The sequence below is a fragment of the Zunongwangia sp. L-65 genome (assembly GCF_056859415.1).
Genome location: NZ_JBSXOK010000068.1, coordinates 57,672 through 115,342, shown reverse-complemented (window position 1 = coordinate 115,342; position 57,671 = coordinate 57,672). Strand labels below are relative to the sequence as shown.

58 protein-coding genes and 1 riboswitch (1 of these 59 only partly in view) are annotated in these 57,671 nt (G+C 36.8%); of the genes, 28 read left to right on the top strand and 30 right to left on the bottom strand.

Annotated features, from left to right (window positions below; genetic code table 11):
- The 3 genes in view from AC13DP_RS13805 to AC13DP_RS13795 are tightly spaced (at most 21 nt apart) and all read left to right on the top strand, a layout consistent with a single transcriptional unit that may run on beyond the window.
- Window positions 1-1,221: the 3' portion of a glycoside hydrolase family 32 protein gene (locus AC13DP_RS13805; RefSeq protein ID WP_347406099.1), read on the top strand. The gene continues 357 nt to the left of window position 1, outside the view; the window shows 1,221 of its 1,578 coding nt (coding positions 358-1,578); the start codon falls outside the window, past its left edge; its stop codon occupies window positions 1,219-1,221.
- Window positions 1,222-1,242: 21 nt separating this feature from the next.
- Window positions 1,243-2,007 carry a type I methionyl aminopeptidase gene (gene map / locus AC13DP_RS13800; protein WP_347406098.1) on the top strand — a complete coding sequence of 255 codons (765 nt, stop codon included), beginning with the start codon at window positions 1,243-1,245 and terminating at the stop codon, window positions 2,005-2,007.
- A 1-nt stretch (window position 2,008) separates the two neighbouring features.
- Complete coding sequence (locus AC13DP_RS13795) at window positions 2,009-2,908, top strand: carbohydrate kinase family protein (protein ID WP_013069659.1); 900 nt, start codon at window positions 2,009-2,011, stop codon at window positions 2,906-2,908.
- Between the two features lie 250 nt (window positions 2,909-3,158).
- On the opposite strand, the gene AC13DP_RS13790 is transcribed toward AC13DP_RS13795, so the two are convergent.
- The 7 genes from AC13DP_RS13790 to thiS all read right to left on the bottom strand — a co-directional run bounded on the left by AC13DP_RS13790 (window position 3,159) and on the right by thiS (window position 9,674).
- Window positions 3,159-3,353 carry a hypothetical protein gene (locus AC13DP_RS13790; RefSeq protein ID WP_347406097.1) on the bottom strand — a complete coding sequence of 65 codons (195 nt, stop codon included), beginning with the start codon at window positions 3,351-3,353 and terminating at the stop codon, window positions 3,159-3,161.
- A gap of 226 nt (window positions 3,354-3,579) precedes the next feature.
- Window positions 3,580-4,686 carry a 2-iminoacetate synthase ThiH gene (gene thiH / locus AC13DP_RS13785; RefSeq protein WP_347406096.1) on the bottom strand — a complete coding sequence of 369 codons (1,107 nt, stop codon included), beginning with the start codon at window positions 4,684-4,686 and terminating at the stop codon, window positions 3,580-3,582.
- Complete coding sequence (locus AC13DP_RS13780; RefSeq protein WP_347406095.1) at window positions 4,679-5,449, bottom strand: thiazole synthase; 771 nt, start codon at window positions 5,447-5,449, stop codon at window positions 4,679-4,681. The genes thiH and AC13DP_RS13780 overlap by 8 nt, the downstream gene beginning before the upstream one ends.
- 762 nt (window positions 5,450-6,211) lie before the next feature.
- Entirely contained in the window at window positions 6,212-6,886 is a 675-nt protein-coding gene (locus tag AC13DP_RS13775) for a thiamine phosphate synthase (protein ID WP_347406094.1), read from the bottom strand.
- Window positions 6,867-7,463 (bottom strand): thiamine phosphate synthase, encoded by a 597-nt coding sequence (locus tag AC13DP_RS13770; RefSeq protein ID WP_347406093.1) that lies wholly within the window; start codon window positions 7,461-7,463, stop codon window positions 6,867-6,869. The genes AC13DP_RS13775 and AC13DP_RS13770 overlap by 20 nt, the downstream gene beginning before the upstream one ends.
- A 99-nt stretch (window positions 7,464-7,562) precedes the next feature.
- The gene (thiC, locus tag AC13DP_RS13765; protein WP_347406092.1) at window positions 7,563-9,419 is read right to left on the bottom strand and encodes a phosphomethylpyrimidine synthase ThiC; all 1,857 of its coding nucleotides are present in this window, start codon (window positions 9,417-9,419) and stop codon (window positions 7,563-7,565) included.
- 51 nt (window positions 9,420-9,470) lie between these two features.
- On the bottom strand, window positions 9,471-9,674 hold the full coding sequence (gene thiS, locus AC13DP_RS13760; RefSeq protein ID WP_013069652.1) for a sulfur carrier protein ThiS: 204 nt from the start codon (window positions 9,672-9,674) through the stop codon (window positions 9,471-9,473).
- 186 nt (window positions 9,675-9,860) lie between these two features.
- Window positions 9,861-9,957: riboswitch (TPP riboswitch) on the bottom strand.
- 184 nt (window positions 9,958-10,141) lie between these two features.
- Here thiS and AC13DP_RS13755 point away from each other — a divergent pair.
- Genes AC13DP_RS13755 through AC13DP_RS13740 form a run of 4 tightly spaced genes read left to right on the top strand, consistent with a single transcriptional unit; the run spans window position 10,142 to window position 12,346 of the window.
- On the top strand, window positions 10,142-10,591 hold the full coding sequence (locus tag AC13DP_RS13755) for a 6-pyruvoyl trahydropterin synthase family protein (protein WP_013069650.1): 450 nt from the start codon (window positions 10,142-10,144) through the stop codon (window positions 10,589-10,591).
- A gap of 48 nt (window positions 10,592-10,639) precedes the next feature.
- Window positions 10,640-11,017 (top strand): rhodanese-like domain-containing protein, encoded by a 378-nt coding sequence (locus tag AC13DP_RS13750; RefSeq protein ID WP_013069649.1) that lies wholly within the window; start codon window positions 10,640-10,642, stop codon window positions 11,015-11,017.
- A gap of 49 nt (window positions 11,018-11,066) precedes the next feature.
- Window positions 11,067-11,828 (top strand): UDP-2,3-diacylglucosamine diphosphatase, encoded by a 762-nt coding sequence (locus AC13DP_RS13745; protein WP_347406091.1) that lies wholly within the window; start codon window positions 11,067-11,069, stop codon window positions 11,826-11,828.
- A gap of 38 nt (window positions 11,829-11,866) precedes the next feature.
- The gene (locus tag AC13DP_RS13740) at window positions 11,867-12,346 is read left to right on the top strand and encodes a thioredoxin family protein (protein ID WP_347406090.1); all 480 of its coding nucleotides are present in this window, start codon (window positions 11,867-11,869) and stop codon (window positions 12,344-12,346) included.
- Window positions 12,347-12,361: 15 nt separating this feature from the next.
- Here AC13DP_RS13740 and AC13DP_RS13735 read toward each other — a convergent pair whose 3' ends face one another.
- Both AC13DP_RS13735 and AC13DP_RS13730 read right to left on the bottom strand, forming a co-directional pair.
- Complete coding sequence (locus tag AC13DP_RS13735; protein ID WP_347406089.1) at window positions 12,362-12,874, bottom strand: hypothetical protein; 513 nt, start codon at window positions 12,872-12,874, stop codon at window positions 12,362-12,364.
- Window positions 12,875-13,072: 198 nt separating this feature from the next.
- On the bottom strand, window positions 13,073-13,813 hold the full coding sequence (locus AC13DP_RS13730) for a TerB family tellurite resistance protein (RefSeq protein WP_347406088.1): 741 nt from the start codon (window positions 13,811-13,813) through the stop codon (window positions 13,073-13,075).
- 176 nt (window positions 13,814-13,989) lie between these two features.
- On the opposite strand from AC13DP_RS13730, the gene AC13DP_RS13725 reads away from it, so the two are divergent.
- The 3 genes from AC13DP_RS13725 (at window position 13,990) to AC13DP_RS13715 (ending at window position 15,953) form a co-directional block, all read left to right on the top strand.
- Window positions 13,990-14,400 (top strand): BrxA/BrxB family bacilliredoxin, encoded by a 411-nt coding sequence (locus AC13DP_RS13725; RefSeq protein ID WP_013069643.1) that lies wholly within the window; start codon window positions 13,990-13,992, stop codon window positions 14,398-14,400.
- A 161-nt stretch (window positions 14,401-14,561) separates the two neighbouring features.
- Entirely contained in the window at window positions 14,562-15,293 is a 732-nt protein-coding gene (locus AC13DP_RS13720; RefSeq protein WP_347406087.1) for a lysophospholipid acyltransferase family protein, read from the top strand.
- 3 nt (window positions 15,294-15,296) lie between these two features.
- On the top strand, window positions 15,297-15,953 hold the full coding sequence (locus AC13DP_RS13715; RefSeq protein WP_013069641.1) for an HD domain-containing protein: 657 nt from the start codon (window positions 15,297-15,299) through the stop codon (window positions 15,951-15,953).
- Between the two features lie 805 nt (window positions 15,954-16,758).
- Here AC13DP_RS13715 and AC13DP_RS13710 read toward each other — a convergent pair.
- From AC13DP_RS13710 to AC13DP_RS13660, 11 genes are all read right to left on the bottom strand, one after another.
- The gene (locus AC13DP_RS13710) at window positions 16,759-18,681 is read right to left on the bottom strand and encodes a S9 family peptidase (protein ID WP_347406086.1); all 1,923 of its coding nucleotides are present in this window, start codon (window positions 18,679-18,681) and stop codon (window positions 16,759-16,761) included.
- A gap of 470 nt (window positions 18,682-19,151) precedes the next feature.
- A complete protein-coding gene (locus tag AC13DP_RS13705; RefSeq protein WP_347406085.1) occupies window positions 19,152-19,943 on the bottom strand; it encodes a DNA-formamidopyrimidine glycosylase family protein in 792 nt (263 codons plus the stop codon).
- A gap of 207 nt (window positions 19,944-20,150) precedes the next feature.
- Entirely contained in the window at window positions 20,151-21,437 is a 1,287-nt protein-coding gene (locus tag AC13DP_RS13700) for a hypothetical protein (RefSeq protein WP_347406084.1), read from the bottom strand.
- A gap of 83 nt (window positions 21,438-21,520) precedes the next feature.
- Window positions 21,521-22,597, bottom strand: a complete 1,077-nt coding sequence (locus AC13DP_RS13695; protein ID WP_347406083.1) for a PA0069 family radical SAM protein — start codon at window positions 22,595-22,597, stop codon at window positions 21,521-21,523.
- Window positions 22,598-22,687: 90 nt separating this feature from the next.
- Window positions 22,688-23,470, bottom strand: coding sequence for an enoyl-CoA hydratase/isomerase family protein (locus AC13DP_RS13690; protein WP_483067962.1), 783 nt, complete (start codon window positions 23,468-23,470; stop codon window positions 22,688-22,690).
- A gap of 62 nt (window positions 23,471-23,532) precedes the next feature.
- Complete coding sequence (locus AC13DP_RS13685) at window positions 23,533-24,987, bottom strand: sensor histidine kinase (protein WP_347406082.1); 1,455 nt, start codon at window positions 24,985-24,987, stop codon at window positions 23,533-23,535.
- Window positions 24,988-25,086: 99 nt separating this feature from the next.
- A complete protein-coding gene (locus AC13DP_RS13680; RefSeq protein ID WP_347406081.1) occupies window positions 25,087-25,635 on the bottom strand; it encodes a CopD family protein in 549 nt (182 codons plus the stop codon).
- Window positions 25,636-25,672: 37 nt separating this feature from the next.
- Window positions 25,673-27,022 carry an MATE family efflux transporter gene (locus AC13DP_RS13675; RefSeq protein ID WP_347406080.1) on the bottom strand — a complete coding sequence of 450 codons (1,350 nt, stop codon included), beginning with the start codon at window positions 27,020-27,022 and terminating at the stop codon, window positions 25,673-25,675.
- Window positions 27,022-28,056 (bottom strand): ferrochelatase, encoded by a 1,035-nt coding sequence (hemH, locus tag AC13DP_RS13670; protein WP_347406079.1) that lies wholly within the window; start codon window positions 28,054-28,056, stop codon window positions 27,022-27,024. Before hemH ends, AC13DP_RS13675 begins: the two co-directional genes overlap by 1 nt.
- Window positions 28,057-28,260: 204 nt before the next feature.
- Window positions 28,261-28,965, bottom strand: coding sequence for a ThuA domain-containing protein (locus AC13DP_RS13665; protein ID WP_347406078.1), 705 nt, complete (start codon window positions 28,963-28,965; stop codon window positions 28,261-28,263).
- A gap of 201 nt (window positions 28,966-29,166) precedes the next feature.
- On the bottom strand, window positions 29,167-30,063 hold the full coding sequence (locus AC13DP_RS13660; protein ID WP_228252062.1) for a helix-turn-helix domain-containing protein: 897 nt from the start codon (window positions 30,061-30,063) through the stop codon (window positions 29,167-29,169).
- Window positions 30,064-30,264: 201 nt separating this feature from the next.
- On the opposite strand from AC13DP_RS13660, the gene hemA reads away from it, so the two are divergent.
- The 14 genes from hemA (at window position 30,265) to AC13DP_RS13590 (ending at window position 43,280) form a co-directional block, all read left to right on the top strand.
- On the top strand, window positions 30,265-31,518 hold the full coding sequence (gene hemA / locus AC13DP_RS13655) for a glutamyl-tRNA reductase (RefSeq protein WP_013069629.1): 1,254 nt from the start codon (window positions 30,265-30,267) through the stop codon (window positions 31,516-31,518).
- Complete coding sequence (gene hemC, locus AC13DP_RS13650) at window positions 31,515-32,429, top strand: hydroxymethylbilane synthase (protein ID WP_228252061.1); 915 nt, start codon at window positions 31,515-31,517, stop codon at window positions 32,427-32,429. Before hemA ends, hemC begins: the two co-directional genes overlap by 4 nt.
- 5 nt (window positions 32,430-32,434) lie before the next feature.
- The gene (locus AC13DP_RS13645) at window positions 32,435-33,085 is read left to right on the top strand and encodes a uroporphyrinogen-III synthase (RefSeq protein WP_347406077.1); all 651 of its coding nucleotides are present in this window, start codon (window positions 32,435-32,437) and stop codon (window positions 33,083-33,085) included.
- Window positions 33,086-33,191: 106 nt separating this feature from the next.
- The gene (gene hemE / locus AC13DP_RS13640; protein WP_347406076.1) at window positions 33,192-34,220 is read left to right on the top strand and encodes a uroporphyrinogen decarboxylase; all 1,029 of its coding nucleotides are present in this window, start codon (window positions 33,192-33,194) and stop codon (window positions 34,218-34,220) included.
- Complete coding sequence (locus AC13DP_RS13635) at window positions 34,220-34,699, top strand: DUF6973 domain-containing protein (RefSeq protein WP_347406075.1); 480 nt, start codon at window positions 34,220-34,222, stop codon at window positions 34,697-34,699. The genes hemE and AC13DP_RS13635 overlap by 1 nt, the downstream gene beginning before the upstream one ends.
- A 79-nt stretch (window positions 34,700-34,778) precedes the next feature.
- Window positions 34,779-35,177: a hypothetical protein gene (locus AC13DP_RS13630; protein WP_483067961.1), complete on the top strand. Its 399-nt coding sequence runs from the start codon at window positions 34,779-34,781 to the stop codon at window positions 35,175-35,177.
- Window position 35,178: 1 nt separating this feature from the next.
- Entirely contained in the window at window positions 35,179-36,081 is a 903-nt protein-coding gene (hemF, locus tag AC13DP_RS13625; protein ID WP_013069623.1) for an oxygen-dependent coproporphyrinogen oxidase, read from the top strand.
- A gap of 257 nt (window positions 36,082-36,338) precedes the next feature.
- Window positions 36,339-37,325, top strand: a complete 987-nt coding sequence (gene hemB, locus AC13DP_RS13620) for a porphobilinogen synthase (protein ID WP_228252057.1) — start codon at window positions 36,339-36,341, stop codon at window positions 37,323-37,325.
- A 285-nt stretch (window positions 37,326-37,610) separates the two neighbouring features.
- Complete coding sequence (locus AC13DP_RS13615) at window positions 37,611-37,964, top strand: hypothetical protein (RefSeq protein WP_483067960.1); 354 nt, start codon at window positions 37,611-37,613, stop codon at window positions 37,962-37,964.
- Between the two features lie 99 nt (window positions 37,965-38,063).
- A complete protein-coding gene (locus AC13DP_RS13610) occupies window positions 38,064-38,546 on the top strand; it encodes a hypothetical protein (RefSeq protein WP_483067959.1) in 483 nt (160 codons plus the stop codon).
- Window positions 38,547-38,687: 141 nt separating this feature from the next.
- Window positions 38,688-39,827 (top strand): CNNM domain-containing protein, encoded by a 1,140-nt coding sequence (locus tag AC13DP_RS13605; protein WP_483067958.1) that lies wholly within the window; start codon window positions 38,688-38,690, stop codon window positions 39,825-39,827.
- Window positions 39,775-40,254, top strand: coding sequence for a methylated-DNA--[protein]-cysteine S-methyltransferase (locus AC13DP_RS13600; protein ID WP_483067957.1), 480 nt, complete (start codon window positions 39,775-39,777; stop codon window positions 40,252-40,254). Before AC13DP_RS13605 ends, AC13DP_RS13600 begins: the two co-directional genes overlap by 53 nt.
- Window positions 40,255-40,419: 165 nt before the next feature.
- Window positions 40,420-41,571 (top strand): serine hydrolase domain-containing protein, encoded by a 1,152-nt coding sequence (locus AC13DP_RS13595; RefSeq protein WP_347406071.1) that lies wholly within the window; start codon window positions 40,420-40,422, stop codon window positions 41,569-41,571.
- On the top strand, window positions 41,568-43,280 hold the full coding sequence (locus AC13DP_RS13590; protein WP_347406070.1) for a DUF4153 domain-containing protein: 1,713 nt from the start codon (window positions 41,568-41,570) through the stop codon (window positions 43,278-43,280). Before AC13DP_RS13595 ends, AC13DP_RS13590 begins: the two co-directional genes overlap by 4 nt.
- A 90-nt stretch (window positions 43,281-43,370) precedes the next feature.
- Here AC13DP_RS13590 and AC13DP_RS13585 read toward each other — a convergent pair whose 3' ends face one another.
- On the bottom strand, window positions 43,371-45,281 hold the full coding sequence (locus AC13DP_RS13585; RefSeq protein ID WP_483067956.1) for a S9 family peptidase: 1,911 nt from the start codon (window positions 45,279-45,281) through the stop codon (window positions 43,371-43,373).
- Between the two features lie 198 nt (window positions 45,282-45,479).
- On the opposite strand from AC13DP_RS13585, the gene AC13DP_RS13580 reads away from it, so the two are divergent.
- Window positions 45,480-46,202: a 3'-5' exonuclease gene (locus AC13DP_RS13580; protein WP_483067955.1), complete on the top strand. Its 723-nt coding sequence runs from the start codon at window positions 45,480-45,482 to the stop codon at window positions 46,200-46,202.
- On the opposite strand, the gene AC13DP_RS13575 is transcribed toward AC13DP_RS13580, so the two are convergent.
- The 9 genes from AC13DP_RS13575 to AC13DP_RS13535 all read right to left on the bottom strand — a co-directional run bounded on the left by AC13DP_RS13575 (window position 46,197) and on the right by AC13DP_RS13535 (window position 55,093).
- Window positions 46,197-46,850, bottom strand: a complete 654-nt coding sequence (locus AC13DP_RS13575) for a CoA transferase subunit B (RefSeq protein ID WP_228252049.1) — start codon at window positions 46,848-46,850, stop codon at window positions 46,197-46,199. The two genes, AC13DP_RS13580 and AC13DP_RS13575, sit on opposite strands and share 6 nt — an antisense overlap.
- 52 nt (window positions 46,851-46,902) lie before the next feature.
- Window positions 46,903-47,262 carry a four helix bundle protein gene (locus AC13DP_RS13570; protein ID WP_483067954.1) on the bottom strand — a complete coding sequence of 120 codons (360 nt, stop codon included), beginning with the start codon at window positions 47,260-47,262 and terminating at the stop codon, window positions 46,903-46,905.
- A 39-nt stretch (window positions 47,263-47,301) separates the two neighbouring features.
- Window positions 47,302-48,000, bottom strand: a complete 699-nt coding sequence (locus tag AC13DP_RS13565; RefSeq protein ID WP_347406066.1) for a CoA transferase subunit A — start codon at window positions 47,998-48,000, stop codon at window positions 47,302-47,304.
- 366 nt (window positions 48,001-48,366) lie between these two features.
- The gene (locus tag AC13DP_RS13560) at window positions 48,367-50,688 is read right to left on the bottom strand and encodes a penicillin-binding protein 1A (protein ID WP_347406065.1); all 2,322 of its coding nucleotides are present in this window, start codon (window positions 50,686-50,688) and stop codon (window positions 48,367-48,369) included.
- 5 nt (window positions 50,689-50,693) lie between these two features.
- Window positions 50,694-51,185 carry a gliding motility lipoprotein GldH gene (locus tag AC13DP_RS13555; RefSeq protein WP_228252046.1) on the bottom strand — a complete coding sequence of 164 codons (492 nt, stop codon included), beginning with the start codon at window positions 51,183-51,185 and terminating at the stop codon, window positions 50,694-50,696.
- The gene (locus AC13DP_RS13550) at window positions 51,175-52,344 is read right to left on the bottom strand and encodes a PSP1 domain-containing protein (RefSeq protein WP_013069606.1); all 1,170 of its coding nucleotides are present in this window, start codon (window positions 52,342-52,344) and stop codon (window positions 51,175-51,177) included. The genes AC13DP_RS13555 and AC13DP_RS13550 overlap by 11 nt, the downstream gene beginning before the upstream one ends.
- 215 nt (window positions 52,345-52,559) lie before the next feature.
- A complete protein-coding gene (gene trhO / locus AC13DP_RS13545; protein ID WP_347406064.1) occupies window positions 52,560-53,591 on the bottom strand; it encodes an oxygen-dependent tRNA uridine(34) hydroxylase TrhO in 1,032 nt (343 codons plus the stop codon).
- 30 nt (window positions 53,592-53,621) lie between these two features.
- Complete coding sequence (locus tag AC13DP_RS13540) at window positions 53,622-53,852, bottom strand: ferredoxin (protein ID WP_249600137.1); 231 nt, start codon at window positions 53,850-53,852, stop codon at window positions 53,622-53,624.
- On the bottom strand, window positions 53,852-55,093 hold the full coding sequence (locus tag AC13DP_RS13535; RefSeq protein ID WP_347406063.1) for a peptidase U32 family protein: 1,242 nt from the start codon (window positions 55,091-55,093) through the stop codon (window positions 53,852-53,854). Before AC13DP_RS13535 ends, AC13DP_RS13540 begins: the two co-directional genes overlap by 1 nt.
- A 213-nt stretch (window positions 55,094-55,306) precedes the next feature.
- Here AC13DP_RS13535 and recA point away from each other — a divergent pair, with 213 nt between their 5' ends.
- The 3 genes from recA to AC13DP_RS13520 all read left to right on the top strand — a co-directional run bounded on the left by recA (window position 55,307) and on the right by AC13DP_RS13520 (window position 57,536).
- A complete protein-coding gene (gene recA / locus AC13DP_RS13530; protein WP_347406062.1) occupies window positions 55,307-56,326 on the top strand; it encodes a recombinase RecA in 1,020 nt (339 codons plus the stop codon).
- A 116-nt stretch (window positions 56,327-56,442) separates the two neighbouring features.
- The gene (locus tag AC13DP_RS13525; RefSeq protein ID WP_228252042.1) at window positions 56,443-56,943 is read left to right on the top strand and encodes a hypothetical protein; all 501 of its coding nucleotides are present in this window, start codon (window positions 56,443-56,445) and stop codon (window positions 56,941-56,943) included.
- Window positions 56,944-57,059: 116 nt separating this feature from the next.
- Window positions 57,060-57,536, top strand: coding sequence for a hypothetical protein (locus tag AC13DP_RS13520; RefSeq protein WP_347406061.1), 477 nt, complete (start codon window positions 57,060-57,062; stop codon window positions 57,534-57,536).
- Window positions 57,537-57,671 lie beyond the last annotated feature (135 nt).

The window sequence follows — 57,671 nt, the reverse complement described above, 5'->3', positions numbered from 1 at the left end:
CACAATAACACTTCTGGCTTTGGAGATGGCACCACTCCGCCAGTTGTAGCCATGTTTACCTATCATGATGCGAAGGCTGCTGAAGAAGGCCGAATCGATTATCAATCGCAGGCTATTGCTTATAGCCTGGATGAAGGAAAAACCTGGACAAAATACAAAGAAAACCCGGTAATTAAGAATCCCGAATTACAAGATTTCAGGGACCCTAAAATGAACTGGGATGAAGCAAACAATCAATGGTTAATGGTGCTTTCGGCTAAAGACCGTGCATATTTTTATACTTCAGAAAATTTAAAAGACTGGAAAAAGGTATCGGAATTTGGTGAAAATTACGCAGCGCAAGACGGCGTTTGGGAATGCCCCGATTTCTTCCCTATGAAAGTAGAAAACAGCGAAGAAACCAAATGGGTGCTTATTCAAAGTACTAATCCCGGCGGATACAATGGCGGCTCAGCCACGCAATATTTTGTGGGTAATTGGGATGGTAAGAACTTTACTCCTGAAGCCGATCTTCATGGAAAAAACATAGACCATCCTTACTGGCTGGATTTTGGAAAAGATAATTATGCCGGAGTTACATGGTCTAATATTCCAAAAGAAGATGGCCGGACTTTATTTATGGGCTGGATGTCTAACTGGCTTTATGCTCAGGAAGTTCCTACTGAAACATGGAGAAGCGCCATGACAATTGCACGAAAATTAACGCTAAAAAAAGAAGATGATAAGTATATTATCACATCTACCCCGGTTAAAGAACTTGAAAAATATATTGGTGAAACGATCACCAAATGGAAGGTAACCGACGAGGATCATGCCATAATCGATACCAACGAGCTTGATCTTACCAAAGCACAGGTTTCTTTTTTAATTCCCAAGATCACCAAAGATGTTCATTTATCTTTAAGTAATGATAGTGGCGATCATTTTAAATTTGGATTTAAAAAAGCAGAAAACGAGTTTTATATTGATCGATCTGAATCTGGAATTACTGACTTCGGAAAGGAATTTGCTTCTACCATATCTACCGGAAGAAGAATATCGACTTCAGATTCCTTACAAGTAAACATGATTTTAGATAATATGAGCATCGAAGTTTTTTATGATGACGGAGAAACAGTAATGACCGAGATCTTCTTTCCCAAGCAGCCTTATACCAGTTTAAAAATTAATGAAGGTGTTCCTGTAATCGATATTGAAGCCAACGAATTCAATTTTAATTAATAACTATTCGAATTAAAATCCATGTCCATAAGCACTGAAGCAGAATTAAACGGAATGAAAAAGATTAGTGAAGTTGTTGCAATTACACTTAAACTAATGAGAGCATTTACAAAACCTGGAATTTCTACCAAAGAACTGGACGATTATGGCGGTGAAATTCTTAAAAGTTATGGTGCAAAATCGGCACCTTTCGAAACTTATGGGTTTCCCGGTTATACCTGCGTTAGTGTAAATAACGAAGCTGCCCACGGTATTCCGTCAGAAAATAAAATTCTAAAGGAAGGCGATTTAATAAATATCGACGTGTCCGCAGAATTAAATGGATTCTGGGCAGATAATGGAGGTTCTTTTATTATTGGAAAAGATCTCAATAATCACCAACCTCTGGTAGATGCTTCGAAGAATATTCTGCAAAAAGCGATAAGTCAAATTAAAGGCGGAGTGAAAATCGCAGATATAGGCTATTTAATGGAAACTGAAGCGAAAAATTCTGGATTTAAGGTCATTAGAAATTTAGCAGGACACGGGGTGGGTAGAAGTTTACACGAAAAGCCCGAAAACATTCTAAATTATAGAATTAAAAGCAATCGGGAACGCTTCAAAAAAAATACCACGGTAGCCATAGAAACTTTTATCGCTACAAAATCGACCATAGCAGTAGAGCAAAATGATGGCTGGACACTTATTGGAAACAAAGGTGGTTATGTAACACAACATGAACATACTATTATGGTCACCGATGGTCTTCCTTTAATATTAACTGCAGCTAACGAAATTTGGAACTAAAATGACACAAAAGCTAAAAGCAGTCTCTTTTGGAGAAATTTTATATGATATTTTCCCTAATTCAGAAAAAATTGGGGGAGCACCTTTAAATGTTGCTTCCCGCCTAAGCGCCAACGGAATTGACACCACGATGATTAGTAGTGTTGGCCAGGATGAAAAGGGAAAAAATTTATTGGAATACCTAAAATCCAGAAAAATAGATCATTCTTTAGTTGCTAAAACTCCAGATTTCCCTACCGGTGTAGTAAATGTAGAGCTCGATAAAAATGGTTCAGCTTCTTATACTATCGAATATCCTGCTGCATGGGATAAAATCGATATTTCTGAAAATATGATCGAAAAAGTAAATACTTCAGATGCTTTTATCTTCGGAAGTTTGGTTTGTCGCGATCAAAAAAGCAGAGAGACCTTAAATGAATTACTCCAATATGCAAAATTCTCTGTTTTCGACATCAATCTAAGACCACCGCATTACAAAAAAGAAGTTTTAGAAGACCTTATTTTAAAAGCTGATTTCATTAAATTTAATGACGACGAATTATATGAGATCGCGGCGATGTTTGACTCGCCTTTCCACTCGCTGGAGCAAAACCTCAGCTACATGGCTAAAATCACTAATGCCAAAACCATCTGTGTAACCAAAGGCAGCCATGGTGCCGTTCTTTTTACTGAAGGAAAATTATACTACAACAGCGGTTATAAAATAAAAGTAGCAGATACCGTGGGAGCCGGTGATAGCTTTTTAGGATCATTGATTTCAAAATTATTACAACAAGAAACACCTCAAAAAGCGTTGAATTATGCCTGCGCGATTGGCGCCCTGGTGGCCTCGCAAGAAGGAGCAAATCCTAAATTTTCTGCTGAAGAAATTGAAAAGTTTATGTTTCCTGATAGGGTGTAGAGGATAACCGGAGACAGACTGCAATTCTTTGCAAAAGATTTTGTATCAAAGTCTCCAGTTAAGTAGCAGTTTGATAAAATTATGCGTAGCCTCCTCGCTGTTAAAAGTTAAGAGAAAAGAATCAGGAGACAAGAGACAAGACTTAGCGCCGAATTTTAAGGTGCCGCTTAAGGAAAATTTGGATTTAAAAAAGGATTATAAAATTTCTTAAATCGAAATGCGATGCTGAATCGTAGTCCGGAGATTAGAATTATTTATTCCCTAGAAAACGTAAGCCTCTAAAAGCATAATATCCTACGAAATACCCCAGACCCATCATTAAGATTGGGTTTAAGTTATCACCAAGTATATCTTTAAATATCAAATTAATCGCAAGCAATACACTAAAAATAGCGATAAATCCTAGCGTAAGAATAGTATTCAAACTGATTTTATTTTCACTCATAGTATACGTTTTTAAAGACAAAAAATATTTTATTTCCCCCGAATAATTTACAATTTAGGTATTTTTTATTTGAAATGGAAAATAGTAATTAAAATAAAGGAATGAACAGGAATGTTCAACAACCTGCAAGGGAACATCGAAGAAAAGCCAACGCCTAAAAGCAGACAGTTTCAAGCTAAAAGCTCCCAACTAATTCCACTCCATTCTAAATACTAACAATACTAAACTAAAACTTCTCCCAGTCTTTCCAAACCGGTTCGATTCCGTTTTTCCTTAACATGGTAGCGATCCTTTCGGTGCTACGCTCATCTGAAATTTCAAACTGCTCCAACGATTGTGGTTCTACCACATAACCACCAGGATTGGTTTTTGATTCGGCACTCATCGAAGTGATCCCTAAATGCGCAATATGATCGCGAAATTTTTCCTGTTCGCGGGTAGAAATCGATAATTCTACATCCTCATCTAAAATTCGGTACGCACAGATTAATTGTAGCAAATCGGGATCGGTCATTTCAACTTTGGGCTCTAAACCGCCGCTAAAAGGTCGCAATCTTGGGAAAGAAATCGAATACTTTGTTTTCCAATAAGTCTTCTGCAAATATTTAAGGTGCAAAGCCGTAAAAAAACTATCGGCACGCCAATCTTCTAATCCAAATAAAGCCCCAATTCCTATTTTGTGAATTCCGGCTTTCCCCAAACGGTCTGGTGTTTCTAAACGATAATCAAAATTCGATTTTTTCCCTTTAGGATGATGAATTTTGTAGGTCTCGCGGTGATAAGTTTCCTGGTACACTAGAGTGGCATATAAACCATCGTCAACCAATCGTTCGTATTCTTCCAGATCCAGCGGTTGGACTTCAATAGAAATATTTGCAAAATGTGGTGTTAAAAGACGAACAGCATTACTCAAATAATCAATGCCCACCGTTCTATTCGCTTCCCCTGTAACCAGTAAAATATGCTGGTAGCCTTTCTTTTTCAGAAATTCGGCTTCTTTTAAAATTTCAGCATCGGTTAAGGTGCGCCGCGGAATTTTATTCGTTAAACTAAATCCGCAATACGTACAGATATTTTGGCATTCGTTACTTAAATACATTGGCGCGTACATTTGCATGGTATTGCCAAAACGCTTTTTGGTAATCAGTTTACTTTTGGTAGCCATTGTCTCTAAATAAGCTTTGGCAGGCGGAGAAATTAAGGCTTTAAAATCTTCAAGATCGGGTTTTACAGCACTTAAAGCACGCTCTACATCTTGTGCATTTTTGTGTTGAATACTTTCCAAAACCTCATCCCAATCATACTTTGCTAATAGGGTTTTAAAACTACTCATATAAAAATTGTGTTAGTGGGCTACTGGCTTGGGCATTCTTACCGGTTCCGGCAAGTTTTGCTTCGTAAGCCATTCGCCCGGATTCTACGGCCATTTTAAAGGCTTTTGCCATTTGTACCGGATTCTTAGAAACGGCAATTGCGGTATTTACCAAAACAGCATCGGCCCCCATTTCCATAGCAAAAGCAGCGTGTGAGGGAGCCCCAATCCCTGCATCTATAATTACCGGAACATTACTTTGTTCGATAATAATTTCTAAAAAATCGAAGGTTTTTAAGCCTTTATTAGTACCAATAGGAGCACCTAAAGGCATTACACATTGCGCACCTACATCTTCGAGACGCTTACAAAGCACCGGATCGGCATGAATATACGGCATGACTACAAAGCCCAGTTTTACCAGTTCTTCACAGGCTTTTAGGGTTTCTACCGCATCGGGCAATAAATATTTAGGATCGGGATGAATTTCGACTTTCACCCAGTTTGTTCCAAGCGCTTCCCTGGCCATCTGGGAAGCAAAAACAGCCTCTTTGGCATCTCGAACTCCTGAGGTATTGGGTAACAAACTTAATTTTTCGTGCGCCAGGCTACTAATCATATCGTCCTCTGTATTGCCAGCCTCAACCCTTTTCAGCGCCACGGTTACCAATTCACTTTCTGAAGCTAAAACCGCTTCGCGCATTAAACCTGAATTACTAAACTTTCCCGTTCCCGTAAATAACCGAGAATCAAAGCTTTTATCTGCTATTTTTAGTTTTTTCATTTTGTATTTTTTATTCCCCTAGTCCCCACCAAAAGGGGGAATTTTATACTTTGATTTTTAATTCTGAAATCAATTCATTTTCAAATCAGTACATTACCACATCATCAAATTGGCTATTTTCTCAAATCTAAATACAAACTTAAATCCACTTCTCGATACAATTGCACCTTACCTCGCAAGCACTCGAAGTGACAAGCGTTTCTCAAGAGTGACTTCAGATCTTCATTTAAAATTCAACATTTAGCATTCAAAATAAATTAGTCCTGAATCTTGCTTCAATTCATTTTCAAATCAGCTCATTACCACATCATCAAATTGACTATTTTCTCAAATCTAAATACGAACTTAAATTCACTTCTCGATACAATTGCTCCTTACCTCGCAAGCACTCGAAGTGACAAGCGTTTTCTCAAAAGTGAATTCATTTCTTCATTTAAAATTCAACATTTTGCATTCAAAATAAATTAGTCCTGAATCTTGCTTCTTGACTCTTGATTCAATTCATTTTCAAATCAGCACATTACCACATCATCAAATTGGCTATTTTCTCTAATCTAAATACGAACTTAAATCCACTTCTCGATACATTTGCTCCTTACCTCGCAAGCACTCGAAGTGACAAGCGTTTTCTCAAAAAGTGACTTCAAATCTTCATTTAAAATTCTAAATAAATTAGTCCTGAATCTTACTTCTTGACTCCTGATTCAATTCATTTTCAAATCAGCACATTACCACATCATCAAATTGACTATTTTCTCAAATCTAAACTCTCACAGCAAAGCGATCTAAAATATGCTGAATTTCATTTTTGGGATCTTTTGAATGCGTTAGTAAGCTGGAAACAGCCACTCCACTTAAACCAATTTTCTTTAGATCCTGAATATCCTTTAATGCAATGCCACCTATGGCAATCACCGGTACGCTATTTTCTTTTTTTAGATAGTCTTGCATCAAATGTTGATAACCTGAAAAACCAAGAACAGGACTCAGTTCCTTTTTGGTGGAAGTAAATCGTAAAGGCCCCAAACCAATATAATCAACTCCGTTTTCCAGATGCTCCAAACAATGCTGAAGCGTATTCGCCGTTCCGCCAATGATTTTATCCTTTCCTAAAATCTTTCTAGCCTCTAAAACATCTGTATCTTCTTGTCCCAAATGAACTCCGTCAGCATTACAGGTTTTCGCCACTTTTACATGATCATTTACAATTAGCTTTGCTTTGTATTTGGCGCATAATTCCCTTGCCAAAATCGCCGTTTTCAGTATTTCTTTTTGCGGCATCTCTTTGATTCGTAACTGAATCCAGTTTGCACCTGCCTTTAAAACACGTGTTATATTTGCTAAGTGTTCCTCGCGATCTTTACCCTGCGAGATATAATGCAAACAGGAGATTTCTTTTGGTAAATTCACCGAATGTTTAGTTGAAAACTGACTCATATTGTTGCTGAATTTTAATAAAACTATGTATTGGATCTTCCTGTAGCCAAACCGCTCCCAAAACAGCCACACCATAAAACCCCATATTATAGGCAAGTGGAATTTTCGCTGCATCTATCCCGCCAAGCGCGATCACTTTTTGCTGGATGTCCAGGACTTGAAACGTTTTTCCCACATACCCGGTTTTAGAGATGGAATTAAAAATCGGACTCAAAAAACAGTAATCGAAAATCGATGTTCTCGAGATCTTTTCTTTTTGATGAAACGAGGTACTCACTGTAAATTTTAAATGCTGAAATGCGTTGACATAATCTTCTAAAGTTTCCTTCATACTTGTTCTGAAATATTCCGGAAGATGTACCCCTTTCAACCCAAATTCTCGTGCTAATTCGTGATGCTGATGTAGCACCATTTTAGAACGATATCCCGGCTCAAAGTTTTCTAACCAGGTTTTCAGCTCTTCAAAAGAAACTTCAGGTTTACGAATATGAAATGTTTCTAAACCTGCATCGAACATCGATTTCAGCTGAGATTCTTCATTCTCGATCAACTTTTCCGCAGAAATTACAATCAGCATAATTTTAAGCTTTGTTATTACTTGAAGCTCGCAAACTTCCCACTTTCACCTTTCTAACTTTCAAACTTTCCAACTTTCCAACTTTAAAAACTTACACCTCTACAGATATACTTCGCTGCCTTTCTTTTTAAACTCTTCTGATTTCTCTTCCATGCCTTTTTTGATTGCTTCTTCACTGTCGAGTCCGTTTTCTTTAGCATAATTCCGTACATCCTGTGTGATCTTCATCGAACAGAAATTAGGGCCGCACATCGAACAAAAATGAGCCACTTTCGCATTTTCAGAAGGTAAGGTCTCATCGTGATAAGCTCTCGCCGTATCGGGATCTAAAGCTAAATTAAACTGATCTTCCCATCGAAATTCGAACCTCGCCTTACTCATGGCATCATCGCGATGCTGTGCTCCTGGATGACCTTTTGCCAAATCGGCCGCATGTGCTGCAATTTTATAGGTAATCACACCTTCCTTTACATCTTCTTTATTGGGTAAACCCAAATGCTCTTTTGGCGTCACATAACACAACATCGCACAACCGTACCAGCCGATCATTGCGGCACCAATTCCGCTAGTGATATGATCATAACCCGGTGCAATATCGGTTGTTAATGGCCCTAGTGTATAAAAAGGCGCTTCCCCGCATTCTGCCAACTGTTTGTCCATATTTTCTTTAATCATGTGCATGGGGATGTGCCCGGGACCTTCAATAAAACACTGTACATCGTGCTTCCAGGCAATTTTGGTTAATTCGCCAAGCGTTTCTAATTCGGCAAACTGCGCATAATCGTTCGCATCTGCAATACAACCAGGACGCAAACCATCGCCCAGTGAGAAAGCTACATCGTAAGCTTTCATGATTTCGCAGATTTCCTCAAAATGCGTGTATAAAAAACTTTCCTGGTGATGCGCCAAACACCATTTTGCCATGATCGAACCTCCTCGAGACACGATACCGGTGACCCGTTTTGCAGTATGCGGGATATATTGCAAACGAACTCCGGCATGAATGGTAAAATAATCGACACCCTGTTCGGCTTGTTCAATTAAAGTGTCTCTAAAGATCTCCCAGGTAAGATTTTCAGCTTTTCCATTTACTTTTTCCAAAGCCTGATAAATAGGTACTGTTCCGATGGGTACCGGAGAATTCCGAAGGATCCATTCACGGGTTTCGTGAATATTCTTTCCGGTAGAAAGATCCATGATCGTATCGGCACCCCAACGACATGCCCAAACTGCTTTTTCTACTTCCTCTTCAATCGAAGAACTTACGGCAGAATTCCCAATATTGGCATTGATCTTTACCAAAAAGTTTCGTCCTACAATCATAGGTTCACTTTCAGGATGGTTAATATTACTAGGGATAATTGCACGTCCTTTCGCTACCTCATCCCGAACAAATTCAGGAGTAATGACTTTAGGAATACTCGCCCCAAAACTCTCGCCCGGATGTTGCTCGGTAATCTGATTGATTTCCTGAAGTTTCTGATTTTCCCTAATGGCGATAAATTCCATTTCCGGCGTAATAATTCCTTTCCGCGCGTAATGCATTTGGGTGACATTTTTTCCCGGTTTTGCTTTTAAAGGTTTCCTGATTCGTTGAAATCGAAGTTTCTCCAGCTTTTTATTTTCCTCTCGTTGCCGGCCGTATTCCGAGGAAAGTCTGCTTAACTGCTGCACATCTTCCCTGGCAGCAATCCATTGCTGGCGAATAGGTTTTAAACCCCGGCGAACATCGATCTCTACATTAGGATCGGTGTAAGCACCGCTGGTATCGTACACCAAAACAGGCTCATTTGGCGTTCGGATACCGTTAAATTTATCGAGGGTATCATCAAGACTAATCTTACGCATTGGCACCTTCACATTTTCGTGAAGTTGGCCTTTTACATAAATTTTTTCTGAGTTGGGAAAAGGCGTTCTGCTTATGGCTTCTCCCCGTGGTAACTGGTTAGGTTTCATACTAAAAAGGTTTAGATTGATTTTTAAAATTCGATTACTATTGTAAATCAATCAACCACCCTGCGTAGCACGAATCACCAGTACGTTATTTCCTTCTTCCAACAGGGTATGCTCCCATTGGGGTTTAGAAATAATCTCGTTGTTAATAGCGATTGCAATTCCTAAAGGCTGAATATTCAGCTGCTCCAGCAGTTCATCAAGCTTTACCGGTTCTTTAAAAGAATGATTTTGGTTGTTTACGTTTACAGTTATCATATCCTTAGATTTTTAATAGCTGTAAACCAAGGGGAATTGTCCCTGAAGAAAAGTGAGTAACTTCGTGGTAAATCCACGAGCTATGAACCGAAATTTAATTTTTACTCTTAAACCAGATTATAAATAGTAAGTCTGGTTTTTAAATAAATCAAAAAGATTTCAGCCTGATATTGGCCATATTCGATTCAAAATTTTCGTACTTTTTCCTTCGCAGATGCTAATCTGGATCAGGTTCAAAGGGTGTTATCTCAGCCAAATTTAATTGGCACCCCTAAAGTTTACATTTTCAAAGTTAACTCAAATTTTCCGGGATAAAAAAATGCTGAAGCTATAATCTTCAAAATTGGATACACTTTTAATACCTTTGCTTCTAAATATTCCCTGAAAAATCCAGAGTCGATCTTATATAATTTCAGCTTAAATTTTACAGGGAAAATAATTACACAAGGCAGACTTAAAATTTCGGTATGGCAAAAATCAGGATTACCAAACAATTTTCTTTTGAAACAGGACACGCGCTTTACGGCTATGATGGCAAGTGCCGCAATGTTCACGGCCACAGTTATAAACTTAGCGTAACTGTTATTGGAGAGCCAATCACAGATACTGAAAATGTAAAATACGGAATGGTAATCGATTTTGGTGATCTAAAAAAGATCGTGAAATCTGAAATTGTAGACCAATTTGATCATGCTACAGTTTTTAATCAAAACACCCCACATATCGAGCTTGCCAAAGAATTAAAAAACCGTGGTCATCATGTAATTTTAGTAGACTATCAACCCACCAGTGAGAATATGGTAATTGATTTTGCTGAAAAAATAAAGAAACATTTACCGGATCATATTCAACTACATTCTTTAAAACTTCAGGAAACCGAAAGCAGCTTTGCAGAGTGGTATGCAATTGATAATTAGAAATCTTGATTTTCGAGACTTTTGATATCTTACTGAGTAAACTAAAAAATGAATCCGATTATTCCTGCCATTGTCATCGTAATACTGTTGGGCTCCTATTTTGTGCTGAAAAACTATAACAACAGAAAAAGAGACCAATCGCTGAAAGGAAAGAATATTAGTCAGTTTCAAATTTTAGATGTTCGCACTCCAAGGGAATTTAAGCAGGGACATATAAAAAATGCCATTAATTTTCCGCTGGGCATTATAAATTCAGACAGTCTTAAAAAGTTAAATAAAGAGCTTAATTATATCACCTATTGCGCACATGGAATACGCAGTGTAAAAGCCAGCAAAATTTTAAAAGAAAACGGTTTTAAAGTCACTAATGGGGGGTCGATAAAAGACCTCCAGAAATTAATAGCGTATTCTGAAAACAGAAACTAATCGTGCTTTACAAGTTTCTGTTAACTTTGTAAAAGTTAAGTAACGAGCAATGATCATTCCCGAAGAAAAAAAAGTATATTTTACTAGTGATAATCACTTAGGTGCTCCCACCAAAGAAGCCAGTAAAACCAGAGAGGCGATATTCGTTAAATGGTTGGATGAAATTAAAGAAGATGCCGCTGCTATTTTTTTGCTAGGTGATCTTTTTGATTTTTGGTTTGAATATAAACATGCTGTGCCTAAAGGCTTTGTTAGAGTTTTAGGAAAACTGGCCGAACTAAAAGACAGTGGTATTCCCATCTATTTTTTCATCGGAAATCACGACCTATGGATGGAAAATTATTTTGAAGAAGAACTAAATATCCCCACCTATCGCAAACCACAGGAATTTGAATTTAACGGAAAGAATTTTTTAATAGGTCATGGGGACGGACTTGGTCCGGGAGATTATGGTTATAAGCGGATGAAAAAGGTATTTACCAATCCCTTTGCAAAATGGTTGTATCGTTGGCTGCATCCTGATATTGGCATTCCGTTAGCCCAATATTTTTCAGTAAAAAATAAGCTCATCTCAGGAGATGAAGATGCTGAATTCTTAGGTGAAGATAACGAATGGTTAATCCAGTATTGTAAGCGTAAACTGGAAACTAAACATTATGATTATTTTCTTTTTGGTCACCGCCATTTACCTATGGAAATTAAGCTGAAAGAAGATTCTAAATATATCAATACCGGCGACTGGATTACACATTATACCTATGCCGAATTCGACGGAAATGATTTGCTCTTAAAAAAGCTGAAGGATAAATAGAAAGTTACAGTTTACAGTAGATAGTAATGGCTAAAAAAATGATTAAAAATCTTCAAATATTCATCCTTTTCTTAGCCTTGCCCATACTCAGCTATAGCCAGAAAATCAATACTATAAACTGGTTGAATTTTGAGCAATTAGAAAATTCTTTAGCCAGAAAACCGAAAAAAACTTTTATCTATTTCTACGCCGATTGGTGCGTGTACTGCAAAAAGATGGAGCAAAATGCATTTAAAAATGCTGAAATAATTGAAAAATTAAACTCTGATTTCTACGCGGTTAAAATGAATGCCGAAAGTACTGATACAATTAATTTTGAGGGCCAGAAATTCTATAATCAACAAGCCGAAAGCATGCGAAATGGCATTCATCAGATTCCACTTCTATTAGCTAGTCGAGAAAACTTTGAATTTAGCTTACCAGTGATCCTAATTTTAGACGAAAAATTTAAGGTTAAAAACCGCGAATTTGAATATTTAACGACTAAAAAAATGATGGAGTTGATAAGCATCAAGTAAGTTAAGTGCATATCATTATTTCGCTACTAAAGGCAGAATAACAAGCAGCTCAGTTTCAGAAACCTCTATCTGCGCTAGAACTTCCCCATTTATCGATGCACTTATCGGAATAATATAAGAATAACAAGGTTCTTCAATTTGTTCTGCCCGAATCACCAAATCGGTCGTTTCAAATCCCTCTACACTTATTCGATATTGATAAGTTTCCTTACCGCCTAGCATAAATACTCCCAGAGAATATTGAATTTCACTAGCTATAGAATTAGGTGCTGCATTTTCAATTTCGGGAATATAAACAAAATCAGAATTCCCCGAATCTGATTGTATCGTAATAATCTCTGGATCAATACTTCCGTTTTCAAGAAGATTTTCCCCCGAAGCATCTACCAGTCTTATTAAAAATTGCGGAGAATAATAAGAGTCTAAAAGCGCATTTTCTTCCAAAAAACATTCAATTTCCTCATCATCATCACCTGCACAACCTAACAAAAACACCAGTAAAAATAAAAATCGTAAAGTAGCTCTCATAAATCCCTGTTTTATAAATAGATACCTAAACAACTAAATAGTTGCGTAACCATCCAAAAATAATTTGCGTTAGGGATTGCAGTGAAAATCCTTTGGTGAGGAACGAGCATAAGATTGTAGCGTAAAGCCCGGCCGCAGGCAACGTCTATATTAAGCCTCCAACATTTACTACATCAATTACAAATGGCTCGATGAGCCTTAGAAGCCGCGTTCTTTCTGGATGGTTTCGTAGGCTTCCTGTACTTTATCAAATTTCTCACGAGCCCCTTTTTTATAAGCCTCATCCATGTGTTCTAACTTATCGGGGTGATATTTCTTTACCATTTTACGATAGGCTTTTTTCACATCGGCATCTGAGGCTGATTTATCGATCTCCAGTATTTTATAAGCACTCTCTGGCGTTTGCTTAAGAAACATGGCCTTAATACTTTCAAAATCCTTAGCACCAATCTTAAGATAACTGGCGATTTGCTGGATCATATTAGCCTCTGAGGTACTTACCGAGCCATCGGCCTGGGCAATCCCAAATAAAAAGTGCGTAATTTGCAATCGGGTGGGATACTGAGTACGGCTGGCCAAATATTGTGAAATTCGGGAGGCCGATAATTCGCGGTTTTTAATGACATCATTAAAAGTTCTAAACGTAGCATTGGCCCGTTCTTTCCCATAAGCACGAACAAAATAGGAACGCACATAATCCAGTTCGGTTTGCGAAACTTTACCATCTGCTTTAATAACCAGGGCGCAAAGTGACAATAAATTGAGTTCAAAATCACCCGGACTTACCGACGACGACTGCTTCCCTCCCATCATCGACTGTAAAAAGCCACCACTGCTGCGATTCCAATTATCTAAAAGTGTCCCAATGATAAAACCAATAATGGCCCCGGGATATCGCATGTACATAAAACCTAAAACAGCTAAAAGCCACTTTATCATAGATCGAAATTTTTTAGCAAAGATAACATTTACAAAACTAACGGCTTTTATTGTAAGGGTAGGGATTTACGCACGACAACTTTATAAGAAATTAGGTTTAACGGCTGACTTTCATGAAGCTGAACTTAATTTAATATCTTTGTAAACTAATAAAGTCTAATAATAAATTACAATATATGTATCCAGCAGATTTAGTAAAGCCAATGCGTGAAGATCTTACTAGCATAGGTTTTGAAGAATTACATACCGTAGAAGATGTAGAAGCGGCAATGAAAAAAGAAGGAACTACGTTAGTTGTAGTAAATTCGGTTTGCGGATGTGCTGCAGCAAATGCTCGTCCTGGTGCCAGAATGTCTTTACAAAATGCAAAAACTCCAGATAACTTATATACCGTTTTTGCCGGTGTAGATCGCGAAGCTACTGATGTTGCTCGTGGTTTTATGGTACCGTTCCCTCCTTCGTCGCCTTCTATGGCCTTATTTAAAGATGGTGAGCTGGTACACATGTTAGAGCGCCACCATATTGAAGGACGTCCTGCTGAAATGATTGCAGAGAACCTTACCGGTGCTTACGACGAATTTTGCTAAGCAGCATTCACATTTAAAATATCAAAAACCGACAAATTGCTTGTCGGTTTTTTTATCTCCATTGTTTTCCCATATTGCCCAGAATGCGACATGGAATGATCGTATAAGAAATCTGTGGCTATTTCCTTTAAAAACTTATTTTTGTAGTTTTAAACTGCATAATGAAGAAAATACTATCATATCCATTAACGGTAATTTTTTACTTTTTTTTCTTTCTTACCTTACTAATATTTCATCCAGTCCAATGGGTATCATTAAAATTGGGAGGTTATTCTGCGCATAAAAAAAGTGTAGATATTTTTAATTTTTTCTTGCTGCGTTGCCTTAACATATTGGGAACACGATTTGTGGTTGAAAACGAACATAATATCCCGGTAGAGCGCCCATGTATATTTGTTGCTAACCATCAGGGCGTGTACGATATCCCACCCATTATCTGGTATTTAAGAAAACACCATCCCAAATTTGTTAGTAAAAAAGAACTGGGCAAAGGGATTCCCAGTATTTCTTTTAATTTAAGACATGGTGGATCGGTTTTAATCGATCGTAAAAACCGTAGAGAAAGTTTATTGAAAATGGCAAAATTTGCCAAATATTTAAAAGAGACCAATCGCTCTGCCGTAATCTTTCCTGAGGGTACAAGAAGTCGAGATGGCCAACCTAAAAAATTTGCGGCCAGTGGAATGCAGATACTTTTTAAGCAGATGCCACATGCGCTGGTGGTACCAATAACCATTAATAACTGCTGGCAACTTTTAAAGGATGGAAGTTTCCCTTTAACAATAGGGGTAAAATTACGAATGAAAGTTCATAAACCTATTGAAATCGATTCTACCGATCCGGAAAGCCTGGTAGCCCTGGTAGAGCGTACAATAATTGCTGATATTCGATAAACTATGACTAACAAAGATTTGATTATTGAAAACACCATTCAGTTTGTAAAAGATACACTTAAAAACGCTGAAGGTGGGCATGACTGGTTTCATATAGAACGTGTTTTAAATAATGCTAAACTTATCGCTAAGACAGAAGAGGCCAATGATTTTATCATTCAGCTTGGCGCATTACTTCATGATATTGCCGATTCTAAATTTCATAATGGAGATGAGACGGTTGGGCCAAAAGTAGCTACCGAATTTCTACAATCTCAGCAGGTAAATGCAGATGTTATCGAGCATGTGGTAAAAATTATTCAGAATATCTCTTTTAAAGGCGGAAATGTAGAGCAACAATTTCATTCGACCGAATTAGATATCGTTCAGGATGCCGATCGTTTAGATGCTCTTGGTGCCATCGGGATCGCAAGAACCTTTAATTATGGTGGCTTTAAGGGAAGACCGCTTTATGATCCTGAAATAGCGCCAAAATTAAATATGACAAAAGAAGAATATAAAGCCTCTAATACTCCAACGATCAATCATTTCTACGAAAAGTTGTTATTGCTTAAAGATCGAATGAACACCAAAACCGGTACTGAAATTGCACAAAAACGCCATCAATATATGGAAAGCTTTTTAGATCAGTTTTACGCAGAATGGAATGGGGAAGCTTGAATTATCTTACAGTGAACGGAAAAAGGCATCAGCTTAAAAAAATTCAACATTCAACATTTAAAATTCAAAATTTGTAAAGTCAGCTTCTTTTCCTGCTTCCTAGCCCTTGATTCTTGAATATCTCGTCTATTTTCTCTTCTCTATATTCTAGATTATCACCGTATAAAGCACTTCAAATCATAGATTCAATTAATCTTGCTTTTGAAAAAATCACTCGGTCCTCATTAGTATTTAGGTCACTGAGTGATTTCAAAGAAATCGTATCAAAGTGCCCAGGATGATAGCAATCAATCTACAGTGACCATTAACAATAACACGTACAAAACTCTAAACAATCAGCTTAAAAAGAATTCAAAATTCAGCATTTAAAATTCAAAATTTTTAAAATAGCTTCCTGGCTCTCGATTCTTGAATATCTCGTCTATTTTCTCTTCTCTATATTCTAGATTATTACCGTATAAAGCACTTCAAATCATGGATTCAATTAATCTTGCTTTTGAAAAATCACTCGGTCCTCATTAGTATTTAGGTCACTGAGTGATTTCAAAGAAATCGTATCGAAGTGCCCAGGATGATAGCAATCAATCTACAGTAACCATTAACAATAACCCTTACAAAACTCTAAACAATCAGCTTAAAAAGAATTCAAAATTCAACATTTAAAATTCAAAATTTTTAAAATAGCTTCCTGGCTCTTGATTTACGAACTCTCTTTTCTCTGACCTATATTCTAGCAGCGCAGCAATCTAAATTCTTAATCCCCATCGCCACATCTTCAATTAGCAAATTATCAAATTGATCAATTCTAATTCTTCAAGTGTTCCGCAAAAAAGCCCATCATCGCTTTATAAAGATCTAATCGATTTTCTTCTTTAGCAAAACCGTGACCCTCATCATATTTCACCATATAAGGCACTTCTACTCCTTTAGATCTAAGGGTCTCTACGATTTGATCGGCTTCGTTAATATTCACTCTAGGATCATTAGCCCCCTGAACCACAAACAACGGATTTTTGATTTCATCGACATGTAAGGCGGGCGAAATCTCGGCCATAATCTTTTTCTCTTCCGGAATGCCCGGATTATACCATATCTTATATAATAACTCCCGATACTTTTCCCAGTATGGCGGGATAGTTTCCATAAAAGTATTTAGGTTACTCACACCTACATAATCTACTCCGCAGGCATATTTCTCCGGTGTTTTTGTCATTCCGCGTAATACGGCATAACCACCATGACTGCCGCCATATATCGCTATGCGATCTTTATCTACCCAACCTTGTTCGATTACATAATCTACGCCATCTTCCACATCGTCCATTGCTTTACGACCAATTTCTCCAAAGCCTGCTTTTAAAAATTCTTTTCCATAGCCTCCAGAAATTCTAAAGTTTACATGTAAGGTTGCATAACCACGGCTGGCGAATAATTGCGCTTCTGGATTAAAGCCCCAGCTATCACGAATTCCCTGTGGACCGCCATGAGGATTTACCACTAATGGCACTTGCATTCCTTCCTGATAGCTATGCGGCAAAGTAATATAACCGTGTAGCGTTAATCCATCCCGACTTTTAAAAGTGATAGGTTTCATACTCGCCATATCTTCTTCTTTTAGATGCGGTAATAATTTATAGAGTAAACTTATCTCATCAGCTTCTACATCATATAGGTAGTACTCTCCTACAATTTTATCGCTGGTTACCGCAACCATATATTTGGATTCGTCATCTGTTCTACCTACGGTAAAAAACTGTTTATCTCCAAATTCCTGCTTTAACCTATTATAGATTTTTTTATAAGTATCGCTAACAGGAATAATTTGTGTTTTCTCACCGGTATAAGAAAAATAATCGATCTCATAGTTACGCTTTTTAGAAAGCGCCATACCCGATACATCATAGGTATCATTACTAAAAACTGTGTTTATCTTCTTATTTTTCTTTAAATCGTAAAGCTGAATTTCTATCTTATCTCCTTCAAGATTAGAAATCACATAGGCATCATCTGGGTTAGCACTTCCCGGATTGAAAGAAGAAATACCAAATTCATCTCCAAATTCGGTCAACTTTACCAATTTAAATTCTCCATCGATTTTATATAGCAGTTCAGTATTTACACCATCTACAATTCTGCTTATCGCTCTTAAATTTCCTTCGCGATCAAAATCATAACCCGCCACCGGCGGTTCGCCTTCTTTAACTGTATATAATTTTGTAATCTCTCCTGAGTTGATATTAAGTCGATAAGGCTCTTCCTGCTGTGGATTATCCTTATTCATTTGGATAATTATATGTTCCTTATCTTCTTTTAGCGATTCTATAATATTCACACGCACACCTTCAAAAGGAGTGAGCTCTTTATCATTTGCGCCATTAATATCTACTCCGTAAACATGGTAATTTTCATCTCCACCTTTATCCTGAAGATATAAAATACGCTCATCATTGGCCCAGGAAAATCCGCGGATTAAATCCTGTTCCTGTTTCTTCAACAGGCTTTCTTTTTTGGTTTTAGTATCCATTAAATACAAATCGCGCTCGCCAGAGTCCCGACGTTTCATGTATGCGATATGGTCACCATTTGGCGATAACTTAAAAGCAAAAGTTTGCGGAGTTCTAAAGTAGTCTTCTACGGAATAATTATAGCCTCCGGTTTCCTTGGCTGCAAGCTTTTTAAATTCTTCTTCATTTGATGGCAATAAGGTATTTCCTGGTTTTTTCTTCACAGTTTTGTTTAATTTTAGAGGGTACACCTGCCCATTTGTTCGTAAACTCCTTAGACGCTATCACTGGTTATCCTACCGGTATTGGTCATTTGGCTCTTGGCCGACTTGATCGTCGCCGTATCATACAGCAAAATTACCGAATCTAATTGGATTCGCGAAGCGCTCTGGGTAGGAACATCTAAAGTCGCAGTATAGCCATCTTTAATTGGAGTACTATTAAAAATATGTTCAAGTTCTATCCCTGTGCCTCGAGTGCTACGCTAAAAGAGAAATCTGGTTTTTGTGCTTGTATGAAAGCATATCAAAGAATAAAAATAAGATTGTAATTAATGCTTTCGTATTCCTGATTTAGATAAAGTGGGTTCAAACTATTGGTAACCTAAACCTGAATGATAACTAAAGCTTATTTTTATAAAACCATTTTTTTACTGGGTAATCGAGATTAAATGATCTGAGATTTATCAGGTAGTTTATTGAATTTCCTTCTGGCAAACAGGGCAAAAATAAGTGGTTCTCCCAGAGACTTTAGTTTGTTCGATTTTTCCGTTATTTCTGGGGCAATCTGCGCCTTCGCCTTCTTTTCGTATACGGGTAAGATAAGATTCAGGCACGCGCTTTCCTTCGATCCTGGCTTCTTTTACTACTTTTAAAACCTCCTCAATTTTATCAAAAATTGATTTTAGCTGTTTTTGGCTTAGGGTATTTACCTTTGTTTTTGGATGAATTTTAGTTTGGAACAATACCTCATCTGCATACATATTCCCTATACCGGCAATTAAACTTTGATTCATCAACAAGCCTTTTATCGTTCCGCTTCTCCCATCACAAATCTTTAGAAATTCCTTTTCGGTTATAGCCAGGGCATCTGCTCCAAGATTGTGAGATTGTTGAAATTCTTCAACGCTTTTTGCCAGATAGAGCTTAGCAAATTTACGCGGACAAGTAAAGGCCAGTTTGGAGTGATCTTCAAAAATTAATTTTAATTGAGTATATTTTGGAGTATCATCGTGTTGATAATAATCAAGTTTCCCCGTCATTCCAAAATGCATTACCAGCACTCCGTTTTTCTTTAATTTCAGAAATAAATATTTGCCTATTCGCGACGTGGATTCAAATGCATTGTCTGTGAGGATCTTTCCAAAATCGGCTTTAGCCGACTGGTAAATCTTTTTATCACCGGTTTCAATCTCAACGATCTTTTTATGCAAAATGGTAGCATCAGCGTATTTTTTCTGGTAAGCAACTTCTGGTAATTCTGGCATTGTGCTTTGGTTTAAGATTTAAGGTTTTTAGCCCCGATTAAGCTCGCATTTTTTAGAATTCAATAGTCTTTAGTCGATAGTTTTAGCTATTAGCTTTTTAGCTCATTGATTCTAATCTTTTCTTGGGTCGTCGGACGCAGTAAAAGAAACAAAAAAGTCTAGGCTTACGAAAGTTGATCTAAATTCTTCGTTCTGAAGCTAAAGGCATTATCGATTAAAAGGATATTCTGAAATCCAATGAAATCCTCTATTGTTCAGTAAGAAATCTTCACGTCCTTTCCGTTCAGTTTTAAAATAAACACTATCATTTTTAAAAATACCTTCAAACTCAAAAACATCAGCATCAGATTCAGCTTCATTTTTATAATGTAGAAACCCTACTTTGGTGGAGTCCTGTTCTTTTAAATAAATCTTTTGAGCTATCGTATCGGTTTCCGTCTGATAATAAATCCCTTCATTATTCATTTTCTGAATATACACTCTATTTGGACTATCAAAAATAAGGCGTCGAAATCGAACACTATCGTTTAACAAAGCAGGTCTTTTCGTATGATTCAGCGCAAATTCGTTCAACTCATAAATTCCATATAACTTATGCTTCGGGCCAAGATCTCCATATAGATATTGACTCCTCATCGCATTAATAAGATTTAAATAAACAATAAGAATTAATACCAGGAACTTCACAATTTGAAGCGTATAGTTCTTCCACTTTTTAGAAAACGGGCTTACAAATTTATACTTAGAAACATCACGATTAAGTACAAAAACATTAAGCATTCGCCTGCCGTCTATCAAAATCAAAAAGGCTGAAAAAACACACAAATGCAGGGAAAATAATTTTACGGGAATATCATAAGAGATATTCATCATAAAAACATTAAGCATTACCCCAAAACCTACCACAGCTCCAAGAGTCCTGGTTCGCTTAAACATAAGTAAAATAGCAGCAATAGTCTCAGACCATCCTGCAAAAACCGTGTAAGTTTTGGAAAATCCCATGTAGTTCCAGGCTAACCCCATAGGCGACATTTCTCCCAAAGGTGTTACTAATCTTATTAAATAGGGTTCTCCAAACTGTAGTTTAAAAATCTTGATGATCCCATAAGTAAGAAGCACAAAAATCAGGTAATATCGAACGTATTGTCCGCCAATGTAAACGAGTTTCCTATAATTTAATTTACTACGAAAAATAAGGAAAATAAGCGTAGCAAGTGCTAAACTAAAGATCCCCACCAGTAAGCATCTAACAAAATCGAATAAGGTATCACCGCTTCCGGTAGGTCGTATATAAACCGGATCTGTATTATTCAAAACATTATCTGAGAACCACGGTACTATAATATGCCATGTATTTTGATTGAAAAATTCTTCGAAAAAATATATATGAACGAAACCATTTAGAGGAAAAGGGAAAATATAGATGACCGAATAAATAAAGAAAAAAAGAATTACGTATCTAAGTAATCCTTCGCTAATCGACGTGAGTTTCATAATTTTTGATTGATGAATTATGCCTGTTTAAAAAACTAATATTTACAGAACGAAACCCTAATTAAATTATTTTCAAGCTATTATCAAAATAGTTTCATCTGTCCATCTTTATATTCTTCATGTAAATTGCAATTTAATACCCTGCGTTGGCGATCTTTTAAATATAAATTTCTGGCAATTTTAAACTGTTGTTTTACCTGATCGGCAAATTCACCTTCACCCTTCATTCGTGTTCCGAACCGGCTGTCATTTAAACTTCCGCCGTGAATATTTTCAATTTGATGCAGTACCTTATCTCCCCTATCCGGCATTGTTTTCTTTATCCAATCGGTAAAAATCCCTCCTATAGCACCATTTAATCTTACAATAGTATATCCTACACTTAGTGCACCACGACCAGCTATTTCTTTAACCAATGGCATAATTTCATGACTGTTTACAGAAGGAATTATTGGTGCCATCATCACATTTACAGGAATTCCTCTTGCTGAAAGTTTTTCTACAGTTTCTAATCGTTTTTTAATACTCGCGGTACGCGGTTCTAAAATTCGGCGCGTTTCCTCCCGCAAGCTGGTGATGGAAATATTTACATGAATTAAATGATCCTTATTCAATTCTTCTAAAATATCTAAATCGCGAAGTACTAACGCATTTTTAGTGATGATTCCCACCGGATGCCTATATTTTAAAAAGGTTTGAAGTAATTTTCGCGTAATCTCCAATTGCTTTTCTACCGGTTGATAGCAATCGGTATTTCCCGATAAAACGATTGGAGCGGCCTGCCAGTTTTTACTACGCAGTTTCTTTTCGAGCAATTCTACCGCATTTCTTTTTACTAATATTTTCTGTTCAAAATCAAGTCCGGGGCTAAATCCCCAATATTCATGAGAATTCCGTGCATAACAATAAATACATCCATGCTCGCAGCCCTGATATGGATTTAGAGAATACGCCATACCCACATCCGGACTTTCAACTTTATTCACAATCGTTTTTGGAAACGTATCGATAGTAACTGTCCTACTCTCCTGAACATCATCCCCTTCTGCGGCACAATAATTCAAAAAATCATCTCGAAATTCGTGAGTATTTGCATCAAATCGATTAGGCACATTGCTTTGTGCTCCTCTACCTTTTATATAATCTTGAGGTTTGGACATTTCACAAAATTATGGAATTAATCCAATTATAAGGAAATTTTCCATTTTATTTTAGATAAAAAATCCCTGCATTTTTACAGGGATTAAATATCACTTCCCGGGAAATTCTGCTTTTCGTTTATTTAAAAAAGCAGAAGTTCCTTCTTTAAAATCTTCAGTTCCAAAAGCTTTTCCAAATTCATTAATTTCAACTTCAAATCCGTTTACTCCTTTTTCGTAGCTGGCATTAATGGCTTTAATCGCCCCCTCAATAGCCACTAGTGAATTGTTAAGAATCTTACCGGCTAATTTTTCCGTAAATTCTAAAAGTTCTTCCTGAGTAGTTACGTGGTTTACTAAATTATATTGCAAAGCCTGATTGGCATCTATCATTCCGGCTGTCATAATCATTTCCATAGCACGACCCTTTCCAACAATTTGGGATAAACGTTGTGTGCCGCCATAACCGGGAATCACTCCTAAAGAAACTTCTGGCAATCCCATTTTAGCATTTTCAGAAGCAACTCTAAAATGTGCCGCCATTGCCAGTTCTAGTCCGCCACCTAAAGCAAACCCATTTACGGCGGCAATTACCGGTTTTGGGAAATTAGCCACGAAATCAAACAATTTGGCATGTCCTTCAGCAGCCAGTTGCTTTCCTTCTTCCGGAGAAAAATCAGCAAACTCACTAATATCTGCACCGGCAACAAAGGCCTTTTCTCCACTTCCAGTAAGGATAATAACTTTTACCTCATCATTATCTTTTGCTTCAGAAAAAGCTTCATGAAGCTCCTGTATCGTATCTCTATTTAAAGCATTAAGCTTAGAAGGACGATCTATGGTAATGTAAAGAATTTCGTTTTCTTCTTCAACTAAAATATTTTGATAACCCATCGTGTTGGTTTTTTATTAAAGTTAGCATATTTACTGCAGTCTTCCCAAAAACCTGGTGATCGTTATTTAGGAAAACGGACTTTAAAGATAGTGCCTTTGCCGGGTTTTGAGGTAAAATTTATACTCCCTTTATAAGTTTCTACAATATTTTTAACCATTGCAAGACCCAATCCCATTCCGCTATTCTTTGTAGTAAACTTAGGCTCAAAAATCTTTTCTCTGTTTTCTGCTGAAATTCCATGTCCGTTATCACAAATACTAATACACACATTATCAGGCTCTTCATCAATACTCACCACAATTTTTGGATCTTTTGTGTTGTCCATAGCCTGAATGGCATTTTTTACCAGATTGGTCACTACTCGTATAAGCTGTGTACGATCGAACTTGGCTAAAATTTCCTCTTTTTCTGAATTGAAAATGATGTAATTTTCGTTGAAAATATCGAGTGCCAATTTGGTAATTTTAGGCACATTTAAGGTTTCATTTTGCTGGGCTGGCATTTTAGCAAAGTTTGAAAACGCCGAGGCAATCGAGCTCATCGTATCGATCTGATTGATTAAAGTATCACAAAATTCGTTGACTTTATGCTCAATTTCCGGATCATTTCTATCAAACCTGCGCTCAAAACTTTGGACACTTAAACGCATTGGCGTAAGCGGATTTTTAATTTCGTGCGCAACCTGTTTTGCCATTTCTCGCCAGGCTTGTTCTCGCTCACCGGTCGCTAGTTTTACCGCGCTTTCTTCTAACTCATCGATCATCGAATTATAAGCCGAAATAAGTGCATAAATTTCTTCAGAAGCATTGCTAAGCTCAATCTTCTGGTTTCGTTTATCCAACCGGGTTTGATTAATTTTTTCTGAAATAATCTTAAGAGACTTGGTAATATATTTTGAAAGGAAATAAGATAAAATTATCGCCAGCGCCAGCATAAAAAGATAAACTTCTCCCAGGCGCATCAAAAAGTCATTAAGGTCACGGTTTAGTACACTATCATCCTGAAGATAGGGTAAATATAAGATCGCCAAAGGTTTGAAGCGCTGATCGGTAATATAGGTATATGATGACTGAAATTTCTCGCCATTGGTTTCGCCTTTCATTAAATATCTTCGGTTAGAAGAGGCATCCAATTTGGCTAAAATGGACTTATCGATTTGATAGTCTGTGGTATCTTTAAAAAAATTCTCTTTAGAACTTATTAATAATTTTCCTTCCAGATCATAGATATTGATTTGCATCTCGTGTACCTGAGACATTTCATAAATCTTCTGGTTTTGTTTAAAAATAGAAGGTATATTCTCGGTATTCACCATATAGGTCGTACTGGCAAGTACAAAGTTTATATTTTCCCTAATAGCTTGTTCTTTACGCTCCAGGCGCTCACGGTGATAAGCTTCTGCTTCTTGTTTATATTGATAGATGGTAACCCCTGCGATCAAGATAGAAGCTCCCAATACCAAAAGGATCATGGAAATAAAAATACGCGTTCTTAAGGATAATTTTAAAAGCTTCATAAATTGCTAATTACCGCAAATTAATCAAAATCATTGGGATAAATAGTCGATGATTTTAGACTCAGACATTTTCCGGAAAAGAATCAATTATCACACCAATCACGCATCGGGATTTCTAGCACGTATCTTTTTATACAGTTTGATCCCAAGCATTAGGAGAATACCGAGGGCAAAAATCCCAATCACTCCATAGATCCAATCCAGCGCATTTCTAACAATAACCAGGAATATAACCGAAAAAAGGATCACGGTAGAGCCTTCATTCCAAAGACGCATTTGACCTGAAGTATATTTTACCTTATCTACCTGTAATTGTTTAAAAATATGATGTGTTTTTAAATGATAGGCAATTAAAAGGATCACAAAACCTAACTTTACATGCATCCATCCCTGTTGTAACCAAACGGGCTGCATGACCAATAAAATTATGGCGAATAAGGTCGCTAAAATACCAGAGGGCCAGGTGATAATAAACCATAGACGCTTAGCCATAAGTTTGAGTTGATTACCTAAAATCGACTTATCTGGTTCTGGTTTATCGAAGGCCTCAATTTGATACACAAATAAACGCGGAATATAAAAAAGCCCGGCAAACCAGGTGATCACAAAAATAAGATGAAGGGATTTTATGTAATTATAATATTCCAAAGTGTGTTATTTAGAATGCAAATTAAAAGGATTTCTCTTAATCCTGTTTCAAATTCTTCCTGATTTCGCGATTTAAGAAATATCCCGTTACCATTGTTGAAAGCACATCGGCAATTGGAAAACTTATCCAAACTCCCATCTCTCCGTAATAATTTGGTAAAATTAATATTAGCGGAATAAAGAAAAATCCCTGTCTGGAGAGTGTTAATAACAAAGCCGGAACAGCTTTTCCTATCGCCTGAAAATAGGCAGCTCCAATAAGCTGTAAAGCAACTATTGGTGTTGCGGCAAAAACCCAGCGCATGGCTCCAGGTGTACGCTCAATGATCGCTTCATTTTTAGTGAAAACCATGGCAATTTCTTTAGAAAATCCCATAATCAAACCAAAAACAACGCAGCCCATCAAACAAGCATATAGAATAGCTTTATTGATAGTGCTTTGTACTCTTTTATATTTTTCAGCTCCGTAATTATAGCCGGCAATGGGCAAAAATCCCTGTGTGATTCCTAAAACCGGGAACAATGCAAACATCAACATTCGCCCGATAATCGCGTAAACGGCGACACCATCTTCACCGGCAAGATCAAAAAGAATGTTATTCATTAATAAATAAATCACACTTACCACTGCCTGTCGCGCCAATGTTACGAATCCTAAGGAACCTATCTCCTGGAGAATAGGTAAGTCCAGTCGAAAATGACTGAAATCGATTTTGAGTTCTGAATGACCCGAGAACACAAAAAACCAAAAAATGTAAAGGAAGCAAAGCATATATGATCCTGTGGTTGCCCATGCAGCCCCGTTCATTCCAAGATCCATTACATTAATAAAAAGGTAATCACCAATAATATTTCCTACAGAGGGAATAATCATCGAGACCATGGCAAACGTGGGTTTGCCCTCAGCTCTTATCACATTATTCCCCATCATATTAAGCGCGAGGATGGGCACCCCGTACAACACAATACGATAATAGATCTTGGCCGGCTCAAAAATATCTCCTTTTCCCCCAAAAGCCGGAATAAGCTCGTTGATAAAAACAAGTCCTAAAATTACCAAAGTCACGCATAGCAGCAGGGTTAGGGTGATTTGATTTCCGAAGGTTTTAAGTGCTTTTTTATGATTATCGGCACCTAGTGCACGGGATATAATTGAAGACCCCCCAATGCCGATGCTCATCCCTAAAGCGGCGATAAAAAACGAAATAGGCAACACCACATTAATTGCGGCTATTGCGGTAGAACCAATCCAGTTTCCAACAAAAATGGTATCTACAAGGATATTAAGCGACATTACCAGAATCCCTACAGATGCTGGCAATGCCTGGCGTATTAAAAGTTTTCCTATCGATTCATTTCCAAGCGCTTCAGAGCTTACTTTTGCCATTATGCTTCAACAGGTTTTTGATGCGCCCACTCGTCTACCCAGCGAGACAACATTTTCACCCAGTCTTCACGATCGTTTAAGCAGGGAACTACAGTAAATTCTTTACCACCAACTTCATGAAAAATCTCTTCTCCTTCCATCGCAATTTCTTCCAGGGTTTCTAAACAATCGGAAACAAAAGCAGGAGTTACAATAGCCATTTTTTTAATTCCTTGCTTTCCAAAACGCTCTATCGTTCTATCGGTATATGGTTTTAACCATGGATCGAATCCTAATCTGGACTGAAAACTTACGCTATAAGTTCCTTCTTTTAAATTCAAATATTCAGCCACCAGCCTGGTTGTTTCATAGCATTGATGACGGTAACAAAATTGATGAGCAGAAGAGGCCGTTTGGCAACAACTACCGTCTATTTTACAATGTGAATTCGTAATATCGCTTTTCCTGATATGCCGCTCTGGCACTCCGTGATACGAAAATAATAAATGCTCAAAATCTAAATTTTGCAAACGCTCCTGAATACTATTCCCTAAAACACGAATATAATCCGGGTGATTATAAAAAGCGGGCACCGAGGTAAATTTAATCTCTGGAAAATGCTTTTGGCGTAATTCTTCAGCTAATACTAAAATGGTCTCGGTCGTAGCCATTGCAAATTGTGGATACAATGGAAAAAGCAACACCTCATCAACTCCCTGTTCTTTAAGTTCTTTTAAACCATCATAGATACTTGGTGTACCGTAACGCATTGCCAGAGCAATAGGGACCGAGGTCATCTCGTCTACTTTTCCCTGTAAGCGTTCAGAAAGCACAATTAATGGTGAACCTTCTTCCCACCAAATTTTTTGATAAGCTTCGGCCGATTTTTTAGGTCGGGTATTTAGGATAATTCCCTTCACCAACAACGCACGGAAGAAATACGGTAAATCGATTACCCTTCCGTCCATTAAAAATTCACCAAGATATTTTTTTACGTCTTTCGGATCTGTACTATCTGGAGATCCCAGATTTACTAAAAGTACGCCTTTGCTCATGTCTTTCTGTTTTTACAACTACAAAGTTAAGCCTATAAATTTGTTCAACTATAAATTAGTATTATACTTTTTTATTAAACAATAGCTAAAATTTTGCTTACTAAAGTCAGTTCTAAAGTGTTGAACTCTCAACGCACTTTCTCATTCGCTGCCCTTTAAACGATACTTGATATTTTAAGAGAGGTGCTATAGGGACCAGGGTATTTAATCCCGTTTATCTAGTAAAAACTGAATGCAACGTTTTAAGTGTTCCCTAAAGAGAGGTTCTGCATAAGATTCTTTGGTATGTCCTCCTCCCGTATAGACCATTTTTGAGCCACCCTCAAATTCCTGATACCAGGCGTGTGGATGAAAATCGCCATTTTTACCGCCTTCATATGAAGTTTCGTCGAGGGTGAGCAACACCTGAATATTCGGGTTTATATTTTTGAAATTATACCACTCATCAGTACGCGTCCATCTTTTAGGAAGATGAGCGACCATATGATTTTTAGGTTTCTCTACGATTACGGTAGCTTCCTGGGTACGTGGATGACTTTCAAAATAAGCACCTATAAATTTTCCGTACCATGGCCAGTCGTATTCGGTATCTGATGCAGCATGGATTCCGAAGAAATTTCCACCATTTTCTATATAGTTTGTGAATTTTTCCTGTTGATCCTCTGTAAAAATATCACCGGTGGTACTTAAGAAAATCACTGCATCGATATTTGATAATTCTGAAACGAATTTTTCAGCATCATCAGTAGCAGTAACCTTCCAGCCATTATCGGCTGCAATTTCTTTTAAAGCCTGAATACCGGTGGGAATTGACTCATGTTTAAACCCCGCAGTTTTATAGAAAATAGATATGTTTTGCTGCGCATTGGCCATGCTAAAACAAAAGATAAACAGCAGTAGAAGTAACAATTTTTGATGTTTCATATGGTAGTAAAAACTTATAGTTGATGGTTTTTAAAGAGCCTTTAGCAATTAGCTTTCAGCTAAAATTAAATAAAAAATCAGAATTCAACATTTTTATCTTGATTCTTGTTTTCTGTATCTTGACTTTAAATCTGCACATCATCGCATTTCAAATTAAAAAAGTCTACTTTCTTGAAACATTTAAAATTAATGCGTTGCCGGTAAAGACATCAGATATTTTTTAGGTGTTGTTCCAAATTTCTTTTTAAATGCCGCTATAAAATGACTTGCTGTGCTGTAGCCAACTTTTAAACCAACTTCATTAACATTGTACTCGCCGCTATCCAGTAATTTTCGGGCATATTCCATTTTATAATCAAAAAGAAAACTATAAACCGAATCTCCATAAATTTGCTTAAATCCTTCCTTTAACTTTTTAAGACTTAAATTAATTTCATCTGATAGCTCCTGCAGCGATGGCGGCTCAGCCATTCTTGCAATCACAATATCTTTAGCTCTTCTAATTTTCAGGATATTTTCTTCATCACTTAAAAATGGGCATTGCTCTATATTAGCATCTTCTGCTCTATTAAAATATAAGCTTAGTAATTCGTAGGCCTTGGCTTTAAAATAAAGGTTTTTAATAGTTGGGGTAAGATTAAAATTCATCACCTGATTCAACGCAATGGCCATGGAAGGGGAAATTGGAGAATCCTTATAATACTTTTTATCTTTATTCTCAGTACTTAAAAAGGAAATGTAATTTGCCTCTTCAGAAAATAAGGCATGAAATTTTTTAATGGAAATCACCAGTGATATCAACCAGGATTTTGGTCCTAAAACCAGGTTTAGCGGCAAATTTAGCTGCGGATTATATAAAATAAGTGATTTCTCTTCAGCTAAAGGCAGTTCGTAACGTCCACTGTTAAATAAGAATTTACTTTCTCCTTTTACATTAAAGTGAAACTGAATAAAACTAACATCCACCTCCCGCTCAACAATCTGTTTATCAGATGTTTCGTTCTGAAATTTGAAAATATAAAAGCCGTCTTCTACTTTAGTCTCTTCTGTAATACCTACAGCGATATTTTTTACCTCTTCCATCTTTTAAAAACCCTGTTATTTATTTAGAAACAATCTAAACTAACCTATTCTAATCATTTGTTATTACTACAAAACTATGCTATTTCAAGCATTTACAGCTATAAATATACTAAAATCCCTGTTAGCGACACAAATAGTACTTTCAGCGTTATTTTTTACGTTAACAATAATTTAATTTTGCCTCGCAATCCCTAAAAGTTCATGGAAAGTTCGATTTCGAAAGGAAGACATTTTTACATTATTGGTTTAAGCTATAAGAAGGCAGATGCTGAAATTAGAGGACATTTTAGTCTTACCGAAGAAGCTAAAACCAAATTGTTAGAGCAGGCGAAGTATGAAGGTATAGATGGAGTTTTGGCCACCTCAACTTGTAATCGTACAGAGGTATATGGCTTTGCCGCACATCCTTTTCAACTTATTAAACTCTTATGTGAGCACACTCACGGTACTGTTGAAGAATTTGAGAAAGTAGCCTACGTTTATAAGAACAGGCAGGCTATCTCTCATATGTTTAGAGTGGGCACCGGTTTAGATAGCCAGATTCTTGGTGATTTTGAGATTATTAGTCAGCTTCGAATTGCTTTTGCACAATCTAAAAAAATAGGTCTATCCAATGCCTTTACAGAGCGTTTGGTAAATGCGGTTATACAGGCAAGTAAACGCATTAAAAACGAAACCGAAATCTCTTCAGGAGCCACCTCTGTATCTTTTGCTTCCGTTCAGTATATATTAAAAAATGTAGCGGATATTTCTAATAAAAATATTTTACTCTTCGGAACCGGTAAAATTGGCCGAAATACCTGTGAAAACCTAATAAAACACACCCAAAATAAGCACATCACTTTAATTAACCGAACTAAAGATAAGGCTGAAAAAATTGCCGGAAAGTTTAGTTTAACGGTTAAAGATTATGCCGATTTACAGGCAGAAATTAGAAACACCGATGTGCTTATAGTAGCCACAGGCGCACAAAATCCAACAATTAGTAAGGAACTTTTATACTGCAAGAAAGATTTGTTGATCTTGGATCTTTCTATCCCAAAAAATGTGGCTGAAGATGTGGAAGAGCTGGATAATGTAAGATTGGTGCATTTAGATCATCTTTCTCAAATTACCGATGGTACCCTTCAACGTCGTAAAAAGTTTATTCCCGAAGCTGAAGCGATTATTATTGAAGTGGAAGGTGAATTTAACAAATGGCTTGAAACCCGCAAATTTGCACCAACCATTAAAGCCCTGAAGAAAAAACTACGAATGATGAAAGACGCTGAACTTGATTTTCAGCGTAAAAAAATAGCCGACTTTAATGATGAGCAGGCAGAAATCGTAAGCAACAGGATTATTCAAAAGATCATGAAACACTTTGCCAATCATCTTAAAGAAGATAGTAATACTACCGACGAAAGCTTAGAGCTTATCCAAAAAGTCTTTCAGTTAGAAGAACAAGTACGATGAACAAAGTGATACGCATAGGAACACGAGACAGCGAGCTGGCCTTGTGGCAGGCAAAAACCGTACAATCCGCACTGGAAAAACTAGGGCATCAAACCGAACTTGTTCCCGTAAAATCTACCGGAGATCTCAATCTGGATGTTCCGCTTTACGAAATGGGAATTACCGGAATTTTTACCAAAACCCTGGATATTGCCATGCTCACCGGCAAAGTAGATATCGCTGTACATTCTATGAAAGATGTCCCTACGGCACTACCCAAAGGCATTGTAGAAGCTGCGGTTTTAAAACGTGCCAATACCAAAGATATCCTTATTCATAAAGGCACAGATTTTTTAGATGCTGAAGGAACAATTGCTACCGGAAGCTTACGAAGAAAATCGCAATGGTTACATCGCTACCCAACTCATGAAGTGGTAGATCTTCGTGGCAATGTAAATACCCGCATGCAAAAGTTGGAAGACAGTAACTGGAATGGGGCTATTTTTGCCGCTGCCGGTTTGGAACGAATCGAAATAAAACCTGAAAATTTTATCGATCTGGATTGGATGATTCCCGCACCTGCACAAGGAGCAATGTTGGTGGTTGCCTTAGAAAAAGATGAATTTACCAGAACAGCAATTGGTGCTTTAAATCATTACCAAACCGATCTTGAAGTGCATGTGGAACGTGAATTTTTAAGAACATTGGAAGGAGGTTGCACCGCACCGATTGGAGCTTTAGCTAAAATCGACAACGATAATATTCTACATTTTAAGGGAGCCCTTTTTAGTTTAGACGGCTCGCAGAAAATAGAAGTTGAAAAAAGAATCGCTGCTGATAATGTTGCTGAATTTGGTAAATTTTGTGCTAAAGAAATTCTTGCCAAAGGCGGGGCCAAACTGATGAAGCAAATCAAGGCTGTTTTAAACTAAGGCTTATGGCCACTGTACTTTCTACAAAAAAACTTACTGCAACACAAAAGCACTTACTGCTTGGGGCTAAGATTGGTTTGGTGGAATACAACGCTATAAATATAGAATTCCTCCCAATATCATCAAATATCGACCTTGCAGAAAATGCAATTATTACGAGTAAGAATGCATTTAAAGCTATTCAGGAAAAAATAAGGATCAAAAAGGCATTTGTAGTAGGCTCTAAAACCGCTGCATTACTTCAAAAAAATGATATTGAGGTTGCTGAAGTTGCTGACAATGCTTTGGCATTAGCTAAAAAAATTATCGTAAATCATCGAGATAAGCATTTTATTTTTTTCTGTGGAAATAAACGCCGGGAAGAGCTACCCCTTCAGTTACAACAACATAAGATATCTTTTGAAGAAATTCAGGTCTATACAACTAGTCTGAATTTTGCCAAATTTAAGCAGGAGTTCGACGGCATTTTATTTTTTAGCCCAAGCGGCGTAGAGAGTTATTTCAGGAAAAATCAAATTGCAAACGAAACTGTTTTTTGTATTGGGACAACAACGGCAAATTCAGTACATAAATATACAGAAAAGAGTATAATCGCCACCCAACCAAGCATTGAAAATGTAATTGTGCAGGTGGTTAAAAAATATAATAAAAATTAGCTTCAAGTATAATTTGAAGAATAAAGGTTAAATTTAAATCCCTCGGTGAGGGAAAAATCTTCTCCTCTTTTTAGAGGGGATAATTAAGAGGATAAATTATAAAAACATGATTAAAAACGATCTTTTCTTAAGAGCTTTAAAAGGAGAAACGGTAGAACGTCCTCCGGTTTGGATGATGCGCCAGGCAGGACGGTATTTACCCGATTTTATGAAGCTAAAGGAAAAATACGATTTCTTTACGCGTTGTCGTACACCAGAATTGGCTGCAGAAATTACCACGATGCCTATCGAGCAGGTAGGTACCGATGCTGCAATTTTGTTTAGCGATATTTTGGTGGTACCGCAGGCGATGAATGTAGAAATCGAAATGAAACCAGGTGTTGGTCCATTTTTACCAAATCCGGTTCGTAGCCCTCTTGATGTTAATGATATTATCGTTCCAGATGTCTACGAGGAATTAGGTTACGTTTACGATGCCATAAAATTAACTAAAGAGCGTCTTATTGACGAAGTTCCTTTAATTGGTTTTGCCGGTTCTCCCTGGACGATTTTATGTTATTTGGTACAGGGGCAGGGTTCTAAAAACTTCGATAAAGCCAAAGAATTTTGTTTTAAACGGCCGGACGCTGCACAGGTTTTACTTCAAAAGATTACAGATACTACGATTGCTTATCTAAAAGGAAAAGTAAAAGCCGGGGTAGATGCAATTCAGATTTTTGATTCCTGGGGGGGCTTATTGTCACCAACAGATTATCAAACTTATTCCTGGAAATATATTCAGCAGATTATCGATGCTTTAAAAGACGAAATTCCGGTGATTGCTTACGGTAAAGGTTGTTGGTTTGCGCTTAAAGAAATGTCACAATCTGGCGCAGCTGCTTTGGGTGTAGATTGGACATGCTCTGCAATGAATGCCAGATATTTAAGTGGTGGGCAGATTACGCTACAGGGAAATTTTGATCCTTCAAGACTGTATTCTAGTCCGCAGGAAATTAAGAAAATGACGACCCAAATGATCGACGAATTTGGCAAAGATCGCTATATCGCCAATTTGGGACATGGGATATTACCGGATATTCCGGTGAGAAATGCCCAGGCATTTGTAGACGCGGTTAAAGAATACAAACCCAGATAATGGCTATTGGGGCAAGAATACAACGGCTTAATTTTAAAGAGATTTTTATTCTGCTGCAATTATTCCTGCCCAATCCATTTTATATTTTCCCAACATATCACGCCACTAGAGAAACAATGAAGCTTTGCGACCGGCTGTATGGAAGAAAACACTATCAGGATAATCGGGAAAATGCTTTTAGACATGCGTACTGGAATTTTTTGATTGCAGAAAAAATTTTTCACAAGAATAACTCGGTCGAAGCCTCACTAATCTGGGCAAAGAAAATAACCGATTTACACGAGCGGCTCGCTCCCAATAAAGCACTGGTACGGGCAATGGATTTACATAACAACGAAGTGGGACGAAATCTCTTTAACAATAATCCTAAAGAAAATGCCGTTGAACACCTTCAAGATATGATGAAATCCGCAGTAAAGATTAATGCTTCAAATCTATCGATATTAGATAAAAATCAACTCGTTTTTATAAAGGATTAAGTATTGTTAATCTATCGATAAAAGTGGCAAAAAGCAAATCGAAATAATACCAATAGCAGATCATACAAATAGCTAGATTATGCTGAACAAAAATTACCGAGACGAAGAAAAAGAACGCATAGATGCACAGCTGCGATCCATCATGGAAATGGGCCATGTTCCGGACGAATGGGAAGAAATTCGGCTCGATCTAGACCGAAAGCTAAAAGAAGCTGTAGGTATAGGCTTAGACGAAATGGAAAATCTTCCTGAAGAAAAATTGATGGAGATCTTAGCGAATCTTGACTTAGAGTTTTCGCATTACGAAGCACTGGGCGATATTCTACTAAACAGTATTGAACTGGAAGCTGAAGAAAAACAAAACGATCTTGCGCAAAAAACGCTTTTGATTTATAAAGCGGCACAAGAGGTAAGTCGTACGTTCTCATTTAGTCTCACCCAAAAAATTAATGAAGCTAGAAGTTGGATAGATGATTAATATGAAAGACCAATTTTATCAATATATACAAAACCTTCAGGATACCATCACGTCTAAACTGGAGGAAATCGACGGAAAAGCAACATTTAAAGAAGATCTCTGGAAACGCAAAGAAGGTGGCGGTGGCCGCACCCGGGTGATCGAAAACGGTAATGTTTTTGAAAAAGGGGGCGTAAATATTTCGGCGGTACACGGCCCCTTAAATCCAGCCATGCAACAATACTTTAAGGTGGGTGATGTAAACTTTTTTGCCTGTGGTTTAAGTTTAGTGATTCATCCTAAAAGTCCTATGGTTCCTACCGTTCATGCCAACTGGCGATATTTCGAGATGTATGACAAAGAAGGGAATACGCTAGACCAGTGGTTTGGTGGCGGACAGGATCTTACACCTTATTACCTTTTTGAAGAAGATGCTATTCATTTTCATCGAGTTTCGAAAAATGCCTGTGATAAACACGATCCTAAATTTTACCCGGAATACAAGAAAAAATGCGACGAGTATTTCTGGAATGCTCATCGGGATGAGGCACGGGGAATCGGCGGATTATTCTTTGATTACTTAAAAGACAATGAATCCCATAGCATTACCGACTGGTATAACTTTGTCACTGAAGTTGGAAACAGTTTTTTAGAAGCTTATGTGCCTATTGTTGAAAAGAGAAGAGATTTGGAATACAACCAACATCACCGTGACTGGCAGGAAGTTCGTCGAGGCCGATATGTAGAATTTAATTTGGTTCATGATAAAGGAACGCTATTCGGACTAAAAACCAATGGCCGCATTGAAAGTATTTTAATGAGTTTACCGCCACATGTACAGTGGGTTTACGATCACCACCCACAATCCGGTAGCGAAGAAGCAAAACTTATGGAAGTGCTGGAAAAACCAAAGGAGTGGGTTTAGTTAGTTTGTAGTTCATAACTAGCTGTTAGCAATCAACTTAAAAGATGAAAGACTATAAGAAATATACCGTTTTGCAAAAGTCTCATCAATTAGTCCTTGAGAAGTATTCACTCCAAAGACTTAGAATATAAAAAATATGAAACTGCGACAGCAACGATCATCGAGTTTAAAAAAAATGCTTGCTTCGCTTATCCGAAAAATAAATTCAACTATACATTAAAGTTTGCAGTTAACTGTAAACCGTTAACTATAAAATTATGCTTAAAAGAAACCGAAGATTAAGAACAAATGAAGCTATACGTAGCTTAGTGAGAGAAAGCCTGGTAACTCCTGATGATTTTCAGGCACCGTTATTTGTGGTGGAAGGCAGCGGAATTAAACAGGAAATTGCCTCGATGCCGGGATATTACCGGTATAGCCTTGATCTATTAAAAAATGAAGTACAGGAATTATGGAGTTTAGGGATTAAATCGGTTTTACTCTTCGTAAAAGTTGAAGCAAAACTAAAAGACAATCGGGGAACTGAAGCTATAAATCCAAACGGATTAATGCAACGCGCCATTAAAGCTGTAAAAGAAACACTTCCTGAGATGATCGTAATGACCGATGTTGCCCTGGATCCTTACAGCGAATTTGGTCACGATGGCATTATCGAAAACGGACAGGTTTTAAATGATCCCTCTGTTGAAGTTTTAGCAAAAATGGCTTTATCTCATGCCGAAGCGGGAGCCGATTTCGTAGCACCAAGCGACATGATGGATGGGCGCATTTTAGCGATGCGAAATATCCTGGAACAAAATAGCTTTTTTAACACGGGTATTATGAGCTATAGCGCTAAATATGCTTCGGCATTTTATGGCCCCTTTAGAGATGCGTTAGATTCGGCTCCAGTAGACGCTCAGGATATCCCAAAAGATAAAAAAACCTACCAAATGGATCCTTCTAATCGGGACGAAGCCATTCGGGAAACCTTAATGGATATCGATGAAGGCGCCGATATCGTCATGGTAAAACCAGGATTATGCTATCTGGATATTGTTAGGGATTTAAAAAATAATGTAAATGTGCCTATTTCGGTTTATCAGGTAAGCGGTGAATATTCTATGATTAAAGCTGCAGCTGAGAAAGGATGGTTAGATCATGATGCGGTAGTGATGGAACAGCTTACCGCTATCAAAAGAGCGGGTGCCGATTTTATCTCGACTTATTTTGCAAAGTATGCCGCAAAACTGCTTCAGAGATAACGGTAGAATTTATATCGCTTCGTTTTTAGATATTAGAAGCTAGACTAAGCCTCACTGGTTTGAAAAACCAGTGAGGCTTTCTTATTATCTTGAATTCACTCATAACATTGAACATTTGGCTGCCAACCAGGCGGGTAAAGGATAAATCTACTTCTTATGATAATTCAACAACGATCATTTCACAAACAGCCTTAAATACTAAAAGCTAATTGCTGGAGATTTTTAGCTATTATTATTTATCAATATTTTAATAATTCACATTCGGTTTTTTATTAAATTTATTGCGTGAAATTCAACAAACTACATATCTCATTTTGTTTGGTGCTTACTGCTTTATTAAGCGCCATAGGAATTTCACAACCCCAAACTTCAGCTTACGTATATCAGGATTCAGCAAAAAACACCTCTAGTTTTAAGCAATCTGATATTACCAAGGCATTTGTGTTCGAAGAACCTGGGAGTTACGACGTTCAGACTAATCAGGAAGATCCTGCATTTTCGCCCGTATTCTTTAGTAATTATTTACAGCTGGACGTACGTACGATTCCACAGCAAACTTTACAAATTTCCTGGAATTTTATCCAGGATCACAAAAGCAAACTGGAGACTCAAATATTTCCATTCCACTTTTTCTCCTAATTGATTTTATAATTATTTGGTGCTGATTTTCAGCAAAAATCAACGCGTAATCCCAATTTGGGATTAGCACGCTATTTATAATTATAAATCAATTTTAAAATGGATACTTCTTCAACACTAATAGGCCTTACTCTTTTTGTTTTATTTATGGGGCCCATATTTTATGCACTTTACAGACAAGGTTTAAAAGAAAGAAAAAATAAAAAAGCCCTTCAAAACCTGGCAAAAACAAACAATATAAATCTGGATTATACCGAAATTTCTAATTCTTTAGTTTTAGGATTGGATAAAACCCAACATAAACTTTTGATCCTGGAGCCGGTAAATGCGATGCAACATCAAATTATAGATCTCTCTGAGGTTAATAAAACCAGTGTGATAAAACGCAGCGTTACTTTTACCGAAAAAGAAAGAAGAAAAACAAAAATAATACAGGTAAGTATAGAACTTCTCTCTAAATCTAATCATAAATGTATTACTGAAATTTTGTTTTATGATGAGGATGGTGCAGATAATAATGATATGGAAACCCAATTATTTACAGCTTCCCGCTGGAATAGCCTAATACAGACAAGTCTGTAAAATTTCTTTAATTGGTTGAGTTGTTTACAGAAAGCTGTTGTCTAAAATTTTAGACAACAGCTTTCTCATTTTATAATTTCTTTCAAATAAATTAGATATTTAATACTTAATTTAGATTTCTTAAAAAACCAAAGAACGCTAATGGGTTTACTCCTGATTTTTGCCACATGTTCGATATTTTTTTCCTTTATGTGCTCTATTTTAGAAGCTGCACTTCTAAGTTTTACGCCATCTTACATAAAGATAAAGAAACAAGAGGGTAAGCATTATGCCGAGGTTTTAGCGAATTTCAAAAAAGATATCGACAAGCCTTTAATTGCCATCCTAACCATCAATACCGTAGCCCACACGGTAGGTTCGATATTGGTAGGTGTACAGGCCGAAAAAACTTATGGTGACGGTAGCAACGCTGTAGGTATAGTTTCTGGAATATTGACATTAGGTATCTTAATACTTTCTGAAATTATCCCAAAAACACTGGGAGCAACATACTGGGATAAAATGGGTGCATTTACTGCGAACACCCTACGGTTAATGATTGCCCCGCTAAAATACACCGGCCTATTATGGCTACTAATGTTAACTACTCGACTTATTGGCAAATCTGCCAAGGTAAATACTATGAGCCGGGAAGAGTTTGCCGCAATTACTGAAGCTGCTGAAGAAGAAGGTGTTTTTGAAGAAAATGAAAGTACGGTTATTAAGAATATGTTGGTCTTTAAATCGGTTGTAGCAAAAGACATCATGACCCCATTTTCTGTAGCGATTACCGAGGATGAATCCATGAGTATTGCAGACTTTCACCATTCCCATAAAAATTTGAAATTTTCCAGAATTCCGGTTTACAAAGACAAATCCAATAATATTTCAGGATTTATTTTAAAGGATGATGTACTGGAAGAGATGATTAAGCAAAACGGACAGTCAAAGCTGGAAACTTTAAAACGTGAGATTTTTGTAACCACCTCTGAGGTTCCTATCCCAGACCTTTTTGATATCTTTATTCGAAAACGAACCCATATCTCTATCGTAACCGACGAATTTGGAAATGTTGTTGGTTTGGTCACTATGGAAGATATTATTGAAACCCTTTTAGGCCTTGAAATTATGGACGAGAGCGACAGTATAGAAGATATGCAAAAGCTTGCCCGTAAAAGTTGGGAACGCAGGGCAAAACGACTTGGATTGATCCAACGTCGTGAAGAAGCACAACCTGAAGAATTACAAAATGATGACAACGTATCTGAAGACTCCTCTGGGGATCGCCAGAATAAAGGGTGACAACGACGGAGTTTCTGAAATAAAAATTCAGGAAAAAAATATAGATTTTGAGGAAAGCAAAGAGCTGCCGGATTGCGTATTTCAGGCGAAGAATCAACTGCAGGACTATTTTCTACAAAAACGAAAAAGCTTCGATTTTAAACTAAACCCAAAAGGCACCCCATTTCAGCAAAAAGTATGGATGGCTTTACTGGAAATCCCTTTTGGAAAAACCTGTTCTTATATGGAGCTTTCTAAAAAACTAGGCGACCCTAAAGCTATTAGGGCCGTAGCTTCTGCCAATGGTAAAAATCCGCTTTGGATTGTGGTGCCCTGTCACCGTGTAATTGGTAGTGATGGTTCGCTTACCGGTTATGCCGGCGGACTTTATCGTAAAAAATGGCTGTTAGCATTAGAAAGCCCCGCAGCACAGCAAAGTTTATTTTAATAAATCCCAATTACCCCAGGGCAGAGGAATACTTTTTAATTCTAAGCATACCGATAACTACTGGGACGGAATTGAAATGTATAATCTCAGATTATCGAGTCAATTTTTCAATAGTATTTAAAGTTTAGGAAAGGTTTTATTTCTTCAGAATACTTAATTTTAGGCATGAAAAATTTTTTACGCTTTCTACAGTACTTTCTCGGTATTCTGATCCTGCTTATCGCATTGCTTTATATTTTCGATTACGATTATATCTTAAAAGGAATAAAAGTCACCTATCTTAAAGGTCATAAAACCGCATATATCGATGATTATCCTGAATTTGATAATCGCGTAGTTAAAGCAGACAGCTTAAACCCACAACCATGGCCAGAAAGCAAAAATTATAACTCGGTTAAAGCAACCGACTCTTTAAAAAACCTCAATAAAAAGCTTAATACTGCTGCATTTTTGATCATTAAAAATGATAGCATCTGGTTTGAGGACTATTACGATCAATATTCAGCAAAAAGTAAAACCAATTCCTTTTCGATGGCCAAAAGTGTAGTGGTTGCGCTTTTAGGAAAAGCTATTCGAGATGGCTATATCACCAGTATTGATGAACCGGTGAGTCATTTTTATCCGCAGTATGATATTCGATTAACCGTGGGCGATTTAGCGTCGATGTCTTCAGGGCTCAACTGGAACGAAAGCTATTATAATCCCTTTGGACAAACGGCAAAAGCCTATTTCGACGATAATATTCGTAAAGTAATTTTAGATCTTAAAGTGGTGGATACCCCCGGCAAAAACTTTAAGTATCTAAGCGGAAGTACCGAGCTTTTAGCGATGGTTTTAGAAGAAGCGACCAATAAAACCTTATCTGACTATTTAAGTGAAAGTTTCTGGCAGCCGCTGGGAATGCAAAGCGATGCGCTTTGGCAATTAGATAGCGAAGAAAGCGGTATGGAAAAAGCCTATTGCTGTATCGCCAGTAATGCCAGGGATTTTGCAAAATTTGGGAAGCTTTTTAAACAAAATGGACAATGGAACGGGCAGCGACTTATAAACCCTTCTTTTGTTCGAACCATGAAAAATCCAAGATTCGAGGATACTCCGTATTACGGATACGGACTTTGGCTTAGTGATTATAAAGACAAAGAAATCTTCTATATGCGCGGAATTTTAGGGCAGTACGTTATCGTAATTCCTGAAGATGATGTCATTATCGTTCGCTTGGGCCAGGGGCTTTTAAAACGCAACGGAGAGGACAAGCATAGTCCCGATTTTTATCGATATATCGATGAGGCTTATAAGATGTTAAACATCCAAAAATGAACTATTTAAAAGAACTCCCTTCTAAAATGGCCATCGCCTTTAGGCGATTTCCTTTAACCTTAGTTTGGGTACTTTTTGGAAGTATCTATATGATTGGTTTAATCGAAACTGATGCCAATCTATTTAGAGGTTTTTATGCTGAAACTTTAGTTTTGATTTTAGGCGTTAGTTGGCTTATTGGAGTTCAATTTTTTAATGAAGGTTTTTCAAATAACTTAACCGTTTGGGTAATAAGGTTATTGACACTAACCGGATTAATACTCTATTATCTTAGCTTCCCAGATTATGAAAACTCGACAAGTATAACTTTTACCAGATGGTTTATTTTATTCATTTCCGGCCATGTTTTAATCTTTTTTGCTCCTTTTACCAGACAGTGGAGTACATTAGATTACTGGAATTATTTACATAGAATAATAATTGCCATTTCTAGAAGTGCTTTATTTTCAGGAATCATTTATCTTGGATTGTCACTTGCATTATTAGCTATTGAAAATTTATTTTCAATAAATATTAGAGATGAAATTTATGCAGATTTGCTTGTGATTTGCCTTGGCATAATAAATACCTTCATCTATTTATCCGATTTCCCTACTACTATACATCAAACACAACAACTCAATTACTCTAAAGCATTAGATGTATTAATAAAATACATTCTTATTCCTATTGTTCTATTGTATCTGCTAATTGTTTACGCTTATTCCTTAAAAATTTTAATTACCTGGGAACTTCCAGAAGGTTGGGTTTCTTATTTAATAACGATACTTTCAATCACCGGTTTTATTATTCATATAATTATCGAACCTGTTAGGGGGAAGCATCAAGATCTCATAGTAAATAAGTTTTATCCGTTCTTCTACCTCTCCTTATTTCCATTATTTATTTTATTATTTGTAGCTATTTTCACCAGGTTATCGGAGTATAATTTTACAGAAAAGAGATACTTTTTACTGGTTATTGCACTTTGGATTTTAGGAATAAGTGTTTATGTTTTAACAAGTAAGAAAAAACGATTATCAAGTATAGCTATTAGTTTCTTCGCACTTTGTTTATTAAGTATTTCCGGGCCATGGAATGCTTTCAAAGTCTCCATAAATGCTCAGGGAAAAGAACTTTCAAGTTTAATTGAAAGAACTAAAAAAACGGATTTATCCAAGGAAGAAATCGATCGATTTTTAAACATTTCAAGATATTTGAAAGATAGAAATAAACTATACCTCATCGATGAGGAATTAGGGTTTAGCACCGATTATATTACTTCTTCTTACAATTCTGGCAGCTTGATATTAGACTCTATTTACGGAGAAAATAATTATAGTAAATCTATAAACGCAAACAGTAACTATTTTTACTTTCAAAACTTTAGAAAAACAAGGGTTATTGATATCAATGGTTATGAAAAATTTATAGATATTTCTTTAGTTGATTATCCAAACTCAAACTATTCATTGGAAGTAGAAAACGAATATATAATACTGAAAAATTCTGATAAACAACTATTTAAATACAATCTCACCCAAGATTTAAAAAGAAAAATTAAGCTTTATCAACAATTAAACGAAGCTCCTGCAGAAAGCTTTGAGTATACTATAATCAACGAATTTGGGGACTTTAAACTGATCATTAATACTATAAACGGAAATATAAAAAATAACGAGTTTACGTTTAACACCATTGACGGTTATATACTCATAAAATTGCATTGAAATTTCTAATTCAGATTAGAACCACTATTCAAAGCAAAAAAGCCTTGCAATAAAAATTGCAAAGCTTTTTCAGATCGATTTTATTTAATTTTAAAGGGTTTCTTTTAACCATTTAAAAAACTCGTTTTGCCAAACTAAAGCGTTTTGTGGTTGCAATACCCAGTGGTTTTCATCTGGAAAATACACTAATCTACTTTTTAAACCAAGCAATTGTGCGGCTTGATAAGCACCTAAACCTTGCTCTATCGGTACACGATAATCTTTGCCGCCCTGATAGATTAAAATTGGCGTATCCCAATTGGCTACTTTCGTAATCGGGTTAAACTCGTTATAGGCCTTTTGTGCATCGGCATTCTCTTTTTCCCAATACGGTCCACCAAAGTCATGGTTTACAAAAAATAATTCTTCGGTAGTTCCGTACATGCTTCGTGTATCAAAAACACCATCATGGGCTATAAATGTTTTAAATCGGTTATTATGAATTCCGGCTAAATAAAACACCGAATAACCACCGTAACTAGCACCAACTGCTCCTAAACGGTCGTTATCTACATAGGGTTCTTTAGCGATTTCATCGATAGCCGATAAATAATCGTCCATCACCTGGCCACCCCAGTCTTTGCTAATATCTTCATTCCATGCTACACCATGGCCCGGCATACCGCGACGATTGGGTGCCACTACAATATAACCCTGTGATGCCATTAGCTGAAAATTCCAGCGAAAAGAATAAAACTGTGATAAAGCTGATTGTGGACCGCCCTGTGCATATAATAATGTTGGATATTTTTTGGAAGCATCAAAATCAGGAGGTAAAATTACCCAAACCAGCATCTTCTTACCATCGGTAGTACTTACGTAACGTTTTTCTACTTTCGGCAGATCTAAGGCAGCATACAATTCGGTATTTACATTAGTTACCTGCTCAAAAGTTTTCTTCTTTAAGTTGAAGCGAAACACTTCTGCTGCATGATTCATATCCGTACGGGTAACCAAAAGCTCTTTTTTCTTTTCAGCAATAATACCGGTGACATCAAATTGCCCTTCAGAAAGCTGTTCTACTACAGCTGCAATGCGCTTTTTACCAGGATAATTCACTTTGAATAACTGAATAGTTCCATCTACCGGGGCAGTGAAATAAATCTCCTCTCCGTTTTTAGCCCATAAAAAGCTATTTACCGTCCCGTCCCAATTGGCCGTAAGGTTTTGTTTTACGCCATTTTCTAAAACAACAATATCATTTTTATCAGCTTCATATCCATCTGTTTTCATTTGCAACCAGGCTAAAGCACCTTCAGAAGAAAAAGCAGGATTGGTATCATACCCTTTATTCTCTTCAGTGATATTTTCGGTTTCTTTTGTTTCCAGGTTGTACTTATAAATATCGGTATTTGTGCTTATCGCGTAATCTTTACCTTTTAGCTTTTTAGATACGTAATAAATACTTTTACCGTCTGGAGACCAACAATAATCCTCTTCACCCCCAAAAGGTTTCTGTGGGGTGTAATAGGGCTCATCAGGCATAATATCTATTCCTTCACTGTCTTCTTCCCCAACTTTTTTATAGAATACATGCGAGTAATTTCCGTTTTGCCAGGTGTCCCAGTGACGAATATCTAAATCTGAATATACATACGCATCAGACTTGTCTAAATTCTTATAAATATCTTTGGATTGTACATCTTCGATATGAACTTCTTTATTAAAAAGTTTGTACTCGTCATTGGGAGAAATATTTCTATCATGAGCCACCGCAACTTCTTCTTTGCTAATTTCTTTTGCGGTACCACCCTCTGCAGGAATCTGATAATATTTAGACGTATAATCATTCTCTTCGATATTAGGGATCGAAACTTTATAGAATAACTGTTCCCCATTTTTATCTAGTCCTAAAACACTAATTCGTTCTACCTGCCATAATTTTTCGGGTGTCATTGTTTTTTGCCCAAATACAAAAGTACCACTAAACACTAAGCTCATAACCAGCATTAATTTCTTCATAGGTTTATACATTATTTTCTTTTACAAAGATGATTTGTCCACAAATTTAAGCCTTAGATCCCTAATTTTATCGGATAATCAAGATTTAAATAAGGGCTTAGCTAGCAAAAAGATAATTAATACCAATTAGTAATTAAAAAAGTAGATTTTGATTTTAGAAAACAAAAGTATAACTTAAAATTCTGAAAATCAGAACACATGGAACTTCAAAAACTTAATATAGAACATGTTTTGTTTCTGGATATTGAAACCGTCCCTGAATATGCTTCTTTTGAGGATTTGGATGAAACTAAACAGCAACTATGGACGGAAAAAACAAAATATATTAGGAAAGATGAGCATTCTCCGGCTGATTTTTATCCTCGAGCTGGAATTTGGGCGGAGTTTGGTAAAATTGTATGTATTTCAGTTGGATTTTTAAGTCTCAAAGATGGGATACGGAATTTCCGACTTAAAACTTTTTGGGGCGAAGAAAAGTCGATTTTAATCGATTTCAGCAGTCTTTTAAATGAACATTTTAGTAAGCCTTATCATTTGCTTTGCGCTCATAACGGAAAAGAATTTGATTTCCCGTTTATTGCCCGACGAATGATTATCCATAATATCGTGCTTCCTGAAAAATTAAACAGTATAGGTAGAAAACCCTGGGAAATTCCGCATCTGGACACTATGGAACTTTGGCGTTTTGGGGATTATAAACATTTCACTTCACTAAAATTACTTACCAACGTGCTTGGCATTCCTTCCCCTAAAAACGATATTGAAGGTTCACAGGTTTATGAGGTTTTTTATAATGAAAATGATGTCCATCGCATTATTAAGTATTGTGAACGCGATGTGGTCGCAATCGCACAAATCCTTTTGCGTTTAAAACAGGAAGCTCTTCTAAAAGATTCAGAAATCAGTACTGTTCCCTTATAATTTCATCTCAGGGATTTCTCCATCAACAACAAGTTCACCTTCCGTTGCGGCTCTAATTTCGTCTACACTTACTCCCGGAGCTCTTTCTAAAAGTTTAAAGCCGTCTTCGGTTACTTCAATCACGGCCAGATTGGTCACAATTTTAGTAACACAGCCTACTCCGGTTAAAGGAAGTGTACATTTTTTAAGCAATTTCGATGCTCCGGCTCTATTCGTATGCATCATAGCGACAATGATATTCTCTGCAGAAGCTACTAAATCCATCGCGCCTCCCATACCTTTTACCATTTTTCCGGGAATTTTCCAGTTCGCAATATCTCCATTTTCAGCAACTTCCATAGCACCCAAAATTGTAAGATCTACATGCTTTCCCCGAATCATCCCAAAGCTTAAAGCTGAATCGAAGAAACTTGCTCCCGGTAGCGCGGTAATGGTTTGTTTACCTGCATTAATTAAATCGGCATCTTCTTCTCCTTCTAATGGAAAAGGGCCCATCCCCAAAATCCCATTTTCACTCTGAAATTCTACCTGTATATCATCACGCACAAAATTGGCTACCAAAGTTGGGATTCCAATCCCCAGGTTTACATAAAACCCGTCCTTTACCTCTTTTGCGATACGTTGTGCTATTCCGTTTTTGTCTAACATTGTTTAATGTGTTAATGTGTTGATTTGATGATGTGATAATTTGACAATTAAATTATCCTCTGCTTTTATTTGTTGAAATTATTCGACTAAGAAGTTTTTGAATTGAAAGTAATCTTCCGTCCAATTCTTCATCATAATTTTTAATATGTTCTGAAGACTTACAAAGTAAAAGCCAGTATTCAACTTCCTTTGCTTCCTTGTCAGCTATTTTTAGCTTATGCCCAAAATCTTTTCGGCTTTCTGAAGATTGTGCTTCCCAAATATTTGCTCCAATCGAAGTACCACTTCTTATAAGTTGAGAAGCAATCTCATAATGCTTATGCACTTTTAGTTGTTCAGAATCGATTATCCCTAGAGCGAACTCGACGGATATTTTTAAAATAATATTTTCTTTTCTGTACTCCAATTTCATCAACGTATTAGCACATTTTCGCATTATCTTATCATCATATTATCTTTCTCTTACCGTTCTTTTCTCGATTCGCTTTTCGTAATTTTTACCTTCAAAAATACGTTGTACAAATATTCCGGGAATATGGATAAAATTAGGATCCAGTTCGCCTGGCTCTACCAGTTCTTCTACCTCAACAACTGTAACTTTTGCAGCACCGCACATCACCGGATTAAAATTTCTGGCAGTTCCCTTAAAAATCAGATTCCCCACCTTATCGCCTTTCCATGCTTTGATAAAGGCAAAATCGGCCTTAAAGGCTTCCTCCAAAACATACATTTTACCATCAAACTCTCTGGTTTCCTTTCCAAGGGCAACCTCGGTTCCATAACCGGCAGGCGTATAAATTGCCGGGAATCCCTGTTGTGCTGCCTGGCATCGCGCTGCTAATGTTCCCTGCGGAATTAACTCGACTTCCAGCTCTTCGCTTAACATTTGTCGTTCAAATTCAGCATTTTCGCCTACATAAGAAGACACCATTTTATCAATTTGTTTCTTCTGAAGTAAAAGCCCCAATCCAAAATCATCAACACCGGCATTATTGGAAATACAGGTTAAATTCTTAATGTTTAACCGCACTAATTCTGAAATGGCATTCTCCGGAATTCCGCTTAACCCAAAACCACCAAGCATAAACGTCATCCCATCATGAACCCCTTCTAAAGCTTCTGCAACGTTATTTACTGTTTTACTAATCATTAATTGCTATTTTCCTTTAAAAATAGAGAAATTTCAAGATAATTACAATATTTTAAAAAGTCCTTAATAAATTATGTGATATTCATAATTGAATATCTTTAATCTGTAATTTGTAATACCTTGATATTTTTGTCATTCCAGACTTGATCCGGAATCTCATATTCTATTGAGAAAGAAAATCTTGGAGATAAGACCTTTAATCAAGTTAAGGGGAGATATAACTTATTATGATTCATTCCACACATTTAAAATTGGAAACAACTATTTTTCTCTTCCGAAGAAAGCATAAAAAAGCCCAGATCGAATACACCATCTGAGCTTTTAGTTGTCGTGAATAATCTAGGGTAAAAATCGCTGTAGATATTTTTAGAAATCCAGTTCTTCTACTGCTCCACTATCTGGATTATTAGATTTTCCGTAAGTAGCACAATCTACCGAGATCGATAAATTCTCTGGTCTTTCAAAGTCATCCTGAGAGATATTTAAATCCTCGTTTGCATAGACACTTTTCATATACATTCCCCAAACAGGTAAGGCCATTGTTGCTCCCTGTCCATAAGTAATTCCCGGGAAATGCACGGCACGATCTTCGGCACCAACCCAAACTCCGGTTACCAGATTAGGTACCATACCCATAAACCAACCATCACTTTGGTTTTGTGTTGTTCCCGTTTTTCCTGCAATTGGATTTTTAAAATCATAAGGATATCCTGTAACTGCTCTTTGGTAATCTAAACGGACTTCCCTTCCAGTTCCTCTTAACCTTGCTCCCGAACCATAGCGTGTTACTCCTTCCATTAGGTTTACAGTAACATAAGCCGCTTCTTCACTCATTACATCGTAAGTCTCTGGTACATTTTGGAATAAAACAGTTCCGTTTTTATCTTCGATACGAGTAATAAGCACTGGCTTTACACGAACACCTTTATTTGCAAAAGTGCTGTAAGCCGATACCATTTCATATAGGCTAATATCTGCGGTTCCAAGAGCAATAGCAGGCCCGGTTGGGAAACCTTCAGTATCTATTCCTAATTTTGAAATTAGACTTATTACGTTACCCGGAGTTGTTTTATCGATTATCCTTGCGGTAACGGTATTGACTGAATTTGCCAAAGCTTCTTTTAAGCTCATCATGCCGGAATATACATCGTCACCACTTCCTGAATTTCTTGGAGACCAGTCTTTAATATTACCGTATTTACCCGCCGGAATGGTAAACCTGTTTAGTGGCAGTGTATCACAAGGCGACATTTTAAGCTGATCGATTGCGGTCGCATATACAAAAGGTTTAAAGGTTGAACCTACCTGACGTTTCCCCTGCTTTACGTGATCGTACTTAAAGTGTTTAAAGTTTGTACCCCCTACCCATGCTTTTACTTCACCGGTTGTAGGATCCATAGACATTAAGCCCGCCTGTAGAAAGGACTTATAATATCTAATAGAATCTCTTGGTGTCATTGTAGTATCAATATCACCTTTCCAGGAAAAAATACGCATTTCACGAGGCTCATCAAAAGAAGCTAAAATTTCTTCTTCAGACTTCCCTTCCCTTTTCATTTTGCTATACCTGGCCGATCTTTTTATAGATCCGTTAATGATATTATCGATCATACTTTGATCGATATCCCTAAAAGGAGATGTTCTATTATTTTTATTCTGACGGTCGAATTCCTGCTGAATATGAGCTAAATGCTTTGTTACCGCATCTTCGGCATATTCCTGCATTTTAGAGTCGATACTGGTGTATACTTTTAAACCATCGCGATACAGGTTATATTTTTCACCATCTGGCTTGGGATTTTCTTCAATCCAGTCTGTTAAAAATTGTCGCGTATATTCTCTAAAATAAGTAGCAATTCCATCGTCGTGACCTTCAGGAGAAAAAGTTATTTTCATCTCTGTTTGTTGCAAAGAATCCTTTTGTTGCTCGGTTAAAAAACCATTTTTATACATCTGTACAAAAACCTGATTTCTTCGATTCTCTACTAAATCGGGGCGACGTACCGGATTATATAATGCCGAATTTTTAAGCATTGCTACTAACACGGCAGACTCTTCAGGTTTCAGATCTTTGGGTTCTTTATCGAAATAAATTCGGGAAGCTGAACGAACGCCCACCGCCTGATAAAGGAAGTCGTATTTGTTCAAATACATGGTAATAATCTCTTCCTTGGTGTATTGTCTTTCTAAACGAGTAGCAATTACCCATTCTTTCATTTTCTGAAGTACGCGCTCAAAAGTATTATCGGTAGAAAAGTCCTCTGTAAATAACTGCTTTGATAACTGCTGAGTAATAGTACTTGCTCCACCTTTGGCTCCAAGATAAACTGCTGCACGTACCGTACCACGTGCATCGATACCGGCGTGTTTATAAAAACGTTCATCTTCTGTAGCTACCAGCGCCTGCACTAGATGCTGAGGAAGGTCGTCATATTTTATTGGTGTACGATTTTCCCTGTAATATTTACCTAAAGTTTCCCCATCTGAAGAAATTAGCTCGGTTGCAAGGTTGGTTTCCGGGTTTTCTAATTCTTCAAAAGTGGGCATTTTACCAAAAACACCCCATCCTGCTAATAAAAAGAAGAAGATAACCGCCAGAAACCCAACACCAAAAAGGGTCCAGAAACCAATGATATACTTACGATTACTTTGCTTAGGTTTAGTTTGCTTTTTACGAGATTCAGCCATTTGCTCTAATTATTCTGTGTCGTTTTTTCTATTCTGAAACCAACATCTGTGATGCCGTCTAAATTTTGTATTCCATTTACCTCACCATTTTTTCTCATGGCGTGCCTAATATTTACCCGATATTCCCCGGATTCTGTAAACCTGACATGTTCTTTATACCAAAGTTTATTTTCCTTTACATCACCAAATCCCGTACCAAGCCATTCTCCATCTGGTCTAGCCATTTCGTATTCTAAGGTATCACTAATTACTTTTCCCTTTGGGAACTGAATTTCAGTAATCAAATACAGGTTGCTGTACTTAAACTCGCTGTTATTCCTAATATTTATAAATAAATTGTATGCTTTTAAAGAATCTAATTCTCCTATATCAAACGAAACAATCGAATCTTTATTCCATTGATTTACAGATTTATATTCATCATAAACCATTTTGGAATCACAACTCCAAAAACACAGGCTTGAAATAGCTAAAATCAAAATAAAATTACTTCTCATTTCTCGAGGAAGATGGTTTATTTTTCTTTCTTCTTTTTTTATTTCTACGTTTCTTTTTAGGATGTGGATTATCGAACCTTGTTAGACTATCCTGACCAACAACATTGTTAAAATCGGGTTGTTCTTCCTCCATTTGAAGCATCACTTCAAACTCTTCCAGGCTGCCGATACTTTCCCTTTTTTTATTCGCTTCAATAATTTGATTTGCCTGATCTACGGTGAGTTTATGCCACGTCATCCATTCACCTTCATAAGCATACCATAAAAAGCCTTTAAAAATATCGATTTTCTGACATACCGCGGTACCTTTTTTTGTATGAAGTTTGATATCTGACTTGGGAAAAGTTTTAAGGGATTCCAGATAGGTATCTAATTCGTAATTAAGACAACATTTTAGCTTCCCACACTGGCCAGCAAGTTTTTGCGGGTTTAAAGACAATTGCTGATATCTTGCCGCACTGGTACTTACAGATCTAAAATCTGTTAACCAGGTAGAACAACATAATTCTCGCCCACAAGAACCTATACCTCCAAGTCTTGCTGCTTCCTGGCGAAGGCCTATCTGGCGCATTTCTATACGGGTATTAAACTCTCGGGCAAATTCTTTGATCAGCTGCCTAAAATCTACACGATCATCTGCAGTATAATAAAAGGTTGCTTTTGAAGCATCACCCTGAAATTCGATATCGCTAATCTTCATGCTAAGGTTTAATCGAATAGCGATTTCCCTGGCACGGGTCTTAATCTTTTCTTCTCGAGCACGGGCTTCTTCCCAAACTTCAATATCCTTCTGGGTGGCCTTGCGATAAATTTTTAAAACTTCCTCACTATCTGGAGTGACTTTTTTCTTTTTCATCTGGATTCTTACCAGTTCCCCGGTAAGACTCACCATACCTACATCGTGGCCTGGTGAAGCTTCGGTAGCTACCACATCGCCCATACTTAGGCTAAGATTCTCAGTATTTTTAAAGAAATGTTTTCTGCCGTTTTTAAAACGTACTTCAACACAGTCAAAAGGTTCTACTCCGTTTGGAAGGGACATATTAGAGAGCCAGTCAAAAACCGTAAGTTTATTACAACTATCTGTTCCGCAGGTTCCATTACTTTTACATCCTTTAGGCTTACCGTCTTTATCGGTAGAGCAACTGCTACACGCCATAAATGTTTTATATCTTGATAAGGAGTACTAAAAAACCGAATCTCATTTTTAAAAATCACCCGATATACCGACCATCATCTCACTTCTAAATCCCGGCACCTCAAAGGTCTATTTCAAAAATTCGGCTTTATAATTACGCTCCTTTAGGTTCATAAATAAGTTCTTAAACAGTAAAGATACCAATATTAATTGGCATCACCAGATAGAACTCAGGCTTAACTCTTATATTTTAAAACTTCAGAGCGGCCTTTTTTAAAAATTTTATTACTATTTCGCTTTCCCTTTCTAAGCTCTTTTTGCTCTTCATAGGGAAGGGCGTTTACCTTCATACAATCTTCGCTACAACAATTATTCATTTCCATGGCACATTCTTCACATTGGATAAAAAGTAAGTGACATGCTTCATTTGCACAATTTACGTGGGTATCACAGGCTTTTCCGCATTGGTGGCAATGGGCGATCACATCGTCGCTAATTCGCTCTGATCGACGATGATCAAACACAAAGTTTTTACCAATAAATTTGTTCTCTAACTGTTGGTTTTTCACCTGTCGGGCATATTCTATGATTCCGCCTTCTAATTGATAAACGTTTTGAAAACCGCGATGCTTATAATATGCACTCGCTTTTTCACAACGAATTCCACCGGTACAGTACATCAACAGGTTTTTATCTTCTTTGTGTTGTTCAAGATCTTTCTCTATAATTGGCAAAGAATCCCTAAAGGTATCCACATCTGGAGTAACCGCCCCCTGAAAATGACCAATTTCACTTTCATAGTGGTTTCTCATATCCACACAAACCGTATTGGGATCATCTAATAATTGGTTAAAAGTGGCGGCATCTACGTGAATACCTTTATTGGTGACATCGAAACTTGCATCATTTAAGCCATCGGCCACAATTTTATCCCGAACTTTCACTTTTAATTTCAGGAAAGATTTTGAATCCTGCTCGATCGCAATGTTAAGTCGGCATCCTTCTAAAAAGTAAATGTTATCTATAAATTCTTTGAATTCATTGAATCTTTTAGCAGGAACAGAAAGCTGGGCATTTATCCCCTCGTGGGCTACATAGATTCTTCCCAGCACATCCATCGAATTCCAGGCAACAAAAAGATGATCTCTAAAAAGTTTAGGGTTGCCTATTTTTGCGTAGGCATAAAAAGAGAGCGTAAGCCTGTCTTCACCGGCTTCCTCGATCAATGCTTCTCTTTCTTTAGCGCTTAGTTTATTGTACAGTTGCATGCTATACTAATTTTAAGAATTAAAGAAATATTATAGTTTTTTAGCGGTAATTATTTTTACCGGACAGGCATTTTGAGCCTGCAAACATTCGGCAAAGATACTATCATCGTGGGATTTAAGGGTATAAAAGCCCTTTTTTTCTTTAGAATGTAATAAAACACTCTTCCCATCTTTCTTAGACATCTGAAATTCTGAAGGTGCCATCTCTACACAATAATTACAACCTATACATTTATCCCGCTGTAAAGTTACTACTACCATTAGGCCTTAACTATTTTATATAGTTTGTCTGAGTTTCTTATTCTAAAAGGTAATTTTATAGTACAGGAATCCCCTTTTGATGCTGTCTCCAATTGCTCTTCGTTAACCAGCATTTCAGAAAGTTCTACTTCCTGCGCACCGGTGGTTGGCCCGGTGATTAAAAGTGTATCGCCCAATTTGATATCGTAGGCTTCGATCTTAAACTCACCTATATTAGCTTTAGGAAAATAGTGCATTCCTTTACCTACATATACTTTCTTTTGAGTGGCGTGCGATCCTGAGCCATCACTCCATTCCCCCAGTTTTTGACCTAAATAGTAGCCACTCCAAAATCCACGATTATATACTTTCTTTAGCTCTTCCATCCAGATGCCAACTTTTTCTTTGGAGTAGGTTTCCTCATAATAGGCATCAATAGCTTCACGATAAGTTTTGATTACTTTGGCAACATATTCTGGTGCTCGTCCACGACCTTCAATTTTCAAAACCTTTGTTCCTGCATCTATTACCTGATCCAAGAAATCTAAGGTGCAAAGATCTTTTGGAGACATCATATACTCATTATCCAATTCTACTTCAAAACCACTTTCCTGATCGATCACCGTATATTTTTTTCGGCAATTTTGCTTACATGCACCACGATTAGCAGAAGAATTATGAGAGTGCAAACTTAAATAGCATTTTCCTGAAACCGCCATACATAAAGCTCCGTGACCAAAAATTTCGATTTCAACTAAGTTTCCAGAAGGCCCTTTTATTTGTTCTTTTTCTATCTGATCACAAATTTTCTTTACCTGCCGTAAGCTCAATTCCCTACTTAACACCATCGTATCGGCAAAAAGGGCATAAAATTTAACCGTTTCGATATTGGTAATATTAATTTGGGTAGAAATATGAACCTCCATACCTATCTGTCTGGCATAAGCAATAACCGCCTGGTCCATAGCAATAACTGCAGTTAAGTTTGCAGCTTTTGCTTTATCGAGTAAGGTTTTTACAATCGAAAGATCGTGATCATAAATAATTGTGTTTAGTGTTAGATAAGTACGTACTCGCTTAGCTTCACAACGCTTAGCGATCTCTGGCAAATCATTTAGTGTAAAATTTATACTTGCCCTGGCTCGCATATTCAGCTGTTCTACTCCAAAATAAATGGAATCAGCGCCATTATCCAATGCCGCCTGCAAAGACTCAAAATTCCCGGCCGGCGCCATAAGTTCTATCTTTCCTGTACTCGTCATTTTTAATAAAATTATGGGGTGCAAAGATACATATCTTTCAATTATTGGTTACATTTAAACACCTCCAAACTTTCGAAGTTTAGCCTTCAAAATCGATAAATTATTTAAGTCTTTTTGAAGAAAAATCGCAGAGTGGATAATCCTGAGCATTTAAAATTGTGACCTAGTAAAACTTATAGTAATTTAGCAACTTGCAAAAAAAGGAGAATAAAAATGAGTAACGATAAAGAAAAAGACGCAAAACTAAAAGCACTGAAACTTACCCTTGATAAAATGGATAAAACCTATGGGAAAGGAACGGTAATGAAAATGGGAGATCAGGCAATTGAAAATATCCCTTCGATTTCTACCGGTTCTTTAGGTTTGGACCTTGCTTTAGGCGTAGGTGGTTATCCAAGAGGGCGAATTATTGAAATTTACGGACCAGAATCTTCTGGTAAGACTACACTTACGTTACATGCTATTGCTGAAGCACAAAAGAGTGGCGGGATCGCCGCTTTTATTGATGCCGAACATGCTTTTGATCGTTTTTATGCTGAAAAACTAGGTATTGATATTGAAAACTTAATTATTTCTCAGCCAGATAATGGAGAACAGGCTTTAGAAATTACAGATAATTTGATTAGATCTGGAGCTATTGATATTATTGTAATCGACTCGGTCGCGGCATTAACACCAAAAAGTGAGATCGAAGGAGAAATGGGCGATTCAAAAATGGGGCTTCATGCCCGTTTAATGTCTCAGGCACTTAGAAAATTAACCTCAACGATCAGTAAAACCAACTGTACCGTTATCTTCATTAACCAGCTTCGTGAGAAAATTGGGGTAATGTTTGGAAACCCAGAAACGACTACAGGTGGTAATGCGCTAAAATTCTATGCTTCTGTACGTTTAGATATTAGACGTTCTACGCAAATTAAAAATAGCAGTAGTGAAGTAATGGGTAATAAAACCAGAGTTAAAGTGGTTAAGAATAAAGTAGCTCCACCGTTTAAGACCGCTGAGTTCGATATTATGTATGGGGAAGGAGTTTCTAAAATTGGTGAAATTATCGATATAGGCGTAGACTACGAAATCATTAAGAAAAGTGGATCTTGGTTTAGCTACGAAGACACTAAACTTGGTCAGGGTCGTGATGCGGTAAAAACTATTTTAAAAGACAATCCAGATTTAATGGATGAGTTAGAAGTTAAAATAAAAGACGCCATTAAAGTGGCCAAGGAAGAATCTTAAGTTATTATAAACCATTTTGTTATAAAAAATCCCCAGGTAGGGGATTTTTTTATGCATTTTCTACGCAACCTTTAACAGAATGATTCATCTACAAAAAAACAAAACCCAAAAACAAAATGAAAAAAACCAGTTTAATTTTATTTCTGGCTCTTGCAGTAAGTTTAATTAGTTGTAATGATGATGATGGGCCAAGCATAGCTTATCAATATGCTAAAATCACAGGACATAATTTGCCGGCTTTTATTGAATATTCTGAAACTTACGACTTAAAAGCTACTTTTGAATTACCTGATGCCTGTCATAAATTTGTAGATTTTAATGGGCAATTTTACGAAATGGAAGATGCTGAAGACACATTAGTTGTTGATATAGTCGCCTTAACTTCATACGATCCTAATGTTACAGAATGTAACGAAGAAGGAAGTTTAACACAAACAAAATCCATTCTTCAGAATGATTTTAACTTAAGTAAAGTTACGTCAAATGAGGATCGCTATAAGAGCGTTAGATTTCGCTTTGTAAACGGAATTAATTCTGCAACTAATAAATATGAATTTTTAACGGTAGATGTACCCGTAGGAGAACCAGAAGCAACACCTGAAGAACCTGCAGAGTAAATTAATAGAACCAATAATAGTTATAAAAAGCTGGAATTTTAAAAAATTTCAGCTTTTTTGTTTTAAACACGCAACCTTTTTAAAAATAACCATCTATAATAAAAGCCTTAATTAAAATGAAGAAAATTATACTAGTCCTAAGCATAGCTTTTAGCTTTGCTGCCTGTAATATCGATGATGATGGCCCAGGTATTTCGTACACCTATGTTGAAATCCTGGATGCGACATTACCGGCATATTTTATCGTTGATGAAGAATACGAAATTGATATCACTTACGATATCGGTAGCGATTGCAATACTTTTAGCAGCTTTGAATATAATGGAAGACCATACCAGGAGCACGATTCTATATTCGAATTTTATGTAAACGCCATCGTTTCCTACGATCCTAATAATGTGGCAAATTGTACAGACACCGGACTTATCAAAACTACCAATTGGACAGAAAATTTTAAATTAAATTCTGATCAATACGAGGTGATTCGGTTTAACTTTTTGAGTGGAACAAATACAGATAATACTGCTAAATATTTAACAAGAGATATATTAGTTGGGGAACCAGAGGACACCCCCGAAGAAACTACAGAGTAAGCTAATGGAAATACAATAGTAGTTTTTATATTAAAAGCTGAAGTTTTAAAATTTCAGCTTTTTTTTATTTAGGGTACGCAACCTTTTAAATCCTAATGTATCTAGATAATACAAAACACTAAAAAATAATTGTTT

What these genes read in the sequence shown, in the direction of transcription:
- AC13DP_RS13585 (WP_483067956.1), bottom strand. Translation starts at nt 45,281, where the DNA reads ATGAAGAAATTAATGCTGGTTATGAGCTTAGTGTTTAGTGGTACTTTT.
- AC13DP_RS13565 (WP_347406066.1), bottom strand. Translation starts at nt 48,000, where the DNA reads ATGATTAGTAAAACAGTAAATAACGTTGCAGAAGCTTTAGAAGGGGTT.
- AC13DP_RS13540 (WP_249600137.1), bottom strand. Translation starts at nt 53,852, where the DNA reads ATGGTAGTAGTAACTTTACAGCGGGATAAATGTATAGGTTGTAATTAT.
- AC13DP_RS13600 (WP_483067957.1), top strand. Translation starts at nt 39,775, where the DNA reads ATGATGACAACGTATCTGAAGACTCCTCTGGGGATCGCCAGAATAAAG.
- AC13DP_RS13560 (WP_347406065.1), bottom strand. Translation starts at nt 50,688, where the DNA reads ATGGCTGAATCTCGTAAAAAGCAAACTAAACCTAAGCAAAGTAATCGT.
- AC13DP_RS13535 (WP_347406063.1), bottom strand. Translation starts at nt 55,093, where the DNA reads ATGACGAGTACAGGAAAGATAGAACTTATGGCGCCGGCCGGGAATTTT.
- AC13DP_RS13580 (WP_483067955.1), top strand. Translation starts at nt 45,480, where the DNA reads ATGGAACTTCAAAAACTTAATATAGAACATGTTTTGTTTCTGGATATT.
- AC13DP_RS13660 (WP_228252062.1), bottom strand. Translation starts at nt 30,063, where the DNA reads ATGGAAGAGGTAAAAAATATCGCTGTAGGTATTACAGAAGAGACTAAA.
- AC13DP_RS13690 (WP_483067962.1), bottom strand. Translation starts at nt 23,470, where the DNA reads ATGGGTTATCAAAATATTTTAGTTGAAGAAGAAAACGAAATTCTTTAC.
- AC13DP_RS13790 (WP_347406097.1), bottom strand. Translation starts at nt 3,353, where the DNA reads ATGAGTGAAAATAAAATCAGTTTGAATACTATTCTTACGCTAGGATTT.
- AC13DP_RS13795 (WP_013069659.1), top strand. Translation starts at nt 2,009, where the DNA reads ATGACACAAAAGCTAAAAGCAGTCTCTTTTGGAGAAATTTTATATGAT.
- hemB (WP_228252057.1), top strand. Translation starts at nt 36,339, where the DNA reads ATGCTTAAAAGAAACCGAAGATTAAGAACAAATGAAGCTATACGTAGC.
- AC13DP_RS13720 (WP_347406087.1), top strand. Translation starts at nt 14,562, where the DNA reads ATGAAGAAAATACTATCATATCCATTAACGGTAATTTTTTACTTTTTT.
- AC13DP_RS13525 (WP_228252042.1), top strand. Translation starts at nt 56,443, where the DNA reads ATGAAAAAAACCAGTTTAATTTTATTTCTGGCTCTTGCAGTAAGTTTA.
- AC13DP_RS13775 (WP_347406094.1), bottom strand. Translation starts at nt 6,886, where the DNA reads ATGAGTCAGTTTTCAACTAAACATTCGGTGAATTTACCAAAAGAAATC.
- thiS (WP_013069652.1), bottom strand. Translation starts at nt 9,674, where the DNA reads ATGATAACTGTAAACGTAAACAACCAAAATCATTCTTTTAAAGAACCG.
- thiH (WP_347406096.1), bottom strand. Translation starts at nt 4,686, where the DNA reads ATGAGTAGTTTTAAAACCCTATTAGCAAAGTATGATTGGGATGAGGTT.
- AC13DP_RS13595 (WP_347406071.1), top strand. Translation starts at nt 40,420, where the DNA reads ATGAAAAATTTTTTACGCTTTCTACAGTACTTTCTCGGTATTCTGATC.
- AC13DP_RS13735 (WP_347406089.1), bottom strand. Translation starts at nt 12,874, where the DNA reads ATGAGAGCTACTTTACGATTTTTATTTTTACTGGTGTTTTTGTTAGGT.
- AC13DP_RS13570 (WP_483067954.1), bottom strand. Translation starts at nt 47,262, where the DNA reads ATGAAATTGGAGTACAGAAAAGAAAATATTATTTTAAAAATATCCGTC.
- AC13DP_RS13635 (WP_347406075.1), top strand. Translation starts at nt 34,220, where the DNA reads ATGGCTATTGGGGCAAGAATACAACGGCTTAATTTTAAAGAGATTTTT.
- AC13DP_RS13630 (WP_483067961.1), top strand. Translation starts at nt 34,779, where the DNA reads ATGCTGAACAAAAATTACCGAGACGAAGAAAAAGAACGCATAGATGCA.
- AC13DP_RS13740 (WP_347406090.1), top strand. Translation starts at nt 11,867, where the DNA reads ATGATTAAAAATCTTCAAATATTCATCCTTTTCTTAGCCTTGCCCATA.
- AC13DP_RS13675 (WP_347406080.1), bottom strand. Translation starts at nt 27,022, where the DNA reads ATGGCAAAAGTAAGCTCTGAAGCGCTTGGAAATGAATCGATAGGAAAA.
- AC13DP_RS13605 (WP_483067958.1), top strand. Translation starts at nt 38,688, where the DNA reads ATGGGTTTACTCCTGATTTTTGCCACATGTTCGATATTTTTTTCCTTT.
- AC13DP_RS13555 (WP_228252046.1), bottom strand. Translation starts at nt 51,185, where the DNA reads ATGAGAAGTAATTTTATTTTGATTTTAGCTATTTCAAGCCTGTGTTTT.
- AC13DP_RS13590 (WP_347406070.1), top strand. Translation starts at nt 41,568, where the DNA reads ATGAACTATTTAAAAGAACTCCCTTCTAAAATGGCCATCGCCTTTAGG.
- AC13DP_RS13725 (WP_013069643.1), top strand. Translation starts at nt 13,990, where the DNA reads ATGTATCCAGCAGATTTAGTAAAGCCAATGCGTGAAGATCTTACTAGC.
- thiC (WP_347406092.1), bottom strand. Translation starts at nt 9,419, where the DNA reads ATGAAACCTAACCAGTTACCACGGGGAGAAGCCATAAGCAGAACGCCT.
- AC13DP_RS13700 (WP_347406084.1), bottom strand. Translation starts at nt 21,437, where the DNA reads ATGAAACTCACGTCGATTAGCGAAGGATTACTTAGATACGTAATTCTT.
- AC13DP_RS13770 (WP_347406093.1), bottom strand. Translation starts at nt 7,463, where the DNA reads ATGCTGATTGTAATTTCTGCGGAAAAGTTGATCGAGAATGAAGAATCT.
- AC13DP_RS13780 (WP_347406095.1), bottom strand. Translation starts at nt 5,449, where the DNA reads ATGAAAAAACTAAAAATAGCAGATAAAAGCTTTGATTCTCGGTTATTT.
- hemE (WP_347406076.1), top strand. Translation starts at nt 33,192, where the DNA reads ATGATTAAAAACGATCTTTTCTTAAGAGCTTTAAAAGGAGAAACGGTA.
- AC13DP_RS13695 (WP_347406083.1), bottom strand. Translation starts at nt 22,597, where the DNA reads ATGTCCAAACCTCAAGATTATATAAAAGGTAGAGGAGCACAAAGCAAT.
- hemF (WP_013069623.1), top strand. Translation starts at nt 35,179, where the DNA reads ATGAAAGACCAATTTTATCAATATATACAAAACCTTCAGGATACCATC.
- AC13DP_RS13750 (WP_013069649.1), top strand. Translation starts at nt 10,640, where the DNA reads ATGAATCCGATTATTCCTGCCATTGTCATCGTAATACTGTTGGGCTCC.
- AC13DP_RS13755 (WP_013069650.1), top strand. Translation starts at nt 10,142, where the DNA reads ATGGCAAAAATCAGGATTACCAAACAATTTTCTTTTGAAACAGGACAC.
- map (WP_347406098.1), top strand. Translation starts at nt 1,243, where the DNA reads ATGTCCATAAGCACTGAAGCAGAATTAAACGGAATGAAAAAGATTAGT.
- AC13DP_RS13575 (WP_228252049.1), bottom strand. Translation starts at nt 46,850, where the DNA reads ATGTTAGACAAAAACGGAATAGCACAACGTATCGCAAAAGAGGTAAAG.
- AC13DP_RS13645 (WP_347406077.1), top strand. Translation starts at nt 32,435, where the DNA reads ATGGCCACTGTACTTTCTACAAAAAAACTTACTGCAACACAAAAGCAC.
- recA (WP_347406062.1), top strand. Translation starts at nt 55,307, where the DNA reads ATGAGTAACGATAAAGAAAAAGACGCAAAACTAAAAGCACTGAAACTT.
- AC13DP_RS13685 (WP_347406082.1), bottom strand. Translation starts at nt 24,987, where the DNA reads ATGAAGCTTTTAAAATTATCCTTAAGAACGCGTATTTTTATTTCCATG.
- hemC (WP_228252061.1), top strand. Translation starts at nt 31,515, where the DNA reads ATGAACAAAGTGATACGCATAGGAACACGAGACAGCGAGCTGGCCTTG.
- AC13DP_RS13705 (WP_347406085.1), bottom strand. Translation starts at nt 19,943, where the DNA reads ATGCCAGAATTACCAGAAGTTGCTTACCAGAAAAAATACGCTGATGCT.
- trhO (WP_347406064.1), bottom strand. Translation starts at nt 53,591, where the DNA reads ATGCAACTGTACAATAAACTAAGCGCTAAAGAAAGAGAAGCATTGATC.
- AC13DP_RS13745 (WP_347406091.1), top strand. Translation starts at nt 11,067, where the DNA reads ATGATCATTCCCGAAGAAAAAAAAGTATATTTTACTAGTGATAATCAC.
- AC13DP_RS13715 (WP_013069641.1), top strand. Translation starts at nt 15,297, where the DNA reads ATGACTAACAAAGATTTGATTATTGAAAACACCATTCAGTTTGTAAAA.
- AC13DP_RS13520 (WP_347406061.1), top strand. Translation starts at nt 57,060, where the DNA reads ATGAAGAAAATTATACTAGTCCTAAGCATAGCTTTTAGCTTTGCTGCC.
- hemH (WP_347406079.1), bottom strand. Translation starts at nt 28,056, where the DNA reads ATGAGCAAAGGCGTACTTTTAGTAAATCTGGGATCTCCAGATAGTACA.
- AC13DP_RS13730 (WP_347406088.1), bottom strand. Translation starts at nt 13,813, where the DNA reads ATGATAAAGTGGCTTTTAGCTGTTTTAGGTTTTATGTACATGCGATAT.
- AC13DP_RS13550 (WP_013069606.1), bottom strand. Translation starts at nt 52,344, where the DNA reads ATGGCGTGTAGCAGTTGCTCTACCGATAAAGACGGTAAGCCTAAAGGA.
- AC13DP_RS13610 (WP_483067959.1), top strand. Translation starts at nt 38,064, where the DNA reads ATGGATACTTCTTCAACACTAATAGGCCTTACTCTTTTTGTTTTATTT.
- hemA (WP_013069629.1), top strand. Translation starts at nt 30,265, where the DNA reads ATGGAAAGTTCGATTTCGAAAGGAAGACATTTTTACATTATTGGTTTA.